Source organism: Acidobacteriota bacterium, from assembly GCA_021161905.1.
GTDB lineage: Bacteria > Acidobacteriota > B3-B38 > Guanabaribacteriales > JAGGZT01 > JAGGZT01.
This window is the reverse complement of record JAGGZT010000004.1, coordinates 1-56761: the sequence shown is the minus strand read 5'-3', so window position 1 is coordinate 56761 and position 56761 is coordinate 1. Positions and strand designations below refer to the sequence as shown.

General features: G+C 49.5%; 59 protein-coding genes and 1 other RNA gene (1 of these 60 cut by a window edge). 39 read left to right on the top strand and 21 right to left on the bottom strand.

The features are described from left to right. The 5 genes from J7L64_00575 to J7L64_00555 form a co-directional block, all read left to right on the top strand. Positions 1-5, top strand: partial view of a hypothetical protein gene (locus J7L64_00575; GenBank protein MCD6450852.1) — the final stretch only. The gene continues 202 nt to the left of window position 1, outside the view; 5 of the gene's 207 nt are visible here — the last part of the coding sequence; its start codon lies beyond the left edge, outside the window; its stop codon occupies positions 3-5. 117 nt (positions 6-122) lie between these two features. Then, a complete protein-coding gene (locus J7L64_00570) occupies positions 123-1493 on the top strand; it encodes a Do family serine endopeptidase (protein ID MCD6450851.1) in 1371 nt (456 codons plus the stop codon). Continuing rightward, positions 1490-2857 (top strand): sigma-54-dependent Fis family transcriptional regulator, encoded by a 1368-nt coding sequence (locus J7L64_00565; protein MCD6450850.1) that lies wholly within the window; start codon positions 1490-1492, stop codon positions 2855-2857. The genes J7L64_00570 and J7L64_00565 overlap by 4 nt, the downstream gene beginning before the upstream one ends. 18 nt (positions 2858-2875) lie before the next feature. Further along, positions 2876-3240: RNase P RNA component class A (gene rnpB / locus J7L64_00560), an RNA gene on the top strand. Between the two features lie 22 nt (positions 3241-3262). Then, positions 3263-3991 (top strand): DUF4388 domain-containing protein, encoded by a 729-nt coding sequence (locus tag J7L64_00555; GenBank protein ID MCD6450849.1) that lies wholly within the window; start codon positions 3263-3265, stop codon positions 3989-3991. 8 nt (positions 3992-3999) lie between these two features. Here the strand turns inward: J7L64_00555 and J7L64_00550 are convergent, their stop codons facing one another. From J7L64_00550 to tgt, 13 genes are all read right to left on the bottom strand, one after another. Further along, positions 4000-4401, bottom strand: coding sequence for a single-stranded DNA-binding protein (locus J7L64_00550; GenBank protein ID MCD6450848.1), 402 nt, complete (start codon positions 4399-4401; stop codon positions 4000-4002). Positions 4402-4417: 16 nt separating this feature from the next. Next, a complete protein-coding gene (gene ybgF / locus J7L64_00545; protein ID MCD6450847.1) occupies positions 4418-5230 on the bottom strand; it encodes a tol-pal system protein YbgF in 813 nt (270 codons plus the stop codon). Positions 5231-5251: 21 nt separating this feature from the next. Further along, positions 5252-5818: a peptidoglycan-associated lipoprotein Pal gene (gene pal, locus J7L64_00540; protein ID MCD6450846.1), complete on the bottom strand. Its 567-nt coding sequence runs from the start codon at positions 5816-5818 to the stop codon at positions 5252-5254. A 24-nt stretch (positions 5819-5842) separates the two neighbouring features. Beyond that, a complete protein-coding gene (tolB, locus tag J7L64_00535) occupies positions 5843-7144 on the bottom strand; it encodes a Tol-Pal system beta propeller repeat protein TolB (protein MCD6450845.1) in 1302 nt (433 codons plus the stop codon). 12 nt (positions 7145-7156) lie between these two features. Further along, positions 7157-7876: a TonB family protein gene (locus tag J7L64_00530; GenBank protein MCD6450844.1), complete on the bottom strand. Its 720-nt coding sequence runs from the start codon at positions 7874-7876 to the stop codon at positions 7157-7159. Further along, positions 7873-8316, bottom strand: coding sequence for a biopolymer transporter ExbD (locus J7L64_00525; GenBank protein ID MCD6450843.1), 444 nt, complete (start codon positions 8314-8316; stop codon positions 7873-7875). The genes J7L64_00530 and J7L64_00525 overlap by 4 nt, the downstream gene beginning before the upstream one ends. Further along, the gene (locus J7L64_00520) at positions 8317-8985 is read right to left on the bottom strand and encodes a MotA/TolQ/ExbB proton channel family protein (protein MCD6450842.1); all 669 of its coding nucleotides are present in this window, start codon (positions 8983-8985) and stop codon (positions 8317-8319) included. A gap of 133 nt (positions 8986-9118) precedes the next feature. Then, positions 9119-9628, bottom strand: a complete 510-nt coding sequence (locus tag J7L64_00515) for a DUF456 domain-containing protein (GenBank protein MCD6450841.1) — start codon at positions 9626-9628, stop codon at positions 9119-9121. Between the two features lie 18 nt (positions 9629-9646). After that, a complete protein-coding gene (secF, locus tag J7L64_00510) occupies positions 9647-10810 on the bottom strand; it encodes a protein translocase subunit SecF (protein ID MCD6450840.1) in 1164 nt (387 codons plus the stop codon). 16 nt (positions 10811-10826) lie between these two features. Continuing rightward, a complete protein-coding gene (secD, locus tag J7L64_00505; protein ID MCD6450839.1) occupies positions 10827-12395 on the bottom strand; it encodes a protein translocase subunit SecD in 1569 nt (522 codons plus the stop codon). Positions 12396-12405: 10 nt separating this feature from the next. Beyond that, positions 12406-13074: an HD domain-containing protein gene (locus tag J7L64_00500; GenBank protein MCD6450838.1), complete on the bottom strand. Its 669-nt coding sequence runs from the start codon at positions 13072-13074 to the stop codon at positions 12406-12408. Positions 13075-13088: 14 nt separating this feature from the next. Continuing rightward, positions 13089-13400 carry a preprotein translocase subunit YajC gene (gene yajC / locus J7L64_00495; GenBank protein ID MCD6450837.1) on the bottom strand — a complete coding sequence of 104 codons (312 nt, stop codon included), beginning with the start codon at positions 13398-13400 and terminating at the stop codon, positions 13089-13091. Between the two features lie 81 nt (positions 13401-13481). Next, complete coding sequence (tgt, locus tag J7L64_00490; protein MCD6450836.1) at positions 13482-14612, bottom strand: tRNA guanosine(34) transglycosylase Tgt; 1131 nt, start codon at positions 14610-14612, stop codon at positions 13482-13484. 88 nt (positions 14613-14700) lie between these two features. On the opposite strand from tgt, the gene J7L64_00485 reads away from it, so the two are divergent. The 4 genes from J7L64_00485 to J7L64_00470 are packed head-to-tail and all read left to right on the top strand — an operon-like array spanning position 14701 to position 16421. Then, on the top strand, positions 14701-15171 hold the full coding sequence (locus J7L64_00485; protein ID MCD6450835.1) for a DUF488 domain-containing protein: 471 nt from the start codon (positions 14701-14703) through the stop codon (positions 15169-15171). Beyond that, on the top strand, positions 15161-15598 hold the full coding sequence (locus tag J7L64_00480; GenBank protein MCD6450834.1) for a PaaI family thioesterase: 438 nt from the start codon (positions 15161-15163) through the stop codon (positions 15596-15598). Before J7L64_00485 ends, J7L64_00480 begins: the two co-directional genes overlap by 11 nt. After that, on the top strand, positions 15591-15995 hold the full coding sequence (locus J7L64_00475; GenBank protein MCD6450833.1) for an OsmC family protein: 405 nt from the start codon (positions 15591-15593) through the stop codon (positions 15993-15995). The genes J7L64_00480 and J7L64_00475 overlap by 8 nt, the downstream gene beginning before the upstream one ends. A 15-nt stretch (positions 15996-16010) precedes the next feature. Further along, positions 16011-16421: an OsmC family protein gene (locus tag J7L64_00470; GenBank protein MCD6450832.1), complete on the top strand. Its 411-nt coding sequence runs from the start codon at positions 16011-16013 to the stop codon at positions 16419-16421. Between the two features lie 4 nt (positions 16422-16425). Here the strand turns inward: J7L64_00470 and J7L64_00465 are convergent, their stop codons facing one another. Beyond that, positions 16426-17088, bottom strand: coding sequence for a peptidoglycan DD-metalloendopeptidase family protein (locus J7L64_00465; protein ID MCD6450831.1), 663 nt, complete (start codon positions 17086-17088; stop codon positions 16426-16428). Positions 17089-17127: 39 nt separating this feature from the next. Between J7L64_00465 and J7L64_00460 the strand changes: the two genes are divergently transcribed. Genes J7L64_00460 through J7L64_00405 form a run of 12 tightly spaced genes read left to right on the top strand, consistent with a single transcriptional unit; the run spans position 17128 to position 27718 of the window. Next, complete coding sequence (locus J7L64_00460; protein ID MCD6450830.1) at positions 17128-17880, top strand: Nif3-like dinuclear metal center hexameric protein; 753 nt, start codon at positions 17128-17130, stop codon at positions 17878-17880. Between the two features lie 17 nt (positions 17881-17897). Then, positions 17898-18296 carry a YjbQ family protein gene (locus J7L64_00455; protein MCD6450829.1) on the top strand — a complete coding sequence of 133 codons (399 nt, stop codon included), beginning with the start codon at positions 17898-17900 and terminating at the stop codon, positions 18294-18296. A gap of 45 nt (positions 18297-18341) precedes the next feature. Beyond that, positions 18342-20294, top strand: coding sequence for an LPS export ABC transporter periplasmic protein LptC (gene lptC, locus J7L64_00450; GenBank protein MCD6450828.1), 1953 nt, complete (start codon positions 18342-18344; stop codon positions 20292-20294). Then, positions 20295-21026: an LPS export ABC transporter ATP-binding protein gene (lptB, locus tag J7L64_00445; GenBank protein ID MCD6450827.1), complete on the top strand. Its 732-nt coding sequence runs from the start codon at positions 20295-20297 to the stop codon at positions 21024-21026. A 5-nt stretch (positions 21027-21031) separates the two neighbouring features. Continuing rightward, positions 21032-22456 carry an RNA polymerase factor sigma-54 gene (gene rpoN, locus J7L64_00440; GenBank protein MCD6450826.1) on the top strand — a complete coding sequence of 475 codons (1425 nt, stop codon included), beginning with the start codon at positions 21032-21034 and terminating at the stop codon, positions 22454-22456. 34 nt (positions 22457-22490) lie between these two features. After that, positions 22491-23009 carry a ribosome-associated translation inhibitor RaiA gene (gene raiA / locus J7L64_00435; protein MCD6450825.1) on the top strand — a complete coding sequence of 173 codons (519 nt, stop codon included), beginning with the start codon at positions 22491-22493 and terminating at the stop codon, positions 23007-23009. A gap of 6 nt (positions 23010-23015) precedes the next feature. After that, positions 23016-24008, top strand: coding sequence for an HPr(Ser) kinase/phosphatase (gene hprK, locus J7L64_00430; GenBank protein ID MCD6450824.1), 993 nt, complete (start codon positions 23016-23018; stop codon positions 24006-24008). Further along, on the top strand, positions 24005-24871 hold the full coding sequence (rapZ, locus tag J7L64_00425) for an RNase adapter RapZ (protein MCD6450823.1): 867 nt from the start codon (positions 24005-24007) through the stop codon (positions 24869-24871). The genes hprK and rapZ overlap by 4 nt, the downstream gene beginning before the upstream one ends. Before the next feature lie 16 nt (positions 24872-24887). Next, positions 24888-25298, top strand: coding sequence for a PTS sugar transporter subunit IIA (locus J7L64_00420; protein ID MCD6450822.1), 411 nt, complete (start codon positions 24888-24890; stop codon positions 25296-25298). Between the two features lie 5 nt (positions 25299-25303). After that, positions 25304-25573, top strand: coding sequence for an HPr family phosphocarrier protein (locus J7L64_00415; protein MCD6450821.1), 270 nt, complete (start codon positions 25304-25306; stop codon positions 25571-25573). After that, on the top strand, positions 25570-27384 hold the full coding sequence (gene ptsP, locus J7L64_00410; protein ID MCD6450820.1) for a phosphoenolpyruvate--protein phosphotransferase: 1815 nt from the start codon (positions 25570-25572) through the stop codon (positions 27382-27384). Before J7L64_00415 ends, ptsP begins: the two co-directional genes overlap by 4 nt. Then, the gene (locus J7L64_00405; protein MCD6450819.1) at positions 27356-27718 is read left to right on the top strand and encodes a cupin domain-containing protein; all 363 of its coding nucleotides are present in this window, start codon (positions 27356-27358) and stop codon (positions 27716-27718) included. The genes ptsP and J7L64_00405 overlap by 29 nt, the downstream gene beginning before the upstream one ends. Here J7L64_00405 and J7L64_00400 read toward each other — a convergent pair. Both J7L64_00400 and J7L64_00395 read right to left on the bottom strand, forming a co-directional pair. Continuing rightward, entirely contained in the window at positions 27715-28536 is an 822-nt protein-coding gene (locus tag J7L64_00400; protein MCD6450818.1) for an ABC transporter permease, read from the bottom strand. The genes J7L64_00405 and J7L64_00400 overlap by 4 nt on opposite strands. Next, the gene (locus J7L64_00395) at positions 28533-29462 is read right to left on the bottom strand and encodes an ABC transporter permease (GenBank protein MCD6450817.1); all 930 of its coding nucleotides are present in this window, start codon (positions 29460-29462) and stop codon (positions 28533-28535) included. The genes J7L64_00400 and J7L64_00395 overlap by 4 nt, the downstream gene beginning before the upstream one ends. A 237-nt stretch (positions 29463-29699) precedes the next feature. Between J7L64_00395 and J7L64_00390 the strand changes: the two genes are divergently transcribed. Genes J7L64_00390 through J7L64_00360 form a run of 7 tightly spaced genes read left to right on the top strand, consistent with a single transcriptional unit; the run spans position 29700 to position 37296 of the window. After that, the gene (locus tag J7L64_00390) at positions 29700-30527 is read left to right on the top strand and encodes a hypothetical protein (protein ID MCD6450816.1); all 828 of its coding nucleotides are present in this window, start codon (positions 29700-29702) and stop codon (positions 30525-30527) included. After that, positions 30527-31402, top strand: coding sequence for a DUF2764 family protein (locus tag J7L64_00385; protein ID MCD6450815.1), 876 nt, complete (start codon positions 30527-30529; stop codon positions 31400-31402). The genes J7L64_00390 and J7L64_00385 overlap by 1 nt, the downstream gene beginning before the upstream one ends. Continuing rightward, positions 31387-33114: a V-type ATP synthase subunit A gene (locus J7L64_00380; GenBank protein MCD6450814.1), complete on the top strand. Its 1728-nt coding sequence runs from the start codon at positions 31387-31389 to the stop codon at positions 33112-33114. Before J7L64_00385 ends, J7L64_00380 begins: the two co-directional genes overlap by 16 nt. Continuing rightward, positions 33111-34430, top strand: a complete 1320-nt coding sequence (locus J7L64_00375) for a V-type ATP synthase subunit B (GenBank protein MCD6450813.1) — start codon at positions 33111-33113, stop codon at positions 34428-34430. Before J7L64_00380 ends, J7L64_00375 begins: the two co-directional genes overlap by 4 nt. Continuing rightward, a complete protein-coding gene (locus tag J7L64_00370) occupies positions 34431-35063 on the top strand; it encodes a hypothetical protein (protein MCD6450812.1) in 633 nt (210 codons plus the stop codon). Next, positions 35063-36844: a hypothetical protein gene (locus J7L64_00365; GenBank protein ID MCD6450811.1), complete on the top strand. Its 1782-nt coding sequence runs from the start codon at positions 35063-35065 to the stop codon at positions 36842-36844. The genes J7L64_00370 and J7L64_00365 overlap by 1 nt, the downstream gene beginning before the upstream one ends. After that, the gene (locus tag J7L64_00360) at positions 36841-37296 is read left to right on the top strand and encodes a V-type ATP synthase subunit K (protein ID MCD6450810.1); all 456 of its coding nucleotides are present in this window, start codon (positions 36841-36843) and stop codon (positions 37294-37296) included. The genes J7L64_00365 and J7L64_00360 overlap by 4 nt, the downstream gene beginning before the upstream one ends. 96 nt (positions 37297-37392) lie before the next feature. Here J7L64_00360 and J7L64_00355 read toward each other — a convergent pair whose 3' ends face one another. From J7L64_00355 to J7L64_00335, 5 genes are all read right to left on the bottom strand, one after another. Continuing rightward, positions 37393-39876 (bottom strand): amidohydrolase family protein, encoded by a 2484-nt coding sequence (locus J7L64_00355; protein MCD6450809.1) that lies wholly within the window; start codon positions 39874-39876, stop codon positions 37393-37395. 13 nt (positions 39877-39889) lie between these two features. Further along, positions 39890-41203, bottom strand: coding sequence for an amidohydrolase family protein (locus J7L64_00350; GenBank protein ID MCD6450808.1), 1314 nt, complete (start codon positions 41201-41203; stop codon positions 39890-39892). A gap of 12 nt (positions 41204-41215) precedes the next feature. Next, positions 41216-42463 (bottom strand): amidohydrolase family protein, encoded by a 1248-nt coding sequence (locus tag J7L64_00345; protein ID MCD6450807.1) that lies wholly within the window; start codon positions 42461-42463, stop codon positions 41216-41218. A 131-nt stretch (positions 42464-42594) separates the two neighbouring features. Continuing rightward, complete coding sequence (locus J7L64_00340) at positions 42595-43842, bottom strand: amidohydrolase family protein (protein ID MCD6450806.1); 1248 nt, start codon at positions 43840-43842, stop codon at positions 42595-42597. Positions 43843-43854: 12 nt separating this feature from the next. Beyond that, entirely contained in the window at positions 43855-45090 is a 1236-nt protein-coding gene (locus J7L64_00335; GenBank protein MCD6450805.1) for an amidohydrolase family protein, read from the bottom strand. 152 nt (positions 45091-45242) lie between these two features. Between J7L64_00335 and J7L64_00330 the strand changes: the two genes are divergently transcribed. From J7L64_00330 to trpB, 11 genes are all read left to right on the top strand, one after another. Beyond that, a complete protein-coding gene (locus J7L64_00330; GenBank protein ID MCD6450804.1) occupies positions 45243-45896 on the top strand; it encodes a glycosyltransferase family 2 protein in 654 nt (217 codons plus the stop codon). Between the two features lie 105 nt (positions 45897-46001). After that, entirely contained in the window at positions 46002-47321 is a 1320-nt protein-coding gene (locus J7L64_00325) for a radical SAM protein (GenBank protein MCD6450803.1), read from the top strand. An 18-nt stretch (positions 47322-47339) separates the two neighbouring features. Next, complete coding sequence (locus J7L64_00320; GenBank protein MCD6450802.1) at positions 47340-49031, top strand: hypothetical protein; 1692 nt, start codon at positions 47340-47342, stop codon at positions 49029-49031. Positions 49032-49048: 17 nt separating this feature from the next. Beyond that, positions 49049-49570, top strand: a complete 522-nt coding sequence (locus J7L64_00315) for a hypothetical protein (protein ID MCD6450801.1) — start codon at positions 49049-49051, stop codon at positions 49568-49570. Then, the gene (locus J7L64_00310; protein MCD6450800.1) at positions 49498-50730 is read left to right on the top strand and encodes a glycosyltransferase family 39 protein; all 1233 of its coding nucleotides are present in this window, start codon (positions 49498-49500) and stop codon (positions 50728-50730) included. Before J7L64_00315 ends, J7L64_00310 begins: the two co-directional genes overlap by 73 nt. 314 nt (positions 50731-51044) lie before the next feature. Continuing rightward, a complete protein-coding gene (gene trpE, locus J7L64_00305; protein ID MCD6450799.1) occupies positions 51045-52517 on the top strand; it encodes an anthranilate synthase component I in 1473 nt (490 codons plus the stop codon). After that, positions 52498-53067 carry an aminodeoxychorismate/anthranilate synthase component II gene (locus tag J7L64_00300; protein ID MCD6450798.1) on the top strand — a complete coding sequence of 190 codons (570 nt, stop codon included), beginning with the start codon at positions 52498-52500 and terminating at the stop codon, positions 53065-53067. Before trpE ends, J7L64_00300 begins: the two co-directional genes overlap by 20 nt. A gap of 11 nt (positions 53068-53078) precedes the next feature. Beyond that, a complete protein-coding gene (gene trpD / locus J7L64_00295) occupies positions 53079-54101 on the top strand; it encodes an anthranilate phosphoribosyltransferase (protein ID MCD6450797.1) in 1023 nt (340 codons plus the stop codon). Beyond that, the gene (gene trpC, locus J7L64_00290; protein ID MCD6450796.1) at positions 54094-54885 is read left to right on the top strand and encodes an indole-3-glycerol phosphate synthase TrpC; all 792 of its coding nucleotides are present in this window, start codon (positions 54094-54096) and stop codon (positions 54883-54885) included. Before trpD ends, trpC begins: the two co-directional genes overlap by 8 nt. Further along, complete coding sequence (locus J7L64_00285) at positions 54882-55493, top strand: phosphoribosylanthranilate isomerase (protein ID MCD6450795.1); 612 nt, start codon at positions 54882-54884, stop codon at positions 55491-55493. Before trpC ends, J7L64_00285 begins: the two co-directional genes overlap by 4 nt. Beyond that, a complete protein-coding gene (trpB, locus tag J7L64_00280) occupies positions 55472-56677 on the top strand; it encodes a tryptophan synthase subunit beta (protein MCD6450794.1) in 1206 nt (401 codons plus the stop codon). The genes J7L64_00285 and trpB overlap by 22 nt, the downstream gene beginning before the upstream one ends. Positions 56678-56761 lie beyond the last annotated feature (84 nt).

The following is a 56761-nucleotide window of genomic DNA, read 5'->3' as shown; positions in this document are numbered from 1 at the left end:
GATAGTAATTATTCCCTCTCTATAAAGTCCCTTCTCTTGACTTAATTCGCTAAAAAGTTTATTATGTAATTGTTTGAGGAAAAAGGATAATTTTTATTTCCAATAAGATGAAAAAGTATCTTGTGGCTTCAGCATTAATAGTTATTTTCTTTCATTTCCCCTATCCATTTTTGCAGAAGGTACGACCTCCTTTAGGCGATTTCTCTGAGATTGCTGCTAAAGTGAACCCAGCGGTGGTGAACATCACCACCTATACCCTGATCGAGCCTGGCAAGACCAAAGGGAATCTATGGGATTTTTTCTTCCCTGAGGGAGGAGGGAGCAGGGTTAGCCGGGCTGCTGGTTCTGGTTTCATCGTGAGTCCTGCAGGTTATATAGTGACCAACAGCCATGTGGTAAAGAGAGCGGACAAGATCTTGGTGCGGTTGGCGGATGGAAGTCAATTTGTGGCGAGGGTTATAGGGAGAGATGAGGCAACCGATATCGCCCTTATAAAGATAGAGGCGAAAGGGCGTCTTCCTACGGTTAGACTTGGTGATTCGGACAAAATAAAGGTAGGAGAATGGGTTATTGCCATCGGCAATCCAAGTGGCCTTGAGCACACGGTAACCGTGGGAGTGGTTAGTGCCAAGGAGAGGACATTGGGTTCTCCCAATACTGCTTTTAGGAATTACATCCAGACCGATGCTGCAATAAACTTCGGGAATTCCGGAGGACCGTTGATAAACATTAGAGGCGAGGTTATAGGGATAAACACCCTGATCATTGCCAACTCAGAGAACTTAGGTTTTGCCATTCCGATAAACATCGCGAAGAGGGTTATTCCTCAGTTGATTGCCAAAGGGAGGGTGGAGTATGGCTATCTTGGGGTTTATCCTCAGGAGATCACTCCAGAGCTCGCCTATGGGCTTAAGCTCGGTGTCACCAAGGGCGCTTTGGTGGGTATGGTGGAGCCAGGAAGTGCTGCTGAGAAGACAGGGATAAGGAGGGGAGATGTGATCATCTCCTTCAATGGAAGAAGGATAACCTCTCCCAAGGAGCTCTATCCGGCGGTGGCGGGTACCCCTCCTGGTAAAAGGGTCCCCTTAGTTATAATGAGGGGAAGAAGGAAGCTCACCCTCTTTGCGGTACTCAAACGGTCACCTCAATCTACCCGATTGAAGGGAAAGGGCAAGGGTAAAAAGGAGGTTAAAGGACCACCGCTTGGGATTGAGGTGGCTGAGCTGAAGGAAGCCCTCGCTCGGAGGTTTGGAAGGAAGATCAAGGGAGTGACTATTTCCCGTATTTATCCCCTTTCTCAAGCGGTTGAGGTGGGGCTAAAGAGAGGAGATCTTATTCAGGAGGTGAACGGGGTAAAGGTGAGTTCGGTAAAGGATTATAAAAGGGAGTTGAAGAGGGCGATGCGGGGGAGGGTAGTTATCCTTTATATCTCTTCGGTTGATGCCTACGGTGGGGTGTTATCCCGCTATGTAGCGCTGAGGGTAAAACGATGAAAGGGCGAATTCTGGTAGTAGACGATGAAGAGGGTATTCGCGATACCCTTCGTCTAATTCTCGAATACGAGGGCTATGAGTATATAGAGGCTGCCGATGGCACCTCCGCCCTATCTCTTCTGACAGAGGAGAAGCCCGATCTACTTCTCCTTGATATAAAGATGCCTGGGATGGATGGGCTTGAACTTTTACGGCGACTGAAGGAGGAAGGGATTGATACCCAGGTGGTGGTCATTTCGGGTCATGGGACCATAGCTACCGCAGTAGAGGCTACCCGGCTTGGCGCCTTCGACTTCTTGGAAAAGCCTCTCGAGCGGGAGAAGCTCCTTTTGGTGATAAGAAATGCTCTCAAACAAAAGAGGCTCACCGAGGAGAATCGCGAGTTGAAACTTCGCTTTGCCAAGGATTATGAGATGGTGGGAAGGTCGGAAGCGATAAGGAAGATCTGGCGGGAGATAGAGATGGCAGCACCGACCGCTGCCACTATACTCATCACCGGGGAGAGTGGGGTGGGTAAGGAGCTGGTCGCCCGGGCGATCCATGAGACCAGCCCCCGAAGAAGGGAGCGGTTTGTTCAGGTTAACTGCGCCGCTATCCCGGACGATCTGATTGAGAGCGAGCTATTCGGTCATGAGAAGGGGTCGTTTACCGGTGCCACCGAGCGGAAGATAGGCAAGTTTGAACTGGCAGATAGGGGAACCCTTTTTCTCGACGAGGTCGGTGATATGAGTCTTAAGACTCAGGCTAAGTTGTTGCGGGTGCTTCAGGAAGGAGAGGTGGAGCGGATAGGGAGCAATCGGACGATAAAGGTAGATGTTCGGGTTATCGCCGCCACCAACAAGGACCTTAAGAGGGAGATAGAGAAAGGGAATTTCCGCGAAGAGCTATTTTATCGGTTGAATGTAGTGCCGATATATGTCCCCCCGCTTCGGGAACGGCGGGAGGATATCCCTATTCTCGTTGATTATTTTACCAGGGAGTTTTGTGCCAAGAATAATTTTAGGAAGAGGAGCTACACTAAGGGGGCAATGGAGGTATTCGTCAATCATCGTTGGCCCGGAAATGTCCGAGAGCTCAAAAACACGGTGGAGCGGATCCTTATATTAAGCTCGAAGGAGGTGGTGGATGAAAAAGAGGTATTGAGGGCATTGGGAGAACCTTCGCCAAGGCAAATGGGCGATCTCTTCAAGGCAAGAAGCCTTCGAGAGTTTCGCCAGCTTGCGGAACGGGAGTTCATCTTAGCCAAACTCAAGGAATGCGGGTTTAATATATCGAAGACGGCAGAGGCTCTTGACACCCCTCGAAGCAATCTCTATAAAAAAATGAGGCAGTACGGTATCGTTACCTCAAGATTGGGGGATTAATTTTGGTTCTTACCCACCGGAGTAGATCCGATGATCGCCGACGCTTTGAGGGTGTCGGAGGAAAGTCCGGACTCCAGAGGGCAGTGTGCTGGGTAATACCCAGTGGGGGTGACCCCAAGGAAAGTGCCACAGAAACTACACCGCCTCGCTTTTAAGCGAGGTAAGGGTGAAATGGTGCGGTAAGAGCGCACCGCTCTGGCAGTGATGCCGGAGGCAGGGTAAACCCCACACGGAGCAAGGCCAAATAGGGAGGCGCTTGAGTGTGGCCCGCACGATGCCTCCGGGTAGGCCGCATGAGGTGCTGGGAAACCAGCACCCAAGATGAATGATCATCACCCACCTAAAAGGTGGGGACAGAATCCGGCTTATGATCTACTCCGGTGTTAAGGGTTTTGTGAGGCGAAATTGGAGAGAGAAGGGTCGTTAGTAAAAGGTGAACTTGTCCCCTATTCGTTTCCCCACCTCCTCGTCTCTTTGATCGACAGGAAGTATACCGGGGAACTTCGGTTGAGAAGGGGGGAGATTACCAAAGTCGTCTACCTTTTTTATGGCAAGGTGGTCTATGCCTCCTCCAATCAGGCTGAGGACAAATTGGGTTATCTTTTGGTCAAGACGGGGAAGATAACGGAGGAGAAGCTCAATAAGGCGTTGGCGGAGGTAGGTCCGGAGAAGACTTTGGGCAAGGTGCTTCTTGATTTGGGATATATATCACCTAAAACCCTTCTCTGGGCACTTAAGCTCCAATTGGGGAGGATCGTACTCAGCCTTTTCCTTTGGGATGAAGGAAGCTATTTGCTTCGTGAGGGGTACCTTCCAGAGCGGATGATAAAGCTCCCCATCAATTCTTATCAGCTGGTTTTCGATGTCGTTCGTCACATAAATAATGAGAACTGGCTAAATCATCATCTTCCAGATGATGATAAAGTCCTCGCCTTGGCTGATCGGTTTCTGGACGGCTATAAACGACTTATGTTCGAGAAGGAGGTGGATTTGGTAATTACCAAGATAGATGGGAGAAGAAGGTTTGGGGATATTTACCCCCTCGTTGATATCCCTCCCCTTAAGGTGAAACAGATTATCACCGGCTTGCTCCTTCTCGGTTTGATCAAAGTTCGAGAGGAGAGTACGGTTTAATCCTTGGTTCAGAATGGAATGTCGTCGTCAGGAGGAACCTCGTCCGGTATTACCTCTTCTTCAGGAACCGTTTCCCCCTTCTTTTCGAGGATGATTATTCGATTCGCCCTTATCTCGGTAGTGGTGCGTTTGTTTCCCTCTCTGTCTTCCCAGCTTCTGCTTTGGAGCCTTCCCTCTACAAAGACCAGCTTTCCCTTAGCAAGGTATTGATGGGAGAATTCAGCTAATCTACCCCAGGCAACTATCCGGTGCCACTCGGTTCGTTGTTGCCACTGGTTATTTTTGTCAAGCCAGACCTCATCGGTGGCTAAGGTAAAATTGGCTACCTGTTGTCCTGTCGGGGTGCTCCTTAGTTCCGGGTCCCTTCCCAACCTTCCGATGAGGAAAACCCGATTAAGACCTCGTGCCATCTTCCGGCTCCCTCTTTTAGGGTCTTAATCCAAGACTGCGTAGCCTCTCCCGAGCGATCTTCGCCTCATTCGAGTTGGGATAGAGCTTTATCAGCTGTTGGAGAACGATAACCCCACGAGCGGTTTGGTTCAATTCGAAGTAGCAAAACCCCTTCTTAAGATAGGCGCTGGGTACCTTGTCCCCTCGGGGATAGTTGGTGATCACCTTGTCGAACTCAGAAGCTGCCTGGTCAAACATCTCCTGGGCATAGTAACACTCCCCGAGCCAGTATTGAGCATTGTCGGCGAGCTCGTGTTCGGGGTACCGTTTGATGAATTCCTGGAATCCAGCTATTGCTAAATCGTAATTTCCTCGGAGGAGATCGGCTCGTGCTTGATTATACAGCTCCTCCGGAGAGGCGGTAGTCGATGGTGGGGTAGAAGGGGTGGGTGCTTCCTTCTTCTCCGCCGGGGGCACTGGCTGATATATCTCCTGGGGTTGCTTCAACCGGATCTTTATATTGGAGATTTCCTGAGAGAGGGAGGAAAGGCGGTAGTTGGTATCATCGAGCTTCTCCGATAGGATCTGGTAGTTGGTGTTGAGCCCGTCTATCTTAAGGAGGGAGTCTGCTTGGATTTTTTGGATCTTTTCTATCTCGGAATAAAGGTTCTCCTTAGTGCTGTTTAGGGTTCCTTCGATCTCCTCCTGTTTTTGCTTGATGAGTTGGATCTCCCGCTCGATCTTTGCGATGTCATCCTGCATCTTGAGGATCTCCTTGTTGGGACCGCAGCCGGCGAATATTAGGGAGGAGAGTAGGAGCGATAGAAAGATAACCCTGCCTTTTCTCAATCTTAATACCTCCTTTCTTTATTACTTCGCTACGATCAAAAAGTGAGCCCGGCGGTTCTTTGCCCAGGCGATTTCATTATGCCCTGGGTCTATGGGCATCTCCTCTCCATAGCTTATTATCTTCATCCGTGAGGGGTCGATTCCCAGGGCTACCAGATAGTTGTACGCCGCCCTCGCTCTTTTCTCACCTAAAGCGAGATTGTACTCATTGGTTCCCCGTTCGTCGCAATGACCTTCTATTATTATCTTCACCGTAGGATGTGCCTTAAGCCAGCGGGCGTTTTCCTCAAGTATCCTCGCTTCTTCCGGTTTTATGTTGTACTTGTCGAAGTCGAAGTGGATGTCCTTCAGGAAACCCAGCTCATTGAGCTCATCCATAGATAGGGTACTGATATCGACCTCCTTCCCCTTTATCGGCTTGATGACGGCTGCTGGTTTCCTCTTTATCGTTTCCTTAGGAGTTTGTTTCTCCACGGTGGGAACTGGAGGAGGGGTCTCTATTGTCTTCGCTTTCTTCCCGCCACACCCAAATAGGAGAAGGGTAACTAACACCCCGATTCCCAAAGATATTAACCCTTTCCCTTTCATAAGCACTTACTTTCCTCCACCTTTTTATTCCCCCCTACTCCAGGAGGGGGTAAAATTATTTCCCTTTCTTGTTAGCCGACGCTGATCAGTGCCATCAGCATTCATCACATATATATGATATCGTCCATCCCGGTTCGAGGAAAAGACGATATGTTTCCCATCCGGCGACCAGGCAGGGCTCTCATTGCTTCCCGCATCTATGGTCAGCCGGTAGGGCACATTCTCCTTTAAGTTTATCATAAAGATGTCGAAGCGCACACCAAAGCGGGAGGCATAAGCTATCTTGAGCCCATCAGGGGACCAGGTAGCGCCATCGTTATACTGTCCCTGGTAGGTGAGCCTTCTCAGATTGGCTCCATCCACATCCACGATGTATATCTGGGGGGAACCGCTCCTGCTCGAGGTGAAGGCGATCTCTCTCCCTGTAGGGGAAAAGCAAGGGTTGGTATCGATAGCAGGGGAATGGGTGATCCGCTTCAACTTGCCCGTTTCAAGATCAAGGATGTATATCTCTGCATTTCCGTCCTTGCTTGAGGTGAAGGCGATCTTCTTCCCATCGGGAGACCAACTGGGGGTGGAGTTCAATCCCGAAGCACTGAAGAGGGTCTTCACCTCACCCAAGGCTAAGGTAAGGAGATAGAGTCGGGGGAAGCCGGAGAAGAACGAGGTGAAGGCGATCCTCTTTCCATCAGGGGATAGAGCGGGGAAGATAGTGATCGATTTGAAATTGGTCACCTGCCTCACATTTGCTCCGTCGTAGTCCATCAGGAAGAGCTCCTTTGCCCCCGTTCTATCGGAGGAGAAGGCGATCTTGCTCCTCGCTATCCCAGGTTTTCCAGTGTAGCGGAGTACGATCTCATCAGCTAAGGTATGAGCGATGTAACGGGCTTGAGAGAGTTCTCCTCGGTATCTCTTACCCAATATCATCTGTCTCGTCTTTACATCGTAGACCCGGACTTCTAATACCAGCTTTCCCCCCTCTAAACGGATATTCCCCGCTACCAACGCTTCGGCGCCTATCCCCTCAAAAGCAGAGAAGGAGAAAGCCCTATCGTCGAACGGAGGGAGAGAGGACATCTCCTCCCTTCCGATTACCGAGAAAACAAGGGAGAAGTCGAGGTCGTATTTCAATGAGGAAACGATAGCCGAGGCGGCGGTCAGTAGCTTTTGGCTCTTCTCGCTCCGGATGACCAGTTCCGGGATGGCGATCCTTATCCTCCTTGCCCCCTTCCTCTCTATCAGCCCTTTTAGATCAACCTGCTGAGAAAAGACGGTGGCGCTTATCATTAATAGGATTGCAATAAGGGAAAAGCTCCTTTTCTTCATCCCTTCTCCCCCCTAATACACGAATTCATATTCAGCAATGAGTTCCTCCTTTCCAAACTCCTCCGGGATCGGTGGTAATGGGCTGGAGTTTAAGATGGCTCTGAGAACCGCCTGATCCAAGGTGAAAATCCCTGATCTTTTTACCAACTTCACCCCGGAGATCTCTCCATTTTTCTTTATGGTGAACATCACCACCACCTTCTTCCCCCTTGCCTCCTCCCCAGCGACCGCAGTTGCCCAATTGGAGCGGAGGATGGAGGTAACGATCGTCTGATACCAGAGGAAACGGATATTATGGATGTTTAATAAGCTTATATCCCCTCCCCGTAATCCTCCACTGATGGTCGCTTCCCTCCCCATTTGTTTAGGGGGGATAGGTTTTCTTTCGCTCTGTTTCTTGACCTTCTCCCTCTTAACCGGTTTTTCCCTCTCCCTTTCTCTCTTTTTTCCCTCTTTCGGGAGGACGAGCGTTTTCTCCTCTTTCTTAGGAGGTTTCGGTGCTTCCTCCTTTATTTTCATTACCGCTGCCTTCTTCTTCGCAGTCCGGGCAGGCTTTGGCAGGCTGATGAGTTCCACGGTGATGTACCGTTCTTCCTTTGAGGAGGTCCAGCGAGGGGCGAGGATTATAAAAGCTGCTACCGCGCTATGGAGCAGAAGTGATAGGATGACCCCGAAGGTGAAATGTTCCTTTATCCTTTTTCTTCTTTCTAAAACACGGTTTACCCCGTTCATCGTTTCTTCTTATTAAGCAGTTTGCTCGGGGGGGTGGTTATCAAACCGACCTTCTCGATCCCCGCTTCCTTTAGAAGATCCATAACCTCCATCACCTTGCCATAAGGGACCTCCTTGTCTGCTCGAAGGAATACAGGACGGTTCTCAGTGACTACAGCAAGTTCCTTTAATCTCTGGGGGAGGATGGATATAAGTACCGGCTGGTCGTTTACAAACACCCTCCCTTCTTTGGTGATGGTTATCATTACCCGTTGCTCGTTGGTTGGTTTTCCACTTTTTGTTTGGGGGACATTTACATCGATCCCCCGGTACATAAAGGGAGCGGTTATCATAAATATGATCAGCAGGGTAAGGGCGACATCGATTAGAGGGGTTAGATTTATCTGAGAGAGTGCCCCGGTGGTTCTCGTCTCCTTAGAGGGAAGTTCGAGCGGTGCCATTTAGGTAAAATTCCTTTCGGCTATGGTTATGAATTCCAGGATAAAATCGTCCATTTCGGAGGACAATATCTTTATCTTATTGAGGAGGTGATTGTAGCCGATCACTGCGGGGATGGCGACCACAAGACCGAAGGCAGTGGTGATGAGAGCAGCCGCTATCCCTGGAGCGATGGCAGAGAGGCTTGCTGTCCCTTGGACCCCGATCCGGTGGAAGGCGGTGATTATCCCCCACACCGTGCCAAAGAGGCCGAAGAAGGGGGCAACGCTCGCCGTTGTCGCCAGAAAATTCAATCCCCGCTCCAGCTTGTTTATCTCAAGAGAGGCTGCCCGTTGTAGGGCACGAGCGATGGCCTCCATCGAGCGAATGGTTACCTTCACCTCCGGGTTCCCTTGGGACATTTGAGCAGCATATCCGGTTTTTAGCTGATAGTTCAATTCGTTAAATCCAGCAAGGAATAGACCCACTAATGGACTTTCCCTCAGTTTACCACAGGCGGCGTTTACTTCGGAGAATTTGCCGCTTTTCCTAAATATCCGAAGGAATTCACGGCTCTTTATCCTTGCTCTCTTTATCGCCCTTGATTTTTCGAATATTATTGATAAGGAGATTATGGAGAAGAAGAGAAGTATGAGAAGAACCGCCTTTCCCACTGGTTCTGCCAAAACTATAAGGGAAAGGATGTCTTCGGAAAAAAACCTTTTTACAGTGACCAGTTGAGCCAATACCAACCCGGGAAACAAATTATCCTCCTTACCTTACGAGAGAATAACATTCATCTCCGCGTAAGTCAATAAGTTGGGGTTAGATAGTAGCTTTCACTATCAGAAATATCATCGTCACTCCGATAACCAGCTTGAGTAAGGTGGCTCCAATTCTTCCTACCAATGCTCCTAAACCAGCACGGAAGGCTTTATCCGGCGAGATACCTCGTATCAGCTCCGCAATGGAGGCACCGAGGAAGGCACCAGCGAAGAGCCCAATTAGCGCCCCAATGCCGAAAAACAAGGGAGCAAGAACTATGGAGCCTATTATTGCCCCAATTAGAGCACCGATGATTCCCCATTTGCTTGCCCCCCACCTCTTTGCCCCTACTACTCCCAGAACATACTCGAAGAGCTCAGATGCAGTAGCCATTAGCCCCAAGGTTAGAAGAAGTCGCCACCCGATCTTAGAAAAGTCAGTAAGGATGGCGTATAACAGGGCGCCCCCAAAGATGATAAAGTTACCAGGCAAGGTGAAGATGATGGCAACCAACCCCACCACAAGTAAAAGATAGAACCCAATATAGCCTAATATATGGAGAAAGGTCATCACTGCATTTAATAGAGGTTATCTTCTTTTTTTCTTTGCCTTTTTCTCCCTTATTCGGTTCAGGAAGAGGGCTATTGGGCTTGCGATGTATATTGAGGAGTAGGTTCCCACAATTATCCCGATGATGAGGACCAAGGCGAACCCCTTAATGGTCTCGCTACCAAAAAGATAAAGAGCCAAGACAACGATGAAGGTGGTGAAGGAGGTAAGGATAGTACGGCTCAGGGTCTGATTGATGCTCCTATTCATAATCTTCTCCAACGGATCCTTCCTCATTAGCCTCATATTATCCCTTATCCGGTCGTAGACGACGATGGTATCGTTTATCGAATAACCGACCACGGTGAGCAGAGCAGCTATGATGGGAAGGTTGAACTCCCCACCGCTCATAGCAAAGAGAGAGGCGGAGATAAAGGCGTCGTGGGCGAGAGCTATAATGGCTCCTACCGCGAAGTAGAACTGGAAGCGGAGGGTTATGTAGATGAGCATTCCAATCAGAGCAAGGGTAAGAGCGGATATAGCTTTTTTCCTTAGGTCTGCCCCTACCTTGGGACCAACCATCTCCGTATTGGTGACAGTGAAGCTCCCGAGATAAAAATGGTCCTTGAGCGCTGAGATGACTGGTTCGGTGACGCCTTCCACCTTTTTTAAATCTTCAAAGCTTGTGATAACCCCGTTGTTAGTTTTCCTGAAGTTGATGATTTTCCTTCCGATCTTCTGATAAAGGGTCTCATCGCCTTTATTTAACGGATCGATCTCTGCGAGTTTCTTTCCTATGATGGCTGCTCCCACCTCGTTGAGGTCTAACTTACCTTCATTTTCCCTTAATTTATCTTCCTTGTTTCTCAATGCGTTGACTATTAGAGCTACTGTCTTCTCACTCCCTGCTGCTTCCTTCCTCGCTACATTCTCCACTCGAATGAGAAGTTCATGGTTATCGCCAAATGTTTGGATGACCGTATCGCCCAGATTGAGGGCTTCTATCTTCTTTCTTATCTCTCCTACCCCAGGAGGATTGACAAACCGGACGCGAAGCATAGTGCCCCCAGCGAAGTCTATCCCATAGTTCAGTCCATACAGGGAGAGGTAAATAGCGCCAATTATTATGAGCCCCACTGAGATAGAAAGGAAGATAAATTTCTTCCCTAAGAAATCGATATTAGTCCCAACCAGCCACTGCATTGTTCTTTCTCCTTCCCTAAATGCTCAATTTTTCAATTCGCCTTCCCTTTGTTTGAAGGATGATCTCGAATATTGTTCTCGAGACATAGATGGCGGTGAACATACTGGCGATAATACCGATGCTCAGAGTGACCGCAAATCCTTTGATGGGACCGGTCCCGAACTGGAAGAGGAATAAGGCAGCAATGAGGGTGGTGAGATTGGCGTCGAAGATGGTCCAGAACGCTTTGTTAAATCCCGCATCCACTGCAGAACGGACCGTTTTACCAAGCCTTAGCTCCTCCCTTATCCGCTCGAATATGAGCACATTGGCATCCACCGACATACCTATTGTTAGGATCAACCCGGCGATGCCAGGAAGGGTGAGCGTTGCTCGGAAGTAGGCGAGTACCCCAAGGATGATCACCATATTAAGGATAAGGGCAACATCTGCATTCAGCCCCGCCCATTTGTAATAGATGGGCATAAATATCAATACCGCTAAAAGCCCAATGATGGCGGCGATGACGCCTTTCCTTATTGAATCCCAGCCCAGTGAAGGACCTACCGTTCTTTCCTCAATATAGCGCATCGAAGCGGGCAAAGCCCCAGCGCGGAGGAGAAGGGCAAGGTCCTGCGCCTCCTGCTGGGTGAAGTTGCCGGTGATCTGCCCTCTGGAGCCGATCCTCGTTTTCACCACCGGTACCGATTGAATCTCGTTGTCGAGCACGATAGCTACCAGATCGCCGACATGTTTTTCAGTGAACCGAGCAAACTTCCTTCCCCCCTCGGGACTTAAGGAGAAGTCGACCGCAGGAAAGCCGTTTTCATCGGTCCCCCTCCTTGCATTTTTAAGGTCTTTCCCAGAGACGATGGGCTTTTTCTTCAAGAGGTAATATTCCGTTTTCCCTGTTTGCATCCCTCTTCTCGGGGTGTAGCTTAGAAGCTCCATCCCTTCAGGCACCTTTCCTCCGTAGGCGGATAGAGCTGCTTCTTTGGAAGGGAAGGGACCAGCCACCACCTCTTTCCATTCGAGCTGAGCCACTGTCTTCAGTCGCTCTTTTATCCGCTCCGGATCATCAACTCCAGGGAGCTCAAGCACGATCCGATTCCCTCCTATTCCCTGCCTTTCTATTGTCGGTTCTTCCACACCGAAGGCGTCCACTCGGTTTCTCAGAGTATTTAGGGTCTGGCGCATCGTTTTCTCTTTTATATCGCGGATGTAGGCTTGCTTGGGGACGAGGAGAAAGCGAGATGGACTCCCTGGCTCTACCTTGAAGTCAAGAACGGGGAAGTTTTTATCAACTATTGTCTTTATCGCCGCCCGCTCTTCCCGATTGGCGGTTATCTCGATGGTTAGATCGGGCTTAAGCCTCACATTGTCAAAGGGGATGGATTTGTCGTTGAGCTCAGCGGCAATACTATCTCTCAACTGGGATAATTCCGCTTTCACTGATTCATCCACATTTACCTCAAGTACCAAATGACTTCCTCCCTTGAGATCGAGACCCAACTTTATCTTCTTTTGGGGAGGATAAAAGGACAAAACGCATAAGCCCACCACAATTAGGATAAATATTATCCTTGTTTTGATGTTTTTTCTCATCGATTCCCCCTCATATCAATTGGGCACCGTTTATTATTAGTTGAAATTTTGCATTCAAGATATCCCCTGCTCGGCGGCAGACCACCATCCGGGAGAGGAATATCTCGAAATACTCCATTACCGGAGAGATCTCGGTATCGATCTCTAAATTAAGGGTTATTGTTCTTTTGGCTGACTCTACGGTAAGTTTGGAGGAGGTGACCGCATAGTTCACCCTATCGTGTACATCGAACTTGATAAATCGCGGATTTCGCACCCGGGAGCGATGAACATCCGCCTTGTCGGCGATGACCACTGCTGCTGAGATGGGATCGGTTGAGGTTCCGCTATCCTCTTCATGGTTAGATATAGCTTGCATCACCGCTATTACCTCGGAAAAAGACATCCCCATCTCTGAGAGGATATCTTTGGCAAGAAGCGCCCCCGCTGATGGATGAGCCCTTCTTCCCAGAAAGTTGCCGATGTCATGAAGATAGCCAGCGATGGCAGCAAGCTCCGCTTCCTTTCTCGAATAGTCAAGCTTCTCCAGGATGTTTCGTGCCGTTTTGGCAGTAAGCCGGGCATGACGAAAACCGTGTTCGGTGTAGCCTATCCTATCAAGGTAGGAATCGGCAACCCTGAGGAGTTCCTTCACCTTGGGGTTTTCCATTACCTCTGAGAGATGGATCTCTTTTTTCATATCTCCTCTTTTGATTATTCTCTATCTTCGGGTTGAAGTCCTGCTATCGCCTGCTTGGCGACATCGATCTTCACCTTATCCGCTATCTTGAGCTGGATGTGGTCCCTACCAATTCCTACCACTTTGCCATATATCCCTCCAGTGGTTATCACTTTATCTCCCACCTTGAGGTTGTTTATCATCTCCTGAAGTTTTTTCTGCCTTCGCTTCATTGGGGCGATGAGAAGGAAGTAGAAAATGATAAATATCAAAATTAGAGGGACCAATCCTAAGAACCCTCCACCCGAGGGTTGTTTTTGTTGAAAGAGCATCAGATTAAACCACATATCCCTTTTCCCTCCACCTTAAAAGTTTAGGATAATTGTTGATAAAAAAATTGAAGGAAGTGCTTTTAAAGCACCATCCCTTCAATCACCTTCATTCAATCTTTTCAAAAATCGCTCCCGATATTCTGTAAACTCCCCCTTTGCTATAGCTTGCCTTATCTTCCTGAATGTGTCAAGGTAAAAGTGCAGGTTATGATAAGTAGCAAGGATGGGAAAGAGGAGCTCCTTAGCGACAAAAAGATGCCGGAGGTATGCCCGGGAGAAGTTTCGACAGGTATAGCATCCGCACTCTTCATCGATGGGGCGAGGGTCTTTGTTGTACTTGCTGTGTTTTATTACCACCTTTCCCCGTGAGGTGAAAAGGCAGCCATTGCGGGCATTCCTTGTGGGAAGCACGCAATCGAACATGTCATATCCCGCCGCTATTGCTTGGAAGAGGTCGTCAAAGGCGCCAAGCCCCATTATATACCGTGGTTTTTCCTCGGGAAGAAGGAAAGAGAGAAACTCTATTATCTCATACATCTTTTCCTTAGGTTCGCCTACACTCAGCCCACCGAGCGCGTAACCGGAGAAGTCTATCCTTAAAAGCCCCTCTATGCTTTCTTCGCGGAGGTCCTCATACACCCCGCCTTGGGATATGCCGAAGAGCAGATGGTTCTCAGGGCCTAGTCGTTTCCATTCTTCGTAAGAGCGTTTCGCCCAGCGGAGGCTTCGCCTCATCGCTTCCGCAATCATCTCCCTATCTGAGGGGTAGGCGAGGCAATGATCAAGGGTCATTATGATATCTGCTCCTAAGGAGTGTTGGATCTCGATCGAAAGTTCCGGCGAGAGAAAATGGCTTGAGCCATCGAGGTGAGATTTGAAATAGACCCCTTCCTCCTTCACCTTGGCTAATACCCCTAAGCTGTATATCTGGAACCCCCCAGAGTCGGTAAGAATGGGACCGTTCCAATTGATGAACCGGTGGAGGCCTCCCAGTTCCTTTACCACTTCGATCCCTGGTTGAAGGTAGATATGATAGGCATTGGCTAAGAGGATGGATACACCGAGCTCCTCCAGGTCTTTTGGGGTAAGCGATTTTACCGTTCCCTGGGTGCCCACCGGCATAAACACTGGGGTCTCTACTATTCCGTGAGCAGTATGAAGTTTCCCCTTCCGTGCTTTTGTCTTTTTGTCCTTCCTTACTATCTCGAATTCTTTTCCCTCTTTCACAAGGAAACATTGTAATTGAGGGGGAGAAAGGAGTCAAGGATGCCCTCTTCTTGTTAATCGGTTTGATCTGTGGTATATACCTTGTGAGATGAGGCGGGTTATTTACACTGTGGGAACGAGTATCAGGGAGAAGGATGAGTTTTTCTCCCTTCTTGCAAGATGGGGAATCAAATTGATTGCTGATGTGAGAAGGTTTCCCAAGAGTCGATTTCCTTATTTTTCTCGTGAGGCTCTTGCCTCGGAGGCGAACCGAAGGGGGATGAGATATCTTTGGTTCGGTGAGGAGCTTGGTGGTTATCGAAAGGGGGGATATGAGAGATACCAGACGACCGAATCATTCAAGCGAGGCTTGGCTAAGCTCGTGGCTGAAGGGGAGAGTGAGCCTACCGCTATCGTCTGTGCTGAGCGGTTTCCTTGGCGGTGTCATCGCCGATTTATCGCCCGCGAGCTTACCCGATTAGGCTTTAAGGTAGTCCACATAATAGATGAGGAGCGGACCTGGTCCCCTCGGGAGGAGGAGACCCATCTTTTTAAGAAGGAGAAGGTTGATGGAGCTTAGCAAGGACAGGATTGCCGAGATCGAAAGGATGTATCAGAAGGATAATTTCCCCTATAAGCTGGGGATGAGGCTTACTAAGGTGGCACGAGGGGAAGCGGAGATGCGGATCGAGCTCGAGGAGAACCACACCCATATGTACGGCTTCGCCCATGGGGGGGTTATCGCTACCCTTATCGATACCGTAGCCGCCTTCGCTATCTACCCAGAATTACCCGAAGGGGCTCAGCTCGCCTCGATTTCCCTTACGGTTAACTTTCTTATTCCCGGGGAGAGAGGAACTATGCTAATCGCCCGGGCTAATCCCCTTCGTGTGGGAAGGCGCATCGCGGTGGGAGAGGTAGCTGTGTTCAATGAAACCGGTTTTTTGATAGCTAAAGGAACGGTTAATTATAAGATCATCAGAGATAAAGGAGAAAGAGATGCCTGAAGCGAAGCTTAAATGGACGAAAGATGGTTTGGCTATTTCTGCCCATTCGGGAACAGGGCATGAGTTTATATTGAGACCAACAAAGGAGGGAGGCCCCTCCCCGATGGAGTTTGTCCTCATTGCCCTTGGCGGTTGTTTTTTGGTATATACCGTCCCCATCCTTCAAAAGATGCGGGTAAATTTGGTGGACGCCGAGGTGGAGTTAAAGGGAGAGTTGGTTGCTGAGGATCCCAAGCGTTTCAAAAGGATAATCACCGTTTACCGGGTATTCGGGGATATCCCTGAGGAAAAGCTCAAACGGGCGATCGAGCTCACCGAGGAGAAATACTGTCGGGTGCTCCATTCCCTCAACAAGGATATTGAAATGGAAACCACCTACGAGATAATCAAGGCTTGAGATGGAGGGTCGACGATGCCTAAGGCGAAGATAAAATGGGTCGGCGAAGGTCTTGGCTTCTTGGGGGAGGTGGAAACTGGTGCTCCCCTTGCCCTTAGAGGGGGGAAGGAGGGAGGCCCCTCCCCGATGGAGCTCCTGCTCATTGCCATTGCTGGCTGTAGTGGGATGGATGTGATATCCATCCTTGAGAAAATGAAGCTCAAAGTAAGAAGATTCGAGGTAGAGATAGAAGGGGAACGGGCGTCTGATCATCCTAAGCGATACAAAAAGATCGAGCTTTTATACAGGGTATATGGCAAAGGGATCCCTGAGGAGAGGGTGAACCATGCAATAGAGCTCTCGCAGGAAAAGTACTGTGGTGCATTGGCTTCCTTGCGGGAGGATATAGAGATAAAAAGCCGGTTCGAGATAATCGAGGAGGATTGAAAAGCTACTTTTTGGTCAATAGCAAGATTGGATTTATCGGGGTATTCCCCTTTCTCACCTCGAAGTGGAGGTGGGGTCCGGTGGCGTTTCCTGAACTGCCGACAAGGGCGATTATCTCACCTCGTCTTACCCTATCTCCCTTCCTTACTAAGTTTTCCTTATTGTGGGCGTAAATGGTGGTGATGCCACCTGGATGCTCGATCATCACCATCTTCCCGTATCCGTGAAACCTCTGTCCCGCATATATCACCACTCCATCCGCAGCCGCTCTTATAGGGGTTCCCGGTTTTGCCGCGATATCTATCCCGGTGTGGAAACCGTTTCCTCTCGGTCCAAAGAGAGAAGTGACCTCCCCAAAAAGGGGCCAGGAAAGAAAGAAAGAGAGGGAAGGGGGCTTATAAGGAGGGATATATAGCCTTTTCCTTGCTCCAGGGATAAATATCTTCTCTCCCACATAGATCAGGGTAGGGTCGTCGATGCCGTTTATTTCCGCCAAATATTCGAGATCTACTCCATAGGCTTTGGCGATGCGCCACAGGGTCTGCCCTGGTTCAACGATGTGGTATATCCCTTTCCTTGGTAGCCCCTTCTTAGGAGAAGGGGCGCAGGATGAGAGAAGGAGAAGGATGGCGATCAAGATGATGAACGAATAGCCTTTCCCTTTCATCTGGTTTAGTATACCATAATAGGCGAGAAAGGAGGAGAGATGAGACGGGATGAACTTGTCTCCTATCTTGATGATTTTTTGCACCTCTCTGAGGTTCCGGATGAATCGCTTAACGGGCTTCAGGTTGAAGGGAGGGGAGAGGTGAATCGGGTGGCTCTTGCTGTTGATGCCTCCCTTGCCGCCTTTCGCCAGGCGAGGAAGGAGGAAGTGGACTTCCTTATCGTTCATCATGGCCTTTTTTGGGGAAAGGTTTACCCTTTAATTGGAGCTCATTACCACCGGATAAAGGAGTTGATAGAGGGGGGTATCTCTCTATATGCTGCTCACCTTCCCCTTGACATCCATCCTGAGGTGGGGAACAATGCCCGGATCGCTAAGCTTCTTTCCCTTTCGCCCGTTAGGATGTTTGGGGATTATCACGGGGTATTGGTCGGGGTGGTGGCGGAGACAGGATCTCCCATAGCAAGGGAGGAGATGGCTGCTTTGGTGAATGAGAGAGTGGGTAAGAACCCCCTTCTTCTCCCCTTTGGCTCTCCCGAGGTAAGTCGGGTGGGGATAGTAAGTGGTAGGGCGCCTGAGCTGGTAGAGGATGCGGTTAAGGCGAGCTGTGATCTCTTTCTTTCCGGTGAACCGAGCCACGCTCACTACCATTTGGCACGGGAGCTCGGGATAAACTGCATCTTCGCCGGGCATTATGCCACCGAAAAATGGGGGGTTCTTGCTTTGGGTGAGCGGATTAAGGAACGGTTTTCCCTTGAGGTTTTGTTTATCGATCTCCCTACGGGATTATAGAGTAAGGAGGATGTTCAATGTTTCAGGAGATCGAGGTGGTGACCACCTCCCGCACCCAGATGGTGGATATCACCAATAAGATCCAGCAGGAGGTAACAAAAAGTGGGATCAAGGACGGGGTCTGCTGCCTTTATGTCCCTCATACCACCGCCGGGATAACGATAAACGAGCATGCGGACCCCAGTGTCAGGGAGGATATATTGGCTAAACTTGAGGAGTTAATCCCTCGAGGAAGGGGATACCGCCATCTTGAGGGGAATGCGGATGCCCATATAAAGGCGAGTATAGTCGGTTCTTCGGTAATGGTGATAATCGAGGAAGGAAGGCTTCATCTGGGAACCTGGCAGGGCGTATTCTTCTGCGAGTTTGATGGTCCAAGAAGACGAAGGTTGTTCATCAAACTCCTCTCTGCTTAACCTTTAGTTGAGTTCCCTGTTATAATGGAAGGGTGAGGTAACTTTATGGATAAACGAAAGGCAGTTCGCCTCATCCTTCTTTTCTTTCTCTTCTTTTTCGTTATCTATATTTATCTCGCCCGCCGTTCTCCTTCTTCATCTTCGAGGAAGCCCTCTCCTATCAAAGTGCGGGAGGAAAGCTCGGTTAGTTATGGGGGAGAGATCGTTACACCGACCTTTACCTTGAAAGCAGAAGAAAGCGCTTCTTTTCCCGATAGAACCACCAGTTATAAAAATTTTATCCTGACCACCTCTATCGGTGAGAGGAAGGTGGTGATAACGGGAAAAGAAGCTCGCCTGACCCCGAAAGGTGCCGATTTCTCGGTCGAGATGGAGGGGAATATCGTAGCAAAAAGGGGGGATGGCCTTGTGGTTAGGACCGAGTTTCTGAAATATCTTCCGGAGACGAAGGAGCTTTATGCACCGTCTGAGGTGTGGTTTAGGGGTAAAAGGTTTTCTGGGAAAGCGGGTGCTGGGTCTTATTATCTTAAGGATGGAGTTTTAAAGTTAGAAAAGGGGGTCAGGATAAAGCTAAGAAGGGAAGGGGTTTCTTCTCCCATTGAGGTTGTTGCCTCAGCTGGGGAGTTCCGGAGGAAGGAGCAGAGGATTTTCCTCCGGGGAGGGGTAATGGTAGCGAGCGGAGATGATTTTGTGCGGGGGGAAAGGGCGATATTCCGCCTTCTCCCTGACAGTAATTCTTTGAAGCGGATGGAGATATGGGGGAATGAGGAGAACCTGGCTATCTCCTCCTTGGGCAGTTCCTCCTTTAAGGAGGCTTTTTTCGCCAAAGGCGAGAGAAAAAGGCTTTCTGGATCCGCTATTGTGGTTATCTTTGACCCTTCTGGAAAAAACCTCAGGTTTCTTCAGCTCCTCAATCCTGCCAGTGTGAGCTTTTCCTCCTCTGATTACGGTGAGAGGAGGCTTGAGGCAAAAAGGATCGAGTTCTCTTTTGGCGAGGGAGGACGGTTGTCTGAAGTGGACGGTTATAGTGGAACTACCATAACCATTTCTCCAAGAGAGGGAGAAATGATCAGGGTGATATGTCGAGAGATCAGGGGTAAGGCGGACGATAGGGGGGAGATAACGGGTTTTAATCTTTTAGGGGGCATTGAGGTCGAGCAGGGAGAGCTGAAGGGAAGAGCCAAGGAGGGGAGGTATATCCTCAAAGATAACCGGATAGTTCTTCTTAGAGAGGCTGTTATGAATAAAGGTGATGAGCTTCTCTCCGGAGAGAGGATAGATTTCTTTGGAAATAGCGGGGATTTTGCCGCTTTTTCCCAAGTTGTCTCTCGGTTTTCCTCCTCAGGTGAGCTCTTCCCTGGTGGAGCTAAAGGAAGAAAGGTAGTGGTCAATGCCGATACTCTTCACTATGATCATATCTTCGATCGTCTTCATTATAAGGGATTAGTGAGGGTTCTTTACGATGCGGGGATACTGTTTGCCAAGGAGCTCGATATCGAGCGCACTGCTGGTATCTTGGTCGCCTCGGGGGATGTCCGTGCCCGGCTTGATCAACCTAAGACGGGGGGGAAGAAAAAGAAGGAGAAGGGTCTTGAAGGACCGATAAGGGTCTCGGGAGGGGAGCTCTTTTATTATCGGGAGGAAGGGAAGCTCCTGATAAGAGGTGATGTTGCTCTCTCTCAAGGGGAGCTTAGGGTAAAAGGGGATGAAGTTACCCTTTTTGAGGACAAGGTGAGAGGTGGCTGGAGGCGGGGGATAGCCCGAGGGAGGGTGAGGATCTTCTATCTTCAGGATAGGGCTGAGGGGGAAAAGGGGGAGTATTTTTTCTTCAACAAGACACTAATCCTCACCGGTTCTCCTGCCAAGATCTCTCGATTTGGTGAAGGAGAGCTCGCTGGGCGTCGGTTGACTTTAATTATAGGTGGTGATAAAATGAGGGCTGTTTCCAGAGAGAATGAGAGGGTGAAAGCAGTGTATAAGGAGAAGGGGAGGGACTGAGTGGACAAGATCTCCCTGGAGGCGACTCGGTTGGTGAAGAATTATGGTTATCGTACGGTCGTTTCCCAGGTGAGCCTTTCCGTTGCCGAAGGGGAGATTGTGGGGCTACTTGGTCCTAATGGAGCGGGGAAGACGACCACCTTCAGGATGATAGTGGGCTTGACTATGCCCGATAAGGGGAGGATATTTTTGAATGGGGAGGAGATAACCTCGCTTCCGATGTATTTAAGGGCGAGGAAGGGCATAGGTTACCTTCCTCAAGAGCCCTCGATATTCCGTGGATTAACAGTGGAGGAGAATCTCCTCCTCATCCTCGAGGGTTTAGGGGTGAATTCAGGAAGGAGGGAAGAGATCATCACCGGACTTCTTCGGGAGCTTGGTGTTTCCCATCTTTCTCGGAATAAGGGTTATACCCTTTCCGGTGGTGAGAGGAGGAGGGTGGAGCTTGCTCGGGCATTGGTTACCTCACCTCGATTTGTTCTTTTCGATGAGCCGTTTACCGGCATCGACCCAAAGACGATAGCCGATATTCAAGATATAATAAGAAGACTGAAGAAAAGGGGTATTGGAGTTCTCATAACCGACCATAATGTAAGGGAAACCCTAACCATCTGCGATCGAGCTTATATTATCAATGAGGGGAGGATCTTCCGTTCAGGTACCCCGGAGGAGTTGGAGGAAGATGAGGAGGTGAGGAGGGTCTATCTTGGGGATAAATTCAAGTTAAATTAAGGACTATGGACTTGAAGCAAAAGCTGGTATCAAAATTAAGCCAAAGATTGGTTCTTACTCCTACCCTTCAGCAGGCGATAAAGCTCCTTCAGCTTTCCAAGCTGGAATTGGAAAACCTTATCCGACAGGAGATGGCGGAGAACCCCTTACTTGAGGAGATCCCTCAGGACCCTGTAGGAGAAGAGCAGGAGAGGGAGGAGGGAAAGGAGAGCGAAGGGGAGCAGGAAGTAAGGTTGAGCAATGGTTTGAACGAGGTGGATTGGGAGGTTTACTTTCAGGACTATGAGGATTTTCCTAAATATCCCAGGGGGAGTCTGGAGACGAGGGAGCTTCCCTCGTTTGAGAATACCTTGACCAAATCTATTTCCCTTGAAGAGCATCTCCTTTGGCAGTTGAATCTTTCCTTTATTCCTGAAAAACAGAGAAGAATAGCCACCTATATTATCGGTAATATTGATCCCGATGGTTATTTAAAGACGGATATTGAAGAGATAGCTAATGCTGCTAAGGCAACAAAGGAGGAGGTAGAGGAGGCGCTTAAGTTGGTCCAGAGCTTTGACCCAGTGGGGGTGGGAGCTCGTGATCTCAGGGAGTGTCTCCTGGTTCAGCTCGCTGCGCTTGGTCTTTCCGGAACCAAGACCGAGGAGATCGTGAAAGATCATTTAGAGCTTCTAAAGGGGAAAAATCACGGAAAGATCGCGAGGAGCTTGGGTTTATCGAAGAGGGAACTCGAAGCTCATTTAGAGATAATAAGAAGGCTTGATCCGAAGCCAGGGAGGAAATATTCTTCCTTCGAGCCCCACTACATAGTACCTGATATCTTCGTGGTTAAGAGTGGGGATGATTATGTGGTTTTCTTGAATGAGGAGGGGCTTCCTCGATTGAGGATAAGCCCCTTCTATCGCAGGCTTCTCAAGGTTAAACAGGATGTTCCGACGCAGGTCATCACCTATGTTAGGGATAAACTCCGTTCAGCGGTTTCCCTCTTAAGGAGCTTTGAACAGCGTCAGCGAAGTATCCTGAAGGTTGCTCAAGCGATCGTCAAATTCCAACGAGAGTTTCTTGATAAAGGTCCAGAGTATCTTCGTCCAATGGTACTTGCCGATGTGGCTGAGGAGGTGGGGATGCATGAGTCTACAGTGAGTCGTATTGTGAGCAATAAGTATATTCACACCCCCCAGGGGGTATTTGAGCTTCGTTATTTCTTCCAGCGAGGGCTTCGTTCGGATGAGGGGAGCATCTCCCAGTCAGTGGTTAAGATGAGGATAAGGCGGATGATAGCTGAGGAGGACCCTCGTCGTCCCCTCTCCGATGCTGCTATCGCTCAATCCTTGAATAAAGAAGGGATAACCATTGCCCGGCGTACCATAGCCAAATATAGGGAGGAGATGGGCATTCTTCCCTCTAATCAGAGAAAGAAAGAGGAATAATAATCATACTAAAAATTGGGATAAGGAGAGGCAAATGAGGATTGAGGTTACTGGCCGTCAGCTTGAGGTAACACCGGCTCTCAAATCATTTGTTGAGGAAAAGGTGAATAAGTTAAAGCGATTTATTGACGATATAGAGGAGGTCCATGCTATCCTATCGGTGGAGAAATATCGCCAGATCGCTGAGATTACGGTAAAAGCCCGTCATTTGGTGCTAACGGGGAAGGAGGAGACATCCGATATGTACACCAGCATATCTGAAGTGGTTGATAAGCTGGAGAAGCAGGCGAGAAGGAGCAAGGAGAAGATAATCGATAGAAAAAGGAAGGAGGAACGCACCGGGAGTCCCAAGGAAGAGGGAGGAGAGGGTTTTCCCCAGGTGGTCCGGATGGAGCGTATCGAGCTGAAGCCGATGACGGTGGAGGAGGCTGCGCTTCAGCTATCCTTCTCCCGAGATAATTTCCTCGTTTTTAGGAATTCAGAGAGTGATAAAATAAATGTTATTTATCGTCTTAAAGATGGGAATTTTGGGTTGATTACCCCAGAAGGGTAGGGGTAAATGACTGCAAAGAGGATTAAGCGAGTTAGGCTCAAGGCACGGGAGCTTCTCTCTGAGAAGTCGTTGGAACTGGGCATCAGCCTTCTCTGTGGAAAGAGGGGGCTTAAGCGGGAGATAACCCATCCCCGGATAAAGGACCCTGGTCTTATCCTTGCTGGTAATCTGGAATATCTCGAAGAGGGAAGCCTTCTCCTCCTTGGAGAGAAGGAGGTTCTCTACCTCAAGAAGTTGTCTGGAACCAAGCGAAGTGAAGTGATGGTGAAGATATGTTCCACCTCCATTGCAGGGATAATCATCGCTGGAGGGCTTGTTCCTCCACCAGAGGTCATCGAGATTGCCGAGCAGTATCAAGTTCCCCTATTTTCCACCTCCCTTTGCGAGGATGAATTTAGGGAGAGGATAAACTCCTTCCTCGATAATCAACTCGCCCCTCGGACAGTGGTTCATGGGGTGCTTGTCGATCTATGGGGGGTAGGGGTGCTTATCATTGGGGAGAGCGGTATCGGAAAGAGCGAGTGTGCCTTGGATTTGGTGGTTCGGGGGCACAGGTTGGTTGCCGATGATGTAATTGAGATAAGGCGTCGTTCGGGAAACATCCTGATCGGCAGAGGACCGGAACCACTGCAGCACTTCCTTGAGCTCCGTGGTTTGGGCATCGTTGATATAAAAGAGCTTTTTGGCGTTGCCTCTACCAGGAGATGTAAGCGAGTAGAGTTGGTGGTGGCTTTGGAACGATGGGAGGAGAATGAGGAGTATGATCGTCTGGGCTTAGAGGAGCTCCGCTATGAGATTCTTGGGGTGAAGCTTCCCCTGATTAAACTGCCGATAGTGCCGGGGAGGAATCTATCTATCCTTATTGAAGTGGCGGCGAGAAACCATCTCCTCAAGCTTCGCGGTGAATATCCTGCCCGGGAGTTCATTGAGCATATGGAGAGGAGGATGATGGAGCCCGCTCCCCCAAAGGTGAAACCATCGGAGGAAGACCTCGAGTGAGGATCGCTAATTTTGCCATCATAACGGGGCTTTCCGGCTCAGGTAAGAGTTTGGCTATTCATACCCTTGAGGATTTAGGTTATTTTTGTGTAGACAATCTTCCCATCCGCCTTATCCCCACATTTGTTGATCTCTGTGAGGTATCGAGTGAAGAAATAACCAAAATAGGGGTGGTTATCGATATTAGGGAGCGAAATTTCCTCTCCGACTTCGATCAGGTATATGAGGAGTTGAGGAAAAGGAAGCTTCCGATGACCCTCATCTTTCTTGAGGCGGATGATGATGTGTTGATCCGGAGGTATAGCGAGTCCCGACGTCCCCATCCATTGGGGACTCTGGATACGATAAAGGAGAATATAGCTGAGGAAAGGAAGCTACTCGCCAATGTGAGGACAAAAGCGGATATAATCGTTGATACCTCGCGGTTCAATGTGCATCAATTTCGGAGTTATCTCTTCGAGCTTCTCTCCGAAGGGAGAAGGAAGAGGAAGCTTTTTATATCTGTGGTCAGTTTTGGGTATAAATACGGGCTCCCCAACGATTCTGACCTCGTCTTTGATGTTAGGTTTCTTCCCAATCCCCATTTCAACGAGGAGTTGAGGAATAAAACCGGTATCGAAGAGGAGGTATGTCGTTTTGTTACTGGGGGCAAGGAGTATCAGGAATTCTTTAAAAGGTTGACCGGTTTTATTTCCTTCCTCCTTCCTCGGTTTATTGCTGAGGGAAAGAGTTATCTCACCATAGGTATAGGTTGTACAGGAGGGAGGCATCGTTCGGTTGTGGTGGCAAATGAACTCGCCAAGTTCATTGAGGATAAGGGCTTTATGGTAAGGGTTTGCCACCGCGATATAGAAAGGCAATAATTTTAGGAGAGATGAGATGGTAGGAGCAGTAGTGATAACCCATGGTAATTTGGGTGATGAGCTCATCTCGGCATGTCACAAGATAGTGGGAGAGATGGGACCGGTAAAGGCGATCTCGATAGGATGGGATGATGATGTGGATTACTCCCGGTCGAGGATCAAGAAGGCGATAAAGGAAGTGAATAAGGGGGAGGGAGTGTTGATACTTACCGATATGTTTGGAGGGACACCGACCAACATAAGTCTGTCCTTTCTTAAAGAGGGAGAGGTGGAGATCGTTACCGGGGTCAACCTTCCGATGTTGATAAAATTGGTGGAGTTTCAGCGGGAGGATATGAAGCTGAAGCAAATTGCCACTGAGCTTAAGGAGCGAGGTAAAAAGAGCATCTATGTAGCCAGTGAACTTCTCTCAGCTACTGGGAGATAGAGGAATTGGTCAGTCGAGAGGTGGAGATCGTCAATAAGTTGGGGCTTCATGCCCGGGCAGCGGCGAGGTTTGTCCAGTTGGCAAGCCGGTTTGCCTCTGAGGTTAAGGTTAGTAAGGACGGCTTTACCGTTAATGGGAAGAGCATTATGGGGATCCTCCTCCTCACTGCTCCCAAGGGATCGCGAATAGAGATCTCTGCCTCAGGGGAGGACGAGGAGGAGGCTGTAAGGGCTCTTTCGGAATTGGTTGCTACCGGTTTTGGGGAAGAGGGATGAAGGGACGGGTATTGAGGGGGAATGGGATATCACCAGGTATCGCCATTGGTAAAGCTCTTGTCCTTAAAAGTAGAAGGATCCCGGTAATTCGGAGGAGCATCCAGGAGGAAGATATTCCCTTAGAGCTAAAGAAGTTGAAGGAGGCGCTTTCCCGCTCTAAAAGACAGCTCATCGATCTCAAAAAGCGGTTCTCTCAAGAGGGTGGGGGTATACCTGTCTGTATCTTCGACTCTCATCTGATGATGCTTGAGGATCCGGTTTTCATCGCTGAGGTGGAGCGGGTTATAAAAGAAAGCCGGGTCAATGTAGAGTGGGCAATAAGGTTGGTAATAGACGATATAATCGCTGCCTTTTCTTCCATCGAAGATGAGTTTTTCAGAGACCGCAAGGTGGATATAGAGGATGTGGGAAATAGATTACTTTTGAACCTCTCTTCCTCCCCTTTTTTCCAGTCCAAGATGTCTCTTTCCGAGGAGGTGATAGTGATTGCCCCCAATCTTACCCCCTCTGATCTCGCCCATCTTGCCCCTCGTTTTCTTCTTGGGTTCGCTACCGATACCGGGGGGGCTACCTCCCATACCGGGATCATCGCCCGTTCCCGGAAGATACCGGCGGTGGTAGGGGTGAATGGGGTAACTTCTGAGGTGAGGACTGGGGATAGGGTGATAATCGATGGCGATGAAGGGGTGGTAATTGTGGAACCGACCGAGGTGCTTATAAAGGAGTACCGGGTGAAGCAGCTCCAGCTCCGAGACTATGAGGCGAGGCTTTTCCGAACCAAGGAGCTGGAGGCGGTGACCACCGACGGAGTGAAGGTGACCCTTCAGGCAAATATCGATCTTCCCGAGGAGGTGGATGCTGCCATCGCTTATGGGGCAGAGGGTATTGGTCTTTATCGGTCTGAATTTCTCTTCCTTAAACCGGGTTTTGAGCCTCCTACTGAAGAGGAGCACTTCCAGGTGTATCGGGAATTGACTGAGAAGGTCTCTCCTCATCCAGCTATCGTACGCACTCTCGATCTTGGCGGTGAGAAGTTAAGTGACAGGGAGGGGGCGCCAGACGAGGCGAATCCAGTATTGGGGCTTAGGGCTATCCGTTATTGTCTGAAGAGGAGAGATCTTTTCAAGACCCAGCTTCGGGCACTCTTGAGGGCGAGTGCATATGGGGATATAAGGGTGGTGTTTCCTCTTATCTCTGGATTGGAGGAGTTGAGGGAAGTAAAAGAGATATTCTCCGAGGCTAAGGAGGAATTGAAGAGGGAAGGGGTTCCTATCAACGAAGATATGCCGCTTGGGGTGATGATAGAAGTTCCCTCAGCCGCAGCTACCGCTGATATCCTGGCGATGGAGGCGGATTTCTTTAGCATCGGTACCAATGATCTTGTTCAGTACTTCCTCGCTGTTGACCGGACCAATATGGCGGTGAGCCATCTCTATCAACCACTTCATCCAGCCATTTTGAGGAGTGTGAAGTTCGTCGTGGAGGCGGCAAAAAAGGCGGAGATAGAGGTCAATATATGTGGTGAGATCGCCGCCGATCCCATCTTGGTGATGGTTCTCCTTGGAATGGGGCTTACCCAATTGAGTATGAATCCGGCATCCATTCCCCTTATCAAGAATGTGATTCGCTCGGTTTCTCTCTCCGAGGCTGAGGAGATAGCAAGGCGGGTTTTGACCTTCTCCACCGCCAAGGAGATAGAGGAATACCTTTTAGAGAGGATGGCGAGCCGTTTTAGCGGGAGGGTTCTTACTGAATTACGCAACAACCACCGGGGAGGAGGAAATGGGCTATCAGGAGATAAAAAAGGTTGAAAAACCTTGGGGTTACGAGCTTATATTTGCTCATAGTGAATCCTATGTGGGTAAGATACTTCACATCGAGAAAGGACATCAGCTTAGCCTTCAATATCACAATGTAAAGGACGAGACCATTTATCTCCTCCGGGGGAGGATGACCCTGGTTGTAGATGAAGGTGATGGTCTTAAGGAGCTTACTCTCGAGCCAGGAAAAAGCTACCGGATAAAGCCAGGGGTGAAGCATCGGATGCGCGCCGATGAGGCCTGCGATGTAGTCGAGGTATCCACTCCTCATCTCGACGATGTGGTCCGGCTGGTCGATGATTACGGTAGGATCTCCTCTAATTAGTAGTTCTTCAGCCGAGGATCGAGCAAATCCCTGAGGCCATCCCCCAGGAAGTTGAAGGCGAGGACGAGAAGCGAGATCATCAAACCAGGAAATATGGTTAGATGAGGGGCGTCAACTAAATGCGAAAGCCCCTCGCTGAGCATCCCCCCTAAAGAGGGAGAGGGAGGTGGTACCCCAAGTCCGAGGAAGCTCAAGCTCGCCTCGGCGATGATTACTCCAGCGATCCCCAGGGTGGCTTGTATGATTACCGGTGGGATCACATTGGGAAGGAGGTGACGGAAAAGGATACGGAGGTTTCCCGCCCCTATTGCCCGTGCTGCTTCAATATACTCCAGTTCTTTTATTTTTAAAACCTGTCCCCGGGTTAATCTGGCGTAGGAGACCCAGCCGATGAGGGAAAGAGCGAGGAGGAGGTTTTTAAGCCCAGGACCTAACACCGCCACGATGGCAATAGCGAGGAGAATACCAGGAAAGGCGAGGAGGATATCCACAATCCTCATCAGAAGCTCGTCCAGGAAACCGCCAAAGTAGCCCGCAATAAGGCCGAGGATTACCCCGATAACGGCTGATATTCCTACCACCACTATCCCCACTAAAATGGAGACCCGTACCCCATAGATCGCCCGTGAGAGGATGTCCCGTCCAAAGTCATCCCTTCCCATCGGATGGAAGAGTGAGGGAGGGGCAAGACGTTGGCTGAGCTCCTGTTCTTCAGGGGGGTAGGGAGCAATGAGGGGAGCGAGAATGGCTATCACGATAAAGATGGAGATTACCGCTACTCCGAAGGAGGTAGCTGGATTCTCTTTAAAGAGCCTCATCCTTTTTCTCCATATCTTATCCTCGGATCTGCTAAGGAGTAAGCGATATCGGTCAGCAGGTTTACCAATATATATCCGAAGGATATGGCTAATATCGTTCCCTGGACCACCGGGTAGTCGCGTTGGTTTATCGCTTGGATGAGGAGGCGTCCAATCCCGGGCCAGGCGAAGATCGTCTCGGTAATTATCGCTCCGGCAAGAAGGGTACCGAATTGGAGCCCGATAATGGTTATCACTGGTATTAAAGCGTTCTTAAGGGCGTGTTTCCCAATGACTATATATTCTGGTAGTCCCCTTGCCCTTGCTGCCCTTATATACTCCTTCCCTATTTCCTCGAGGAGGCTTGCTCGAACCATCCGGGTAAGGATAGCGGATAGGGCGGTTCCTAAAGTGATGGCAGGAAGGATGAGGTGAGATATTCCTCCGCGTCCGGATACGGGGAGGAGGTTTAACTTTAGGGAGAAGATGATGATGAGGAGCGGTCCCAACCAGAAATTGGGAATGGAGAGCCCAAAAAGGGAGAAGAAACGGGCAAGATGGTCGAGGAAGGTATTCCGCTTAGTAGCGGCGATTACTCCTAAAGGGAGGGAGATGAGAAGGGCAAGGGCGAGGCTGGCTAAAGCAAGTTCTATTGTTGCCGGATAACGCGATAACACGGTAACGAGAACAGGACGCCCTGTTCGTAAGGAAAAGCCGAGATCCCCTCTTACTAGTCCTTTGATGTAGTCGATATACTGGATATATAGAGGTTTGTTCAAACCGAGTTGTTCCCTAAGGGCGGTTATATCCGCTTCAGGTGCGTTTTCTCCGAGCATTGCCAATACCGGATCCCCAGGGATGAAATGGATGAAAGAAAAAACAAGGGTTACTACCCCAATTACCGTGGGGATGGCGAGAAGCAGTCGTCTTGTAATGTATTTTTTCATGTTATGAAAACTTCCACCGCCTCAGTCTCATAATCTCGTTAAAAGTTTAGCTGGCTGGCGGTGATTTAATCAAGGGGTATTGGGCCTAATCTGCTGCCGGATAGCTCTTTTTAAATATATGGTAATATAGATTACGGCTTGACAACTCCGCCTTTTTTATCATAATAAGATGATATGCCTTGAGAAGGGGCATTGATGGGTGAAGTGGTCAACCTTCATAGCTGGTGAGAGGAAGCGATGATATATGTCTGGATGACTGCGATCTTTTTAGCATTAATAGTAGGGTACTTCTTTGGCAAGTCTCGGGTTGAGGGTAAGAGGAAGGATGATGAGGAAGGAAAGGAGGAGTTAGGGGTAAAGGAATTAATCAAGAAGATCAAAGACGAGGGAATAAGGACCACCGAAGAAGAGGTGGCGAAGCTGAAGGCAGAAGCGGAAGAGGAGATAAAGAAGAAGCGAAAGAAGGTGGAGGAGGAGATAAAGAAGAAGTATGAAGAGATGGAGAGAAAGCTTGCTAGCGAAAGAGAGCGTTTTGAGCAAAGCCTGAAGATAGCAGGGCGCGATTTTCTCCTTAAACTGAAGGAAGATCTTGAGGAGCATCTATTGAAAAGAAGTGTAGCCAAGGAGGTAGAAGGGGTTCTTACCGATTCCGATTTCTTGAAGAAAGCGGTCCTTACTATGATTGCTGAATTCAGCAAGAGGAAGGGAGAGGTTACTGATATAGAGCTCCTTCTTCCCAAGGAAAAGGCGAAGGAGATGAAGGGTTATTTCATAGAGAAGATCGAGAAAGAGATTAGAGAGAAAGCCGAGAAGAAGCCCAAGGTGGAGATAGGTATTTTGGACGGCAAGGTAGGTTTCAAGGTGGGGCCTAAGGGAGAAAACTACCAGCTTGATATTACCATGGAAGCCCTTACCGATTCTTTTGTCTCCTTCCTCCGGCCAGATTTCCGCAGATATTTTTTGGGAGAGGATGAGAAGCCTGAAGAGGAAAAAAGGGGAAAGAAAAAGGAAGATAAAGGGACGAAGAAGGGAGGAAATAAAGAGGGTACAGAGAAGGAACGATAATGATAACGGGCAATTATTATACTTATTTAATCGCCTCTCTCATAAAGCTTGAGCGCGGAGTACGTCCTCGGTTTACTTTGGGCGATTTCCTCCGGGTAAAGAGGAAGTTTATTGAGGAGGTTCATTGGCCCTTTGTTGATATTATCTTGAGAAGGTACGATGGTTTGAATCTTCATCATCTTTTGACTGGAGAGGGGAGATTTCTTCCCTGGGGAACATATTCCCAGGAAGAGCTTAAAAGGTGGCTTGAGGAAGAGGAGGAGGGGGAAGGGGGTAGAGAGGAGTTTCCGCAGTTTATGCAGGCTTACCTCGAGGAATATAAAGCAGGGAAGATAGAGAAGATTGACCCTTTAGATCGGTTGCTTGAGCTCTATTATTATGAAGCTCTTTCCACTCCCAATCTTTTTCTTCGTCGTTTCTTCACCTTTGAGGTTATTCTTATTAATGTAGTTACCGCCCTCCGTGCCCGGGCTAAGTCCTTAGAGGTAAAGGATTACCTGATTTGCAAGGATGGTCTTCCTCTCTCTCTATCTGCTGATATTATTTCAGTTTCCGATACGATTATAAAGAATTTTTCAGTAACTGATTTCGGATTGGGGAGGGAGTTGCCTTGGATAAAGGAGGTCTCAGCCCTTGTTGAACAAGGGGATTTCCTTTCCCTTGAGGAGAAGCTCGACGAGATCAAGTGGGGGAAGATAGACGAGCTCACCGCCTATATCTATTTTGATGTAGAGGTAGTGCTCGCTTATATCCTGAAGCTTCTCATCCTCGAGCGATGGAGAGAGGCGGAGGGCGATTTAGGAGGGAGGATTAGAGAAGAGCTGGTAGCCGCAGCTACTGCTAAAGAGGAGGAGGTGTCGTGGGAGATAGGATAGGCACGATAACCCTTATTGATGAGAACCTGGTGCGGGCGACCATTCCTGGTAGCGTTAGGATGGGGGAAGTGGTTTATGTTGGTGAGGAGCGGTTGATGGGCGAGGTGATCCGAATACGCCCTGGGCTTGCCGATATTCAGGTTTATGAAGATACTACAATGATCCGCACCGGGGAAAAAGTGGAGTTTACCGGCGATGTGCTTCAGGTGGAGCTTGGTCCCGGTATCCTTACCGAGATATTCGATGGTTTGGGCAATCCGTTGAGGAAATATGGTCTTTTCCTTACCCGAGGTGTTCATTACCCAGCGGTTGATCCAGAGAAAAAATGGGAGTTCGTACCCAAGGTAAAGAAGGGTGATGTAGTGGTCGAAGGCGACATAATTGGCACAGTTCAGGAGACACCCTTAATTGAGCATCGGATAATGGTCCCAGTAGGGATCTCCGGTGAGATCCTGGAGATAAAGAAGGGGGAGTTCAGCGCTTACGATACGGTGGCGGTAGTGAAGGATAAAGAGGGGAAGAAGCACGAGCTCTCAATGGTTCAAAAATGGCCCATAAGGACCCCCCGACCGATCAAAGAGAGGCTAAAGCTCTCCGAGCTCCTCGAGACGAGGACGAGGATAATAGACGGTTTCCTCCCCATTGCTAAAGGAGGAACCGGTTGTCTCCCTGGAGCCTTTGGAACGGGGAAGACCGTTGCTGAACACCAGCTTTCTCGCCAGTCTCGGGCTCAGGTGGTTGTCTATGTCGGCTGTGGTGAGCGGGCAGGAGAGATGGTTGAGCTTATTACCGAGTTCCCCGAGCTTACCGATCCCGATACAGGAAGGCCCCTGATCGAGCGGACGATAATGGTAGTTAATACCTCGGCGATGCCGGTGTCGGCGCGGGAGAGTTCGGTCTATCTTGGGGTAACCTTCGGGGAGTACTTCCGGGATCAGGGCTATGATGTATTGGTGCTTGCCGATTCCACCTCCCGTTGGCTTCAGGCGTTGAGGGAGATGTCTGGTCGCTTGGAGGAGATACCGGGTGAAGAGGGATTTCCCGCTTATCTTGAGACCAGAATAAGTTCATGGTATGAACGAGCAGGAAAGGTCCGTTGTTTGGGCTCCGATGAGAGGATGGGAAGCGTAACCATTATTGGAGCGGTAAGCCCTCCAGGTGGTGATTTTTCAGAGCCGGTAACCCAGGCGACGATCAAGGTAACTGGTTGTTTCTTTGGTCTTTCCCGGCGTCTTGCCGAAGCGAGAATCTATCCTGCTATCGATCCCCTTATCTCGAAGAGCAAGTATTTTGAAGACCTTGCTCCATTTTTTGCCGAGAAAGGATATCCCCGCTGGGTGGAGGATGTGGAGCTCCTTAAAGGTTATATCCTCGAAGGGGTAAGGATCAAGGAGCAGATAGATATTTTAGGCGATGCTGGTGTTTCCGATCGTGATTATCTTGCCTATCAACTTTCCCTGATGATCCGTGATTCTTATCTCGTTCAGAACTTCTTCCACCCGGTAGATGGAGCTACCAGTCTCGAACGGCATTATTTTATGCTTGAGTTTTTGAGGGAGATAATAGAGTGGGCGAAGAAGCTGGAAACGCTGGGAAAGGAAAAGATGAGGGAAAAGATCGCCAAGATAACTTATGAACTTATACAGATGAATTATCAAAAGGATTACCAAGAATATGCGGAGAAGATAAGGAAGGAGTTACTGAAAGAATGAAGAAGATATATACCGAGATCAGACAGATAGCCGGTCCTATAGCGGAGATAAAGGGGACGATGGGAATAGGTAATCGGGAGATAGCGCATTTCCCCGGCTATGGGATTGGTCAGGTAGTGAAGCTCGCTGGTGATACCGTTTATATCCAGTCCCTCAGGGGGACACTTGGGATGAGCACCCGTCAGCCAGTTTATTTCACTGGTCGCCCACTGATGATCCCCTACGATTCAGAGCTTCTTCTCGGGCGCAGATTCAACGGGGTATTCGAGCCGATAGATGGTAAGCCACCAATCACTTCGGGCAAGCTCGTTCCCGTTATTGGTTCGGTGATCAACCCTACAGTGAGGAAGATGGGTTCAGGTTATATCCAGACCGGGATCCCCGGCATTGACGGGGCGAATACCATTGTCCGGAGCCAGAAGATACCCATCTTCAAGAGACCTGAGGAGGATGTGAATAAGGTAGTGGGGAGGATCATCCGTCAGGCAGAGGTAAACGACCGAAAACCCTTTGTAGTCATCTTCGGGGGTATTGGTCTTAAGTATGAGGAGTACCTTTATTTCCAGGAGGTGCTCAATGAGGCTCCTGAGCGGACCATTATGATTATAAACCTCGCTTCGGAATCCTCGATCGAACGGCTCAATGTTCCTCATATCTGTTGCGCCATTGGAGAACAGCTTGCCCTTGAGGGGAAGCATGTGTTTATCGTTCTTTCCGATATGCTCAACTTTGCCAATGCGTTGATGGAAGTGGCAAACGCTCAGGATAAGATCCCGGCTCGGGCGGGCTATCCTGGCGATCTTTATACCAAGTTGGCTCAGGTTTACGAGCGGGCGACCAACTTGGGAGGAGACCTGGGTTCAGTTACCATCTTGGGGGTGGTCTCGGTCCCGAATGGCGATATCACCCATCCCGTCCCCGACCTCACCGGTTATATCACTGAGGGACAAATTTATATTGAGCATGATAAGGTGATGGTGCTTAAATCGCTTTCCCGGCTCAAGCAGTTGGTGATAGGGAAGGAGACGCGTCACGATCACCCGGCGATTATGGATGCCTGTATCAAGGCTTATTCTTACTCCCTCGATCTCAAGGAGAAGCTTTCGATGGGGCTTGAGATAACCCAGGAGATAGACAAAAAGTTCCTCAAGTTCGGCGATCTATTCGAGAATGAGTTCTTACCAGTACATCAGAATCGAACAATGACGGAAACCTTGGATCTCGCTTGGGATCTCATATCCATTCTCCCGCTTGAGGTGCTTGGTATAAGGAAGGAGATAAGCGACCAGTTCTATCGGAGGAAGGAGGCGGCGTAGATGCCGATAGAGGTCTCCACCCTGGCGAAAACAAGGGGAACCCTCCTCGAGCTGAGAAAGAAGAGGGAGAGGTTAGAGCGGGCGATACCCATCCTTGAGCTGAAGCAGAAGCAGCTTACCCTCGAGTGCAATCAGCTGAGGCGGGAAATAGAAGGGCTTAAGAGGAAGATGGAAGAGAGGGTGAAAGACCTTTCCTCTGAGGCGCTTGTCCTGATCAATAAAGATCCGGCAAAGCTTATTACTACAAAAAAGGTTATCCTCGTTCCTGGGGTGATAGGTGGAGTTAGAGTGAAGTTGTTTAAGGATGTGGTTTTCGAGGAGGGAAAATACAGTTTAGCAGCCACTCCTCCGGTTTTCGACTATGTCCTTGCTACGGTGAAGGAGATAAAGAGGCTTCACTATAATATCATCGTCCTCGAAGAGGCTTACCGGGTGCTCGCAGCCGAGTTGAAGAAGGTAACCCAGCGGATAAACCTCTTTGATAAGAAGTTAATACCAGAACTACTTGAGGCAGAGACCTATCTTTACGAGCGGTTAGGGGATAGAGAGAGGGAGACCACGGTAATTGCCAAGGTGGCGAAACAGAAATATGCCGGTACCACCGGTGGTGCTCTTCTTACGGAGGTAGCCTGATGATCGTCCCGATGAGGAAGATTACCATCGTTGGCTTGAAGGATGATGAGGAGAAGGTACTGGGGAAGCTCCAGGAGATAGGAAAGCTCCATCTGATCCCGGTGACTAAGGGGAAGCCTAAGGAAGAACTCCTCGAAGACCTCGCTAATCTCCGAAGGATAATGGAAATCCTCACCCCCTACGAGAAGAAGGCTAAAAGGAGGAAGAAGAAAGAGGAGGTAGATTGGAAGGAGATAGGAGAGAAGCTTGAATCTCTACTTGAGAAGAAAGAGGAACTCAAGGTAAAGAAAAAATCACTCCTTAAATTGAGGGAGAGATGGATCCCCTGGGGAGGGATCTCCCTTTCCGAGATAAAGGAGCTTGGTGAAAGAGGGATTACTCTTCAGTTCTTTATCCTGCCTCGTTCCCAGTTTGCTCGGCTCGACCTTAAGGATAAGGTATACAAGGTTACCTATCAGACCGGTGATATGGTTTATCTGGTGGTTTTCTCCTACAAAGAGAAGATCGAGGGTTATGCCGAAGCCAAGTTACCGGAGCAGGACCTGACGGATATCGAGCAGGAGATCGCCGAGGTTGAGAAAGAGATCGCCGAGGTTGAGAAGGAGATCGCCCTTTTATCTTCTTATCTTCCTTTCCTTAGGGAGGTTGAGGTAGAACTTCTCGATCGGATAGCCTTTGAGGAGGCGAAGGGGATGCTGGGGAGGGAGGGAAGCGTCTTTATGCTTCAGGGTTGGACCCCGGCAGAATGGGTGCCTGAGATCAAGAGCGCCCTTTCCTCCTTCCGTTTGGCGTGGCTTGTCGAGCCCCCGAAGAAGGGTGAGGATGTGCCGGTTATCCTGAAGAATAAGCCGGTTCTTGAACCATTCCAGCTTATTACCGAGCTCCATTCACAGCCATCGTACGATGAAATTGATACCACTGTCGCCGTTGCCCCGTTCTTTGCCATCTTCTTCGGGATGTGTCTCGGCGATGCTGGCTATGGGTTGATCCTCTTCCTTCTAAGCTCGCTTGCCTTGAAACTCTTTAAGAAGAAACTCACTCCAGGGCTCGAGAAGGGGCTGAAGCTCTTCCGGATGCTCACCCTGTTTGTTACCGGTTTCGGCTTGGCTACCGGAACCATCTTCAGTATAAATTGGGCGCCCAATTCGCCGATACGGAGACTCATAATATTCGACCCTTCGAATAAGATGAGGCTGTTTGCCCTTGCCCTTTTCTTTGGGCTCATCCAGATCTCGGTAGGGGTGATCCTGAAGGCTTACAAGTGGTATAAGGATGGTTTACCGCTTCGGGCGATCGGCAATCTTGGTTATCTGGGGATAATCTGGGGGGCAACAGCGGTTTATTTAGGGGCGAAGGATGTGGGATTTGGTTTCATAGTGCTCGGGGCGATCTTGGTCATTGGTCTCTCCGCTTATGGTGAAGGGGTGTTTAAGCAGATAGGCCTCGGCTTATGGGGTCTTTATGGGGCTACTGGTTTCTTGGGCGATCTTCTCTCTTATTCTCGACTCTTCGCCCTTTCGGTTGCCACCGGTATTATTGCCTCGGTGGTGAACGATATGGCGGCACAGTTCAAGTCCGCCCCTTATATTGGTTGGCCCCTTGCTATATTGATCCTCGTTCTGGGCCATGGGGGCAACATTGCCCTCGGCTTGATAAGCGGTTTTGTTCATAGCTTAAGGCTCCAATTTGTGGAGTTTTATAAGCAATTTTACGAAGGTGGAGGGTTAAACTTCGAATCATTTCGGAAATTGAAACCGGTTAAAGGAAAGGAAGGGCTATGACATTAGGAATATTTCTTGCTTATCTCGGTGTGGTGTTTGCGTTTCTTTTCCCTGGCATTGGTTCAGCGCTGGGGCTTCTGATGACGGGAAACGCTACCCACGGAGCGCTGGAACAGTTCCCCAGGCGGTTTGGTCGTTTTCTTCCGGCGGCGGCGCTTCCCAGCTCCCAGGGTATCTACGGATTTGTTATCGCCTTTATGCTCCTCCGGAAGCTCGGCACCCTTAGTACAATAGACTTCTACACCGGGCTTTATTTCCTCTGCTCTGCCATTCCGGTGAGTGTGGTTGGTTTCTTCTCCGCTTTATATCAGGCGAGGGTTTGCGTTACCGGGATCGAGCTGATAAAGAGCGATGAGACCGCGTTAGGAAAGGTGCTCACTATGGGGGTTTTCCCCGAGCTTTATGCCATTTTGGGGCTTATGGTCTCGCTCTTCTTGGTGACCGCCAAGTAACCTTCTCTTGGTAGAGGTTGTTAGGAGGCTCGGGGTAAAGGCTAATAGATTAAAAAAAGGGGGGGTGGCATTTGCCACCCCCCTTTTAATCCCCCCTTATCTCTCCTTATAGGCTATCTTTCCGTTGACCATTACCAATTCTGGTACTGCCTTCAGGAGGAATGGGTGCCCCTTGAGGATGATGATATCAGCATCCTTCCCTTTCTCGATGCTTCCTAGCCGGTCCGCTATATTGAGGAACTCTGCTGGATAGATGGTGAGTGCCTTTATCGCTCCTTCCTCGCTCATCCCGAGCTTGAAACATAGGGCGGCGTTCATCAGGAGGTTTCCATCCTGATGGCCTAAGGTGCTTATGGGCCATCTGGCGTCGTCCAACATAAATCCAACCTTCACCCCTTTCTTTTCCAGGAGTGCTGCCATATCGGTTCTGAATCTCTTCGTCTCATTGGTCCTCCTGTGCTCCCTGAGATGGGTGATAACCACCGGTATATTTCGCTCCGCGAGCTGGTCAGCTACCAGATGTGCTTCCGCTCCTCCGAGAATTATCAGTTTTATCTTAAACTCATCGGCTATCTCTATCGCCCTTAGGATGTCGCTTTTCCTCTCCGCTTCGACCATCAACGGCATCTTACCTTCGATCACCGGGATGAGCGCCTCAAGGTTTAGGTCACGGTGTATCTCCCTTCCTTCTTTTTTCGCCTTTTCGAGCCTCTCTTTATATTCTTTGGCTTTGAGGAAATTGTCCCGGAGGAGATAGGCGATAGCCATTCTGGTTGCTGGCATCCTTCCCTTCGAGCCATAGACCGATTTGGGGCGGGAACAGTAGGAGGCCATCATCATACTGTGTTTCTTGACCAGCATCTCCTCCACCGTTCTTCCCACTGTCTTTATGACTGCCCCTCTTCCGCCGAGCACATTGGCAGCACCCGGATTGACGTTGGCGGTGGTCACCCCAGAGACGAGGACATCTCGTACCGTGGGGAAGAAGGGGTCTATGGCGTGGATTACCTCCATTGCCGGAGTCACTGGGTTTACCGCTTCATCGGTGTGGGTTATCCTCTTCCAGTCGGAATAGAGCCCAAGGGAGGAGGCAGCAGCGACGATCCCCGGCATTATCACCTTGCCCGAAGCATCGATTACCGTTGCTTCTTTGGGAATGTGGATCCTTCTTCCCACCGCTTTTATCTTCCCGTTCTCGATCAGTATCGTCCCCCTATCTATCACTCCGTTGCTGACGGTAATGATCCTTCCTCCGGTGATTGCGATGGTCTTCTCACTTTTTCTTCTTATTTTTATCTTTTTGTGGCTTATCTTGGGAGGGGCGAGTTTGAGATCGGCAATGGTATGGTAATGCTTCTTGTTCTCGAATTCGAGCTTACCATCGACGAAGACCTTTTCTACCGTGGTCAAGACCTCGAAGGGATCGCCGTCCATAAGGACGATATCGGCGTCCTTTCCCGGCTCGATGCTTCCTACCCGGTCATCGAGGTTTACCGCATCGGCAGCGTTTATGGTTATCGCCTTTATAGCTACATCCTCAGGGAGTCCATATCGGACACAGAGAGCGGCGGTATTTCGAAGGTACTTTACCCCGTAGGCATTTGCATCTGTCTGGACCGCTATCTTCGCCCCCTTTGCTGCCAGGATAGCAGCGGAGTTCATTATTCCCTTTTCCCCGAAGTAGTGGAAGAACATCTCCGGACCAAGGACGAGGACCTCCTTCCTCTTCCCCAATTCATCGGCGATAAGATAGCCCCAATAGGCGTGGGCAAAGCTCCCGTCAAGATGAAATTCGTCAAAAAGGCGAAGGCCAGCATCCACCTCGTTCGCCTTTGCGGTGTGGATGTGAACCGGTATCTCTCGCTTAAGCGCCATCGCTACCGCCTCTAAGGCGAGATCGCGCTTCGGCGGTATGGCGTTTGGGTTTTTCTTCTTCTCTTTCTCGTATTTCTCCCACTTTTTGATGTATTCCTGGCCCCTGAGGAAGGTCTTGCGGGCAAGGTAATAGCATCCCATCATCGTCGCTGGCATCCTTCCCCGTCTTCCGTAAACGCCTATCGGATTCCCTTCGAGCGCCATCTTGAAGTCGCAGGGATCCTTGATGATCATCTTATCAAGAGGGACATTGTGCTTTAGCTTGAGAGCTGCGCTTAATCCTCCGATCACATTGGCACTTCCCGGTCTTGTTACGATGGTGGTCACTCCACCTGAGAGAGGATAATAGAAATAAGGATCGCTGATGTTTATCGCATCCGATACCCTCATCCCGGGGGTGATGGGATTGGTGGCCTCGTTGGCGTCGGACATCACCGCAAAGTGGGAGTGAGCCTCGACCAACCCAGGCATCACCACCTTAGCGGTATAGACGGCCGCGCCCTTTGGTATTTTTAGCCTCGATCCTACCTTTATGATCTTTCCTCCCTTGATCAGGATTACCCCGTTTTTGATGGGAGCACCTGAAGCGGTATAAACGATCTTCCCCTTGATGGCGATTATCCCTTCGTCTTTGGAAGAGGCGGGGGAGAGAAGAAGGGAGAAAAGAAGAGCTAAGGCGATAAGGGTTACTTTAGCCTTTTTCATCGGTCCCTCCCCATTAATGGAGTTTTATCTTTAAATGTTTGTAGAGGTGGAGATACCTATCCCTGAGCTCGGTATCGTGGTTGGTGAGGGGGACGAGCTTCCCTTTGATGATCAGATGTTTTACCCGCGATCTCACCTGAAGGGGATCCCCGGTCCAGACTACCAAGTTGGCGATCTTGCCCTTCTCGATGCTTCCCACCTTGTCAGCGATCCCCAATATCTCCGCCGGATAGATGGTTATCGACTTTAACCCTTCTTCATAGGGGAGTCCGTAAGCGACTGCCACCGCTGCGGAGTAGGGAAGGTTCCTCACCGAATGGGCACCGCCGACGAAGATGGCGAACTTGATGCCGTTTCGATAGAGCCTGAGGGGTAGCTTGTAGTAGAAGTCGTAGGGCTGAGTTTCATCGGGATTGGTGAAGATGTTTCCCAGAAGGATGGGGATATTCCGCTCCTTGATCTTTTCTATCATTTTGTCGCATTCATTGGCATTTAAGAGGATGAGCTTGAGATGGAAGGCATCGGCTATCTCGAGCGCCACCCTTATCTCCCTTGCCTCCCGCACATTGGCGATGACGGGCATCTCTCCCTTTAATACCGGTATGAGCGCCTCATAGGTGGTATTTCTCGGTGGCTTCGGTCCCTTTTTTCCCTTTTTCTCCCAGGTTTCGATCTTTTTAAGGTAGTCTTCCGCATCGATCAATGTTTGTCTGATTAGAGCAGCAATCCCCATTCTCGTTGAGGGATATCCCCCTCTTCCCCTGCTTCCGTAGCCCCTGCTACCTTTGGTGAAGGAAAAGATCATCGCTACATCCGGCGCCAAAACCATTTCGTCAACGGTGCGCCCGGCAAGATCGATCACCGCTGCTTTGCCCGCTATTGGGTTGGCTGCGCCAGGAGATACCAGAGCGGTGGTTATTCCGTTTACCCGGGTTACCCCTATCGGAGCAGAGTCGGGATCGATGGCATCGAGCACCGAGAGGAAGGGGGTTATCTTTTTCGTTGTCTCGTTGGTATCCACAGTGGCGGAAACGCTTCCTACCTCAACCATTCCCAGGCTACTGTAGGCGTCGATCATCCCGGGGTAGATGTATAACCCTCTTGCGTCTATCACCCTGGCTCCGCGGGGCGCTTTGATCCTTCTTCCCATTTGGACGATTTTTCCATCCTTTATGAGGATGTCTCCCTTCTTTATGATGGGTTTGGTCACGGGGACGATAGTACCTCCCTTGATCAGGATCGGCTTCTCGTCAGCAAAGGTGCTTGTAGCAAGAAGAAAGAAAAAGGCGATAAGCACCAGCGTTTTTGATAGTTTATTTGTTCTCATCTTATTCCTCCATCATTTAGGAGAGGAAGCATATTTGTTGATGTCGAAGTAAACCTCGCCCTCGATGATGGTCATCACGCATTTGGTAAAGGTATCCATTGGATGGCGGTCGAAGATGGCGATATCTCCATCCTTGCCTACCTCGATGCTTCCCATCCGGTGGTCGAGCCCAAGCGCCTTTGCTGGGTTTATAGTTATCAACCTAAGTGCTTCATCAGGGGTGAGGTCGCCGTACTTCATCGCCTTGGAGGCCTCTATATAGAGCCTTCTGATGGTGTTGTCCGAGTCCGAGCTTACCAGTACATTTACCCCGTAACGGAAGAGAAGGGGTACCATATAGGGTATGCCATCGAACGCCTCCATCTTATAACCCCAGCCGTCAGCAAAGGTGGAGACCGATGCGTTATGACTTTTTATTATATCCGGGATCTTATATCCCTCGAGGGCATGGCTCAACACCTCTACCCGGAAACCGAACTCATCAGCTATCGAAAGGAGGTTGGCGATCCCATCGGCACGATAGCAATGGAAATCGACGGTGTATTTACCCCGAAGGAGATCGGCTAAGGTCTCGAGCCTCAAATCCCGTTTCGGCCTCTTGGCATCTTTTCCCTCTTTCTTTGCCTTTTCATATTCCGCCCACTTCCTCATATACTCCTTCGCCTGGATCATTGCGTTCCTCAGCGCATAAGCGTTCCCCATTCTGGTCGAGGGCATTTGTCCTCGGGAACCATAGACCCGTTTTGGGTTCTCACCATAAGCCATCTTAAGTTGTTTGTGGGCGTCAGGGATAAACCACTCTTCAGGTGGTTTCCCCCATTTGAGCTTTACCACTACATTGAGACCGCCGATTACATTGGCGCTTCCATGCATCAGCTTTGCCGCCGCCACCCCTCCACCGAGCGCCTGGAGGATCACCGGATTGTCAAAGTCGATGGCATCCCTCATCCTTACTTCGGCAGTAACTGGGTTGGTCGCTTCGTTAATATCGCCGTCAAGTGCCATATGGGAATGGGCGTCGATTATCCCTGGGATGATGTATTTCCCTTTAGCATCAATCACCTTTACCCCGGGAGGACATTTAACATTCCTCCCCACCGCAGCGATCTTTCCTTTTTTGATAAGGATGGCTCCTCCTTTAATTGTCCCCTTGGTGACGGTGATGATCGTCCCTCCCTTTATGTAGAGGTTCTGAGCCATCAGCCACAAGGGGAGGAGGATGATCGCCAGAGTCGCTACCAAAATAGACCTATATTTCATAGGCTACCTCCCTTGATTATGGGATTACAGGTATTTTGTGTTAAACAAACAATTATACCTCATAGGAAAGCCCCTTAACAACGAAAAATGGTCTTTAACGGAAAGGAAAAGAGGGGGGATTCCCTCTCTCCTTATTTTAAAGAGTAGACTATTTTCCCGTTTATCAGAACCTTTTCCACCCGGCTACGATAGAAGAAGGGATCTCCCGAAAAGATAACGAGATCGGCATCTTTCTCTGGCTCAATGCTTCCAATCCTATCACTTACCCCAAGGACCTCTGCGGGATAGATGGTTATCCCTTTAAGCGCCTCTTCTCGGGGAAGCCCGCCTTTTATAGCGAAGGCAGAGAGGAGGGGGAGCTCCCTTACCGCCCCGACCCCCATAGAATAAGAAGCGTGGAGGATAACCTTTACCCCTGCCTTGTGGAGAATGGCGGCGTTCTTTATGTTTATTCGCTCCGTCTCCATCCTATGAGGTTCTACCCCTGCTGGGGTGATGATGACCGGCACCTTCCTCTTTGCGATCTCATCAGCTACCAAGTACCCATCGCTTACCCCAACGAGGACTGCCTTTTTAATTTTGAACTCATCGATCAACCTCAGGGCGGTCATAATGTCGTCAGCTCGGTAGCATTCGATATAGGCGGTTAACTCACCCTTTAAGAGTTTAGCCAATGGCTCAAGCGAGAGATTCTTTCTCGGTTCTTTAGCGTCTTTCCCCTCCTTCTTCGCTTCTTGATAGTCCTCCCATTCCTTTAGATAATCCCTGGCATCGAGGAGAGCCTTCCTTACTATATAGGCAGCCCCCATTCTGGTAGAGGGAAGACGTCCCTTCTTCCCATAGTAGAATTTGGGTCCTTCGCCTAAGGAGAACTTTACTCCAGCAGGAGCTAAAAGTACCATCTCCGATACCGTTCTCCCTGAGAGCTTTACCACTGCTCCTTGGCCTCCGATAACATTTATTCTCCCCGGATTGATGAGGGCAGTGGTTATTCCGCCCGCCAGGGCGCGCTCAATGTTCTTGTCGAAGGGATTGATGGCATCGAGTACCGAGAGCTCAGCGGTGTTTGGCTTGGTCGCCTCGTTGGCGTCTCCTCCTCTCATTCCTCCCAAGCCGAGAGTAGTATCCGCCTCGATGAGACCGGGAAGGATCACCTTTCCCCTCGCATCTATCCTCATCGCTCCCTTTGGTATCTTCACATTTTTCCCTACCGCGACGATCTTCCCATCTCTAATTACTATTTTCCCCTTCTCTATGATCCCCTTGGTCACGGTGATCACCTTCCCCCCAATAATGACCGTCGCTCTCTCGGAGGGATATGCAATGAGGGAGAAAAGGAATAGGATTGCCGCGATTATTTTCAATTCTTTAACTCTCATTTTACTCTCCCCTTATTTTGCTTTATAGACAAGTTTCCCTTCGATGAAGACCTTTTCCACCCCACTCAATACATCGAAGGGATCGCCGGAGAATATGACGATATCAGCCAGTTTTCCCGGCTCGATGCTTCCTACCTTATCGGCAACGCCGGCGAGCTTCGCTGGATTAAGGGTGATGGCACGGAGAGCCTCCTCGTAGGGCATACCGTACTTTACCGCAAGAGCTGCCTGATAGCGGAGGTACTCCTGTTGAACCACATCGGCATCGGTCATAATGGAGACCTCAACTCCCGCCTTCCTAAGGTATTCAGCGAGGTCTATCAAATGGTTCTCATCATCATAGACGATGACCCGGGGACCAACCACCACCTTGATGTTGTGTTTGGCGAGTTCTCTTGCCACCTTGTATGCCTCCTCCGCATGTCCTAAGGAGACATCTTTTAGACCGAACTCGGTTGCTATCCGGACGATGGTCATTATGTCATTGGCATCAATTACATGGATGTGTACTGGAAGTCTCCCCGAGGTGACGAGTGCCATCGCTTCTGCCTTGAGGTCTCGCTTCGGTGGTTTTGCCTTTGGGTTTTTCTTTTTCTCTTTCTCGTATTCCTCAAGTTTTTTCTGATATTCCCTTCCCAAGAGGAGGTATTTCCTGATGATGTAGGCGGTGCCCATTTTGGTCATCGGGTAACCGCCCGTCCCCTTCTTTCTTCCCATCGCCATCTTCATATCGCAGGGGAAGTTCCTTATTATCTCGTCCACTGTCTTTCCATAGGTCTTTACCGCTGCTGCCTGCCCCCCGATGACATTTCCACTCCCCGGACGGCAGATCACGGTGGTTACCCCCTCGGCTAAGGCTTTCCTGAAACAACCTTTGTCCGGTTCCTCGCCGTAAGGGTTTATCGAGTCGATGATCCGCAGTTGCGGGGTGGCAGGGTCGGTCATCTCGTTGTCCTCGGTTACTCCTCCACTCGGTCCTAAGCCCAAGTGGGAATGGGCATCCACCAAGCCCGGAGTGATGACTTTTCCCTTGGCGTCTATGATCTCTGCTTCCTGAGGGATTCTGATATTCCTGCCAACCGCTACGATCTTTTTCCCCTTTATGAGAATGGTCCCGTTCTTTATCGTTCCTTTGGTTACGGTATAGATTTTACCCCCTTTGATGGCAATAACCCTCTCCCCAGCTATCGAGAGCAAGGGGATGAGGAATAGGAGAAAAATCGCTATGATTAAACCTCGTCTCCTCATCTTTTACCTCCTTAATTAGCTATTCTACTATAAAAATAGGGAAATAAGAACTCTTCTGCTCCATTTATGGAGAAATGGTTTTGAGAGCCGTTTCTCCTTCGGTTATAATAAAAAGGTGGAAGAGGCAGTAAGAAAATCAATAACGGTTTGTAATACCGGCGAAGAATGAGGAGAGAACCATAGGTGAGCTTATCGAGCGGGTGAAGGATTACGCCTGTGAGGTAATCGTAGTTGATGGTCATTCCACCGACAATACCTATAACATCGCCCTTGCTAAGGGAGCAAAGGTAATAAGGGATAACCGAAGAGGAAAGGGCGATGCCATACGAAGCGCGATTCCCCATATAAGAACAGAGATTACCGTTTTTATGGACGCTGACGGCTCTCATGATCCAGATGATATCCCGAGGCTTGTGGAACCGATCCTAAAGAAAGAGGCGGATCATGTCTCAGGCTCTCGGCTCCTGGGCGGCTCGAACGAGCTTCACGGTACCTTCGATGAATGTCTCCGCTTGATGGGAAGTTCTTTCATCATCGCCTGCATAAATTGGCGGTTCAAGGTGAGGCTTAGCGAAAGCCAGAATGGATTTCGAGCAATAAGGACCGAAGTCCTCAAGAAGTTCGACCTAAAGGAGAACATCTCCACCATAGAGCAGGAGATGATAATAAAGACATTGAAAAAGGGCTACCGGATGGCTGAGGTTCCTGCTCATGAGTATAAGCGAAGGTACGGAGTTTCTAACATCCGTCTCTCAAGGGTCTGGTTTCGTTATGTTTATTCGCTTATAAAATATCTTTTCTTTTAGTCAAAGATTTGAGTTACAATCTTTCCCGAAATGAAGATACTTTTGCTCAATCCCCCGGCGGAAGGGAAGTTTATCAGAGAGGGCAGGTGCACCCAGGAACAGAGTATGTGGACTGTCCTTTGGCCTCCCCTTTCCCTGGCGATGGTCGCTTCTCTCCTCGAGCAGGCGGGACATCAGGTTAAACTCATCGACTGCCCGGCAGAAGGTGTTTCTTTCGATAGGCTGAGAGAGGTTATCGCTCATTTTTCCCCTAACATCTCTATTTGGTCAACCGCGACCCCCACTATCAAGAACGACCTTGCTCTGGCGAGGATGATAAAGGAAGTGGTCCCTCGCTGTCGTACCGCTATCTTCGGTACCCATCCTACCGCCCTTCCTGCTGAATGCCTTAGGGAAGAAGCGCTCGATTTCGTCATCAGGAATGAGCCAGAGGAGACGGCGAAGGAGCTGGTGGAGACACTTTCTCAGGGGCACGAACCATCAAAGGTTAGAGGGATAAGCTATCGAAGGAGGGGGGAGATCGTTCATAACCCCCAGCGAGGGTTTATCGAAGACCTCGATGCTCTACCCGATCCAGCCTGGCATCTGGTGAACCTCGATAGTTATCGGCTTCCCCTGGAGGAAAGGCGGTTTCTAATCGTCGCCCCTGTTCGTGGATGTCCTTACCCGTGCACCTTTTGTACCACTGGTGTTTATTATGGGAAGAAGGTGCGTAAACGGTCGGTCCCCCGGGTGATTTCGGAGATAGAAAACGATATCGCCCGGTACGGGGTGCGGGATTTTCTCTTCTGGGCGGATACCTTCACCATCGATAGGGAGTATGCCTCTCTTCTTTGTCAGGCAATAATCGATAATGGGCTCGATATAAGCTGGGCAGCAAACAGCAGGGTAGATACGGTGGATGAGGAGCTCCTTACCCTGATGCGAAGGGCAGGTTGTTTTATGATAAGCTACGGGATAGAGTCGGCGAGCGAGGAGGTATTGAGAAGGGCGAAGAAGGGGATAGCGAGAAAGGATATAGAAAGAGCGGTGAGGTTAGCCAAGGAGGCAGGTCTTGAGGTGGTGGGACACTTCATCATCGGTCTTCCCGGAGAAACGAGGGATACCGCAGAGGAGACGATCGCTTTTTCTAAGTCCTTGGGGCTCGATTTCGCCCAGTTTTATTGTGCCGCCCCTTTTCCCGGCTCCGAGCTCTATACCATCGCCACCGAGGAGGGTTGGATAAAGGGAGAATTTTCCGAGTTCAGTCAGCATCAGGCGGTGATGGAGCTTCCCGGTTTTTCCCGTAGTGATTGCGTTAAATTTAGGAGAAGGGCGTATCGAAGGTTTTACTCTCAGCCCCGGGTTTTTTTCGGGATTTTGAGGAGCGCGAGAAGGAGTATTTTTTCGCGTTTGTTGAGGAAGCTGTCCGATATCCTCGGTTAAAAATTGGAGGAATGATCGATGTATATTCTCGGTATCTGGGACGGGCACGATTCCGGTGCCGCTCTTATCCGCGGAGATGAGGTCCTCTTCGCTATAAATGAGGAGAGGCTGACGAGGAGAAAGCTCGAGGTCTCCTTTCCCGAGCGTTCGATAAGGATGATCTTCGAACGCCTTGCCCTCGATCCAGAGGAGATAAAGCATATCGCTATCTCCACCTCCGATTTTGCAAAGACATTGGCTCGCGTTTTCCCTTCCTTTAAGGAGGAGTATTACCTGATAAGGAGGAGGAAGAAACAGCCAAGCCTTTTCTCTGGTATCAAGAAGCGAGCTAAATACAGGTTGACTGAACTCGGTCCCCTTCCCATCTACAGATGGATCGGAGGCATCCCCATCAAGAAGGCGCTTAGAAGGCTTGGTTTTTCTGACTTCAGGCTTTACTTCGTGAATCACCACTTAGCCCATGCCGCAGGAGCTGCCTTCACCAGTGGGTTCGATAGTGCCCTTGTTCTCACCATCGATGGGATTGGAGACGGGCTTTCAGGAACGGTGAGCGTATTTGAAGAGGGGAAGCTTCGCCCTCTCTCCTTCATTTCAGGTAAGGATTCCCTCGGTATCTTCTTCGAGCATGTAACCAACCTCCTCCATATGAGGGAGCTTGAGGATGAAGGGAAGGTTATGGCGCTTGCCGATTATGCCTATCCAGTGCCCGATGATAAAAACCCCTTGCTCGACTTTTTCAAGGTGGAGGGTCTTAAGGTAAAGGCGCGTTATTCCTCGTTGGGGATGCTCAAGGAGCTTCGGAGGGTTCTTTGGTGTTTCCCGCCAGAGCAGTTTGCCTATATGGCTCAGAGGACGATCGAGGTCAAGGTGCTTGAGTTGGTGAGAAATGCGATAGGGGAGACATCGCTTAAACGGGTTGCCTTTGCCGGTGGTGTTGCCTCGAACATCAAGCTGAATATGAAGATAAGGGACCTTCCTGAAGTCTCCGATTGCTATGTATTTCCCCATATGGCTGATGGAGGGCTTGCTCTTGGGGCAGCTTTTTACCTTAATTATCAGCTTAACGGGGTCTCTTCCTATCGATTGGAGAACCTCTTTTTAGGACCGGACTACTCACCTTCTGAGATAGAGGAAGTCTTGAAACGGCATAGGTTGAATTACCAGCGGGTAGAGGACATAGAGAGGAGGGTGGCTGAGCTCATTAAAGAGGGAAACATCGTGATGTGGTTTCAGGGACGGATGGAGGTAGGACCTCGTGCTCTTGGGGGAAGGAGCATCCTCGCTCGTCCCGATTCCCTTGAGATAAAGGACGCCTTGAACCTTAGGCTCAAAAAACGGGTTTGGTACCAGCCTTTTTGCCCCTCTCTCCTTGTGGAGGATGCAAAGGAATGCTTCAAGAATTTGAAAGGGCGTCCCGATAGATTTATGACCTTTGCCTACATCATAAAGGAGGAGATGAAGAACAGGCTGAAGGGGGTGATAAGCATCGATCTTTCCTGCCGCCCCCAGATCGTCTGCGAGGAGGACTCCCGCTACGGGAAGCTTCTGCGCTATGTAAAGGAGCTTACCGGTCTTTCCGTCGTTTTGAATACCAGTTTCAATATCCATGGGGAGCCCATTGTTTGCTCCCCTGAAGATGCTGTTTCTACCTTCGTCCGTACCGGATGCGATTGCCTTGCAATCGGTGATTTCTTGGTCTTTGGTGAATAAAGAGGGGAGGGTGAGTAATGGAGGGAAAGAAGGGCTTGATAAAAAAAGGGATAAGATTTTTCATTTTTGTCCTGCTTTATTTTCTTGGCGTATTTTTCTTTCTTCTTCTTTTGTCCTCGGGAAACCCCCATCGGATAAAGGAGGAGTTGAAGACCATCATCCCCATCGTTCTTGAGGTGAACTTCGTTCTCATCATCGTTGGAATAATCATTAGCTTCGATCATATAAAGAGACTCTTTATCTCATTCTCCAGGAAGGAACGATATGTAATCCTCGCTTTGGTACTCGGCTCATTCTTGATGTCTCTTTTTCTTCCTCCTCGCATTCACCGAATCTACTATGATGAGACGATATACCTCAATGTCGCTCAGAACCTCGCCCACCTCAAGAGAGCCCAGATGTGCAATTACGGGACATACGAATATGGGGAGTTTAAGTGTTTCAGTGGAGAATATAATAAGGAGCCATATGGCTATCCCTATTTGGTGAGCTTTTTTTCAGGATCTTTGGCGATAACGAGATCTATGGCTATATCCTGAATAATCTCCTCTTCAGTCTTGCTGTTTTGAGTGTGTTTTTGCTCTCCTATCTCCTTTTCGACAGCTTCTTGGTCGGCATTTATTCTGCCCTCATCTATCTTCTTATTCCGGAGAATCTCCTCTGGTCAAACACCACCGCGGTTGAACCTTCAGCTGCTTCCCTTGCTGTTTTCTCCCTTTTATTTCTTGTCTTCTACCTTAAGGAGAGAAAAAACTCCCTTCTTTTTCTCGCCTTCGTTCTTCTCCCTTTTGCCTGCCAGTTCCGTCCGGAATCGTTTCTCCTTATCCTCGTTTTCGGAATAGCTATTCTTCTTCTTGCTCCTGCTGAGCTTATAAGGTCGAGAATCTACAAAATGGGAGTGATTTCCTTCTTTTTAATCATCCCTCACTTGGCTCATATCATTGCCGTTGGCGGGGAGCCCTGGGGAAGCAGGGGTCCTAAATTCGCCCTCAGCTATGTGCACTATAACCTCCGAACCAACGGTTGGTTTTACTTTGATAATCACTGGTTCCCGGTCTTGTTCAGCATTCTGGCTATAGTGGGATTCTTCTTTGGAAAAAGATGGCGGGCAAAGTTTCTTCCTTTCGGTTGGTTTCTCCTCTTCTGGGGGATATTTATTCCCTTTTATGCCGGGAGCTATCGATATGGAGCTGATGTCCGTTTCTCCCTTCTTTCCTACGCTCCTCTTGCGGTTCTTTCCGGTCTCGGACTCTCCCTCCTTCAGGAGAGGCTTAAGGGAGGACGACTCAAATGGGTTCCCCTGGTGATAACCGTCTTTGCCTTTACCTGGTTTCTGCCGTTGGTGAGGGCGGTTGGCGAGGAGGCTTGGGGTGCCCGGATGGACTACCTATACGCCAAGAAATTTGCCCGAATGGTTCCCGATAATTCACTGATCATCACCCACAATCCCAATATGTTCCTCCTCTTTAAAAGGAGCTCCGCTCAGGCTTACCTCGTGTTCAATAATAGAACCTTCATTACCAGTAAGTTAAAACGGTTTCGCGGGGGGATATATTTCCACTACAACTTCTGGTGCAATGTGAACGATCCGGAGCAGAACAAATTTTGCCGTTACATCCTGGAAAACTTTAAGCTTAAATTGATAGCCGAGTATTACGAACGGGGCTACCGTTATGCCCTCTACAAGATTGAGGGCTAATATGGATGATCTCCCCTAACTTGACTTTAAGATGGAAGATAAGAAGCGCTCATCGCCAGTAAACCGTTAAAATTAAGTTATTGATATATGAGAGAAGTTAGTGCTTCTGTTTTATAAATAATCGATCAAAATTTAGGGGTTGACAAGTGGGTTTTCTTGATTAAAATAATGCCTGCAATGGGTAATATAGGGGGAAGTAAAAAGATAGAGGTTTTAGGTACGATCCACCCTTACTACACCTATTATTGGTGGTTTAAGAGGGTGGGTCTGTAAGGATTCTTCCCCCTTAACAGACCCACTGATCCTGAGAAAGGATGAGTGGGTCTTTTTTTATTCTGAGGAACAAGGAGCTTGAGATGAAAAAGGTGGAATTGTTCCCTTATTGGAAGGAGATCGTCGCTGATTTGGAGACCCCGGTTTCCGCTTTCCTGAAGTTGAGAGGGCTCGGCGCTAAGTTCCTTTTGGAGAGCGTGGAAAAGGGGGAGAAGCTTGGTCGTTATTCCTTCATCGGGTTGAATCCTCTTTCCACGATCAGAATCGACGAAGGAAAAATTTTCGTAGATGGCGGTAGGGTCAATTCTGAGCCGCAAGAATTTTTGGAGAAGCTGCGGAGGGTTGTATTTTCCTATGAGGTTCTTCCCAAACCAGAGCTTTCTCCTTTAATCGGCGGTTGGGTAGGATATCTGGGCTACGACATAGTCAGGTTCTTCGAGCCGGTTAAACTTGATCTTTCCGATGGCCTGCCTTTACCCGAAGGTGTTCTTTCCCTTATGAGGGATATCGTAGTATTCGATCATATCACTCACAGTGTGAAGATAATCACCCTCACGGATAGGAGAGAGGCTTCAGAAGCGGTTTTTAAGAGGATAGAGGAGATAAAAACTGCTCTTAATCGGTTCTTGGATCTGAGAGGCAAACTCAGGAAGCGAGAGAAATCAAAAAGACCTAAGGGGAATATTAGCCAAGGCGATTTCGAGGGATTGGTTAAAAAGGCAAAGGAATACATATTAGCCGGGGATGTTTTTCAGGTGGTTTTATCGCAAAGATTTACTGGAGAGACCTCCGCTCCGCCTTTCGAGATCTATCGTGCGTTGAGGACGATTAATCCTTCGCCTTATATGTTTTTCTTGGATTTCGATGATTTTCAGCTCATTGGCTCCTCGCCCGAGGCATTAGCCAAATTACGGGAGGGAATAGCCTCGGTTCACCCCATTGCTGGAACGAGACCCCGAGGGAAAACTCCCGAGGAGGAGAAGGAATTAGAAAAGGAGCTTTTCCAAAGCGAGAAGGAGATCGCAGAACATGTAATGCTTGTTGATCTCGCAAGGAACGATCTGGGCAAGGTGTGTCTCCCTCATTCCATAGAGGTGAAGGAGCGGATGAAGCTGGAGAAGTACTCCCATGTGATGCACATCGTCTCCGAAGTTATCGGGAGGATAGACCCGCGATTTGACGCCTTGGATCTCTTCAGAGCCGCCTTTCCCGCGGGAACGGTGACCGGCGCCCCCAAGATAAGGGCGATGGAGATCATCGAGGAGTTAGAGGGGATGAGAAGGGGTCCTTATGCTGGCGCTCTCGGTTATTTCGGGCTCGATGGGAATATGGATATGTGCATCGCCATCAGGATGATCGTCTATCAGCAGGGGAGGTATTACCTCCAGGCTGGGGCGGGGATTGTGGCGGATTCCGATCCTTCGGCTGAATATTGGGAAACCTTGAACAAAATGGAGGGATTATATCAAGCGATAAAGCTATCGGAGGGGGAGGATGATCTTACTAATAGATAATTACGATTCCTTCGTCTTCAATTTGGCTCAGGCTTTTATGGAGCTTGGCGAAGAGGTAGTAGTGAGGAGGAATGACCAGATTTCCCTCCGTGAGGCGAGGAGGCTCTCACCGAATTACCTGGTCATATCTCCTGGTCCCAAGACCCCGAAGGAAGCCGGTATCTCCAACGAGTTGATAAAGATGTTTGCCGGGGAAATCCCCATATTGGGGGTGTGTTTGGGTCATCAGTGCATTGCCTATACCTTTGGTGGAACGGTGAAGAGAGCGGATAGGGTGATGCACGGTAAGCTGTCGGAGATCTACCACGATGGGAAGACGCTCTACGAGGGGGTGAAAAACCCCTTCATAGCTACCAGATACCATTCCCTTTTGGTTGAGGAGGAGTCTCTTCCCCCCTCTCTCGAAGTCTCATCTTACACCGAGGAGGGGGAGATTATGGGAATAAGGCTGAAGGATAAAAGGGTGGAAGGGGTTCAGTTCCACCCGGAATCCTTTCTCACCAGGGAAGGTAAAAGGATTTTGAGAAATTTTCTCCAACTGGTTGGTTAGGAGGGAGGATTATGATCAAAGAAGCGATATCCGCTCTCTTGGAGAGAAAGAGTCTGGCTTCGGCTGAGGCGGAGGGGGTGATGGACGAGATTATGTCAAATAAGACCACCCCGGTTCAGATCGCCGCCTTTCTCATTGCCCTCCGAATGAAAGGGGAGAGCATCGAGGAGATCGTCGGCAGTGTAAAGGGTGTTTTGAAAAAGGCGGTGAAGATCGAGACAAAAAGCGAGGACCTGATCGATCTCTGTGGAACCGGGGGAGACGGTCGTTCTACCTTCAACATCTCCACCATCTCTTCATTTGTAACTGCTGGTGCTGGGGTAAAGGTGGCAAAGCATGGTAATCGTTCTGTCTCAAGCAGATGCGGGAGTGCCGATCTTTTAGAAGCGGTAGGGGTTGATCTCGATCTTTCCCCGGAGAAGGTGGCTCAGGCTATCGACGAGATCGGTTTTGGCTTCCTTTTTGCTCCCCGGTTCCATCCTGCGATGAAGTATGCCCTTCAGCCGAGGAGAGAGATCGGGGTAAGGACCATATTCAACATAATCGGTCCCTTAGCCAATCCTTTGAGGGTCAAGAGGCAGTTGTTGGGCGTTTACTCTCCCGATCTTATGATGCCGATTTCGAAGGCGCTGAAGCTTATGGGAACGGAGAAGGCGTTGATCGTTCATTCCCTTGATGGTTTGGATGAAATTTCCATTAGCGCACCCACCCGGGGCCTTCTGGTAACCGAGGAGAGGATAGAGGAGGTAGAGATCGTCCCGGAGGCTTTCGCCATCAAGAGTGTCCCCTTAGCTTCTATAAAAGCCTATTCGGTTAAGGAGAATGTAGAGCTCCTTCACCGGGTATTGAAGGGAGAAAAGGGACCGACAAGGGATATAGTTCTATTGAACTCGGGAGCAGCTATCTTTGTCTCGGGTAGAGCGAGGGACATAAAGGAAGGGGTGGAGATGGCGGAAGAGTCTATCGATTCCGGCAAGGCTCTGAGATTATTCTCCCAGTTCATTTCCTTCGCCAAGGGAGGAAGGAATGATTGAGTTCTTAAAGGAGATGACAAAGATAAAGAGAGAGCTCATTGAAGAGAAGAAGAGGCGGTTGCCCTTTTTTCGATTGTTGCGAATGGCTGAGAAAACCACTTCTCACCCTCTTTCTTTATCCGAAGCTATTCGTTCGGGAGGCGGGATCATCGCCGAGATAAAGAGGGCTTCCCCCTCGAAGGGCGTTCTTTTTGAAGGCGAGGTCAAGGAGTTAGGAGAGGTATATCAGGCTAACGGTGCTTCGGCAATCTCGGTGGTAACCGAGGAGAGATATTTCCGTGGGCAGTTGAAGGATATTCAAGACTTGAAGGGATTCATTAAGGTTCCTATTCTGAGAAAGGATTTCATCATCGATGAGTATCAAATCGTAGAGACAAAGCTTGCCGGTGCAGATGCATTGCTTTTGATCACTGCTCTTCTTTCCCGGAAGAGGCTTGAGGATCTTCTAAATCTCACCAGGGAATTGGGGATGGAAGCCTTGGTAGAGGTTCATACCAAAGAAGAGTTGTTAAAAGCCCTTGATGCTTCCGCAGAGGTAGTCGGCATAAATAACAGGGACTTGAATACCTTTGAGGTGGATCTCGATGTGTCGAGGAGGCTCCTCCCTCTGATATCCAGTTCTAAGGTGAAGATAGTGGAGAGCGGGATCAGGAAAGAAGAGGACCTCGTTTTTTACCGGGGACTTGGAGCCGATGGATTTCTCATTGGAGAGGCTTTGGTAAAGGCAGCCGATCCCGGGAAGAAGCTTAGGTCATTTTGTTCCGCGCTGAGGGGGAAGGGATGACTAAGATCAAGATCTGTGGGATCACCAATCTCAAGGATGCGCTTATGGCGGTAGATGCCGGTGCCGATGCTTTGGGGTTCATCTTCGCCCCAAGCCCACGGAGGGTATCCCCGGAAAGGGTGAGGGAGATGGTGTTAGAGCTTCCGCCGTTCGTTTACACCGTCGGTGTTTTTATGAACGAGGAGCTCTCTATGGTGAGGGAGGTTATGGAGTATTGTCTTCTCGATCTGGCGCAGTTCCATGGGGAGGAGGATGTATCCTACCTCAAGGCATTTGGGAAGAGGGGGATCAAGGTTTTCAAGGTTGGCGGAAGTAAGGTTTTAGAGGAAATCAGGAGGTTTCGTCTTCCCTTCTTTATGTTGGACCTCCCCAAAGGCGATTTTGCCCTCGGCTATGATTGGGATGTTGCCAGGGAAGCGGGAAGGTGGGGGAGGGTGATCCTGGCAGGGAGGTTGACTCCGGAGAATGTGGAGTTCGCCCTTTCCAGGGTTTCCCCTTACGGGGTCGATGTTTGTCGTGGGGTAGAGGAGAAAGAAGGAGTTAAAAACCCCGATAAGTTAAAGGAATTCATCCTAAAGGTGAGGAAATGGGATCTTCAAAGGAGTTAGGTAAATTCGGTGTTTTTGGTGGGAGGTTTGTCCCTGAGACCTTGATGGAGAACCTTCTCGAGCTTGAGCAGGCGTACCTTGAATCCAAGGACGATCCATCTTTTTCTAAGGAGTTTCAGTACTATCTCACCCATTATGTGGGTCGGCCCACGCCACTTTATTTCGCGAGGAACTTGAGCGAGAAATACAAATGCAAGATCTACCTCAAAAGAGAGGATCTCTGCCATACCGGTGCCCACAAGATCAACAATTGCCTGGGACAGGCGCTTCTGACCAAGAGGTTAGGGAAGAAAAGGATAGTGGCGGAGACAGGAGCAGGACAACACGGTGTAGCCACTGCCACTGCCTGTGCCCTTCTTGGGATCGAGTGTGTCATCTATATGGGGGAGAAGGATTATGCAAGGCAGGCGCCCAATCAACTGCGGATGAGGATACTGGGTGCTCGTATCATAAAGGTAAAAGCCGGTTCTCGAACACTGAAGGAGGCGATTAACGAGGCGATACGGGATTGGGTGACCAATGCGAAGACCACCCATTATCTGATAGGCTCAATTGTCGGTCCCCATCCCTATCCCACTATGGTGAGGGATTTCCAGTCAGTGATCGGACGGGAGGTGAAAGAGCAGATCCTCTCCCTTGAGGGGAGATTGCCCGACTTTCTCATCGCCTGTGTGGGTGGAGGGTCGAACTCCATCGGTCTCTTCCATCCATTTCTTGGCGAGGAGAAGGTGAAGATGATCGGAGTGGAGGCAGGGGGAAGAGGAGAGAAGTTAGGAGAGCATTCGGCTACCCTTTGCCGGGGAACGCCGGGGGTTCTTCATGGTTCCTATTCCTACCTCCTTCAGGATGAGGAGGGTCAAGTCTTGCCCACCCATTCGATCTCAGCCGGTTTGGACTACCCTGGGGTGGGACCTGAGCTAAGTTACCTCAAAGATACCGGGAGGGTTAGCTTCGATAATGTCACCGATGAGGAGGCGCTGGAGGCTTTCTGGGAGCTTTCTTCCTTGGAGGGTATAATCCCTGCTCTTGAGTCGGCTCATGCCGTGGCTTATCTCAAAAGGTTGGTCCGGGAACTTGATAGGGATAGCTTGGTGGTGATCAATATCTCGGGGAGAGGGGATAAGGACCTTAACATAATAGAAAGGATAGGAGGAGAAAGTGGGAAGGATTGGGGAGAGGTTTAAGGTCATAAGGTCTCGGGGGAAGAAGGCGTTTATCCCTTTCTTTACTGCCTTTTACCCCTCACCGGAGCTATTCCGCGAGTTGTT

Excerpts from the sequence above, each read along its gene's own strand:
- J7L64_00565 (MCD6450850.1), top strand. The coding sequence starts at position 1,490 with ATGAAAGGGCGAATTCTGGTAGTAGACGATGAAGAGGGTATTCGCGAT.
- J7L64_00550 (MCD6450848.1), bottom strand. The coding sequence starts at position 4,401 with ATGGCACGAGGTCTTAATCGGGTTTTCCTCATCGGAAGGTTGGGAAGG.
- pal (MCD6450846.1), bottom strand. The coding sequence starts at position 5,818 with ATGAAAGGGAAAGGGTTAATATCTTTGGGAATCGGGGTGTTAGTTACC.
- tolB (MCD6450845.1), bottom strand. The coding sequence starts at position 7,144 with ATGAAGAAAAGGAGCTTTTCCCTTATTGCAATCCTATTAATGATAAGC.
- J7L64_00530 (MCD6450844.1), bottom strand. The coding sequence starts at position 7,876 with ATGAACGGGGTAAACCGTGTTTTAGAAAGAAGAAAAAGGATAAAGGAA.
- J7L64_00525 (MCD6450843.1), bottom strand. The coding sequence starts at position 8,316 with ATGGCACCGCTCGAACTTCCCTCTAAGGAGACGAGAACCACCGGGGCA.
- J7L64_00515 (MCD6450841.1), bottom strand. The coding sequence starts at position 9,628 with ATGACCTTTCTCCATATATTAGGCTATATTGGGTTCTATCTTTTACTT.
- secF (MCD6450840.1), bottom strand. The coding sequence starts at position 10,810 with ATGCAGTGGCTGGTTGGGACTAATATCGATTTCTTAGGGAAGAAATTT.
- secD (MCD6450839.1), bottom strand. The coding sequence starts at position 12,395 with ATGAGAAAAAACATCAAAACAAGGATAATATTTATCCTAATTGTGGTG.
- J7L64_00500 (MCD6450838.1), bottom strand. The coding sequence starts at position 13,074 with ATGAAAAAAGAGATCCATCTCTCAGAGGTAATGGAAAACCCCAAGGTG.
- yajC (MCD6450837.1), bottom strand. The coding sequence starts at position 13,400 with ATGTGGTTTAATCTGATGCTCTTTCAACAAAAACAACCCTCGGGTGGA.
- J7L64_00485 (MCD6450835.1), top strand. The coding sequence starts at position 14,701 with ATGAGGCGGGTTATTTACACTGTGGGAACGAGTATCAGGGAGAAGGAT.
- J7L64_00480 (MCD6450834.1), top strand. The coding sequence starts at position 15,161 with ATGGAGCTTAGCAAGGACAGGATTGCCGAGATCGAAAGGATGTATCAG.
- J7L64_00475 (MCD6450833.1), top strand. The coding sequence starts at position 15,591 with ATGCCTGAAGCGAAGCTTAAATGGACGAAAGATGGTTTGGCTATTTCT.
- J7L64_00470 (MCD6450832.1), top strand. The coding sequence starts at position 16,011 with ATGCCTAAGGCGAAGATAAAATGGGTCGGCGAAGGTCTTGGCTTCTTG.
- J7L64_00465 (MCD6450831.1), bottom strand. The coding sequence starts at position 17,088 with ATGAAAGGGAAAGGCTATTCGTTCATCATCTTGATCGCCATCCTTCTC.
- J7L64_00460 (MCD6450830.1), top strand. The coding sequence starts at position 17,128 with ATGAGACGGGATGAACTTGTCTCCTATCTTGATGATTTTTTGCACCTC.
- J7L64_00455 (MCD6450829.1), top strand. The coding sequence starts at position 17,898 with ATGTTTCAGGAGATCGAGGTGGTGACCACCTCCCGCACCCAGATGGTG.
- lptC (MCD6450828.1), top strand. The coding sequence starts at position 18,342 with ATGGATAAACGAAAGGCAGTTCGCCTCATCCTTCTTTTCTTTCTCTTC.
- rpoN (MCD6450826.1), top strand. The coding sequence starts at position 21,032 with ATGGACTTGAAGCAAAAGCTGGTATCAAAATTAAGCCAAAGATTGGTT.
- raiA (MCD6450825.1), top strand. The coding sequence starts at position 22,491 with ATGAGGATTGAGGTTACTGGCCGTCAGCTTGAGGTAACACCGGCTCTC.
- hprK (MCD6450824.1), top strand. The coding sequence starts at position 23,016 with ATGACTGCAAAGAGGATTAAGCGAGTTAGGCTCAAGGCACGGGAGCTT.
- J7L64_00420 (MCD6450822.1), top strand. The coding sequence starts at position 24,888 with ATGGTAGGAGCAGTAGTGATAACCCATGGTAATTTGGGTGATGAGCTC.
- ptsP (MCD6450820.1), top strand. The coding sequence starts at position 25,570 with ATGAAGGGACGGGTATTGAGGGGGAATGGGATATCACCAGGTATCGCC.
- J7L64_00405 (MCD6450819.1), top strand. The coding sequence starts at position 27,356 with ATGGGCTATCAGGAGATAAAAAAGGTTGAAAAACCTTGGGGTTACGAG.
- J7L64_00400 (MCD6450818.1), bottom strand. The coding sequence starts at position 28,536 with ATGAGGCTCTTTAAAGAGAATCCAGCTACCTCCTTCGGAGTAGCGGTA.
- J7L64_00395 (MCD6450817.1), bottom strand. The coding sequence starts at position 29,462 with ATGAAAAAATACATTACAAGACGACTGCTTCTCGCCATCCCCACGGTA.
- J7L64_00390 (MCD6450816.1), top strand. The coding sequence starts at position 29,700 with ATGATATATGTCTGGATGACTGCGATCTTTTTAGCATTAATAGTAGGG.
- J7L64_00385 (MCD6450815.1), top strand. The coding sequence starts at position 30,527 with ATGATAACGGGCAATTATTATACTTATTTAATCGCCTCTCTCATAAAG.
- J7L64_00375 (MCD6450813.1), top strand. The coding sequence starts at position 33,111 with ATGAAGAAGATATATACCGAGATCAGACAGATAGCCGGTCCTATAGCG.
- J7L64_00370 (MCD6450812.1), top strand. The coding sequence starts at position 34,431 with ATGCCGATAGAGGTCTCCACCCTGGCGAAAACAAGGGGAACCCTCCTC.
- J7L64_00365 (MCD6450811.1), top strand. The coding sequence starts at position 35,063 with ATGATCGTCCCGATGAGGAAGATTACCATCGTTGGCTTGAAGGATGAT.
- J7L64_00360 (MCD6450810.1), top strand. The coding sequence starts at position 36,841 with ATGACATTAGGAATATTTCTTGCTTATCTCGGTGTGGTGTTTGCGTTT.
- J7L64_00355 (MCD6450809.1), bottom strand. The coding sequence starts at position 39,876 with ATGAAAAAGGCTAAAGTAACCCTTATCGCCTTAGCTCTTCTTTTCTCC.
- J7L64_00350 (MCD6450808.1), bottom strand. The coding sequence starts at position 41,203 with ATGAGAACAAATAAACTATCAAAAACGCTGGTGCTTATCGCCTTTTTC.
- J7L64_00345 (MCD6450807.1), bottom strand. The coding sequence starts at position 42,463 with ATGAAATATAGGTCTATTTTGGTAGCGACTCTGGCGATCATCCTCCTC.
- J7L64_00340 (MCD6450806.1), bottom strand. The coding sequence starts at position 43,842 with ATGAGAGTTAAAGAATTGAAAATAATCGCGGCAATCCTATTCCTTTTC.
- J7L64_00335 (MCD6450805.1), bottom strand. The coding sequence starts at position 45,090 with ATGAGGAGACGAGGTTTAATCATAGCGATTTTTCTCCTATTCCTCATC.
- J7L64_00325 (MCD6450803.1), top strand. The coding sequence starts at position 46,002 with ATGTGGACTGTCCTTTGGCCTCCCCTTTCCCTGGCGATGGTCGCTTCT.
- J7L64_00320 (MCD6450802.1), top strand. The coding sequence starts at position 47,340 with ATGTATATTCTCGGTATCTGGGACGGGCACGATTCCGGTGCCGCTCTT.
- J7L64_00315 (MCD6450801.1), top strand. The coding sequence starts at position 49,049 with ATGGAGGGAAAGAAGGGCTTGATAAAAAAAGGGATAAGATTTTTCATT.
- trpE (MCD6450799.1), top strand. The coding sequence starts at position 51,045 with ATGAGTGGGTCTTTTTTTATTCTGAGGAACAAGGAGCTTGAGATGAAA.
- J7L64_00300 (MCD6450798.1), top strand. The coding sequence starts at position 52,498 with ATGATCTTACTAATAGATAATTACGATTCCTTCGTCTTCAATTTGGCT.
- trpD (MCD6450797.1), top strand. The coding sequence starts at position 53,079 with ATGATCAAAGAAGCGATATCCGCTCTCTTGGAGAGAAAGAGTCTGGCT.
- trpC (MCD6450796.1), top strand. The coding sequence starts at position 54,094 with ATGATTGAGTTCTTAAAGGAGATGACAAAGATAAAGAGAGAGCTCATT.
- J7L64_00285 (MCD6450795.1), top strand. The coding sequence starts at position 54,882 with ATGACTAAGATCAAGATCTGTGGGATCACCAATCTCAAGGATGCGCTT.
- trpB (MCD6450794.1), top strand. The coding sequence starts at position 55,472 with ATGGGATCTTCAAAGGAGTTAGGTAAATTCGGTGTTTTTGGTGGGAGG.